We start from the raw sequence: 54542 nt of genomic DNA, 5'->3' as shown, positions 1-54542 counted from the left end.
GCAGGCCCTTCATCGCCGGCAGCAGCACCCGGGCGCGGGCGAGCACCAGCTCACCGAGCGCGGTGGGCCGGGCGCCGCGCCGATCCCTGTCGAACAGCGGCCCCCCCAGCGTCCGCTCGATCCGCTGAAGCTGGGCGGTCAGCGCCGGCTGGGCGAGCCCGAGCGCCGACGCCGCCTTGGTCACACTCCCTGTCTCCGCGATCGCGCAGACCACCCGCAGGTGTCGCAGCTCCAGGTTCATACGGTGACGGTAGGACCACGCCGCAGCCTGCGGAAGAGGCCAAGCGGATCGGTGACGTTGAATGCATTTAGTGGCGCGGCCCGCGCTGTCAGTCGCGCGGCGGCTCCGGCAGGTCCGCCAGGTACGTCGGCCGCCGCGTGACCGCGTCGCGGACCTTGTCCACCACGCCCACCGCCGGCTCGACGATCCGGTTCCAGGGCGGCGTGGCCGGCGTGCCCGGGTGCGGCCGGGTCGGCGCGGCCTCCTCGGCGATCTCCAACCGGTTGCCCAGGCGGATCAGCTCCTCGGAGGTGGCCACCGCGCGCAACTCGACCACGAGCGCGCCCACCCCGTCGACGTGGCGGCGGACCCGCTCGGCGACCTCGGTCAGGGTCTCGTCGGACAGCCCCTTCAGGGCCGCCAGCAGCGCGGCGTCGGCGTCGATCTCCGCGTCCACCCGGTCGGCGCGGGCCGGCAGCGCCGCCCGTACCGCCGGCAGTAGGTACTGCTCCTCGGCGGAGACGTGTCGTGACAGCGCGGCGGTGAGCACCGCCAGCCCCTCCTGCGGCGTGGCGTCCGGGCCGGTCAACTGGTCCACGAGAGCCAGCAGCTGCCGGTGTTCGCGGTCCACGATGTCGGCGATGCTGCGGCCACCGGGCCGGTAACCCTCCTCGGACACGGACACGGGCGCGGGCGGCAACGGGGGCAGGGGGACGGCGGACATGGTGCCCTCCTCGACTGGCGGGCGGAAGCTCCGGCAGGGGATGTGCGGTCGTGGGCGGCGGTACCCGAACGCGGACGCCGCGAAACCGGGACGCGGATCCGCCGAGGTGAATGCCCGGCCCCGGCACGCCGGTGCGCCGGCCCGCCGGTCACCGCGGACTGGTATGAAGGGGCGATGACGAGCGACGCCGCCTCCGCCCGACCGGACCCCAGCGCGGAGGTCGTGGACCTCTGCCGCGACCTGCTGCGCATCGACACCACCAACACGGGTGACAACGCCACGAGCGTCGGCGAGCGCCGCGCCGCCGAGTACGTGGCGGAGAAACTCGCCGAGGTGGGCGTCGAATCGGTCCTGCACGAGTCCGCGCCCGGCCGGGCCAACGTGGTGGCCCGCATCCCCGGCGCCGACCCGAGTCGGGGCGCGCTGCTGGTGCACGGCCATCTGGACGTGGTGCCCGCCGACGCCGACGAGTGGTCCGTGCACCCGTTCTCCGGCGAGGAGCGCGACGGCTACCTGTGGGGCCGCGGCGCCATCGACATGAAGGACTTCGACGCGATGGTGCTCGCCGTGGTGCGGCACTGGCAGCGCACCGGCGTACGGCCCCCGCGCGACATCGTTCTCGCGTACACCGCCGACGAGGAGGCGGGCAGCGACTACGGCGCGCGCTTCCTGGTGGAGAACCACCGCGGCCTCTTCGACGGCTGCACCGAGGCGATCGGCGAGGTCGGCGGCTTCTCCTACTCGGTCAACGACAGCCAGCGGCTGTATCTCATCGAGACCGCCGAGAAGGGCATCGACTGGCTGCGGCTGCACGCCAAGGGCCGCCCCGGGCACGGGTCGATGGTGCACGACGACAACGCGGTCACCGCTCTCGCCGAGGCCGTGGCCCGCATCGGCCGGCACCGCTTCCCGGTGGTGGTCACCGACACCGTACGGGCGTTCCTGGAGGAGGTCTCGGATCTGCTCGGCATCGAGCTGGACCCGAACGACCCGGAGACGGCGATCGCCAAGCTCGGCCCGATCGCCAACATCATCGGGGCGACCATCCGCAACACCGCCAACCCCACCCGCCTCAGCGCCGGTTACAAGGACAACGTCATCCCCGGCCGCGCCACCGCCACCATCGACTGCCGCAGCCTGCCCGGCCAGTCCGAGCTGCTGGAGCGGCAGCTGCGCGAGCTGGTCGGCCCGGACATCGCCATCGAGTACGTCCAGCGGCAGCCGGCGCTGGAGACCACCTTCGACGGCGACCTGGTCGAGGCCATGTCGGCGGCCCTGCGCGCCGAGGACCCGGGCGCGCGGCCGGTTCCGTACATGCTCTCCGGCGGCACCGACGCGAAGGCGTTCTCCCAGCTCGGCATCCGCTGCTTCGGGTTCGCGCCGCTGCGCCTGCCCGCCGACCTGAACTTCTCGGCGCTGTTCCACGGCATCGACGAGCGCGTTCCGGTCGACGGACTACAGTTCGGCGTGCGGGTTCTCGACCGGTTCCTCCGCTCCTGCTAACCGTGTCCGGTAGCTGCACCCGGCGCGTTATCTCCCCATCGTGAAGGGACTGCCCCACATGACCGACCAGCACGGTGAGCTGGACGCCGCTCTCGAGCGGGTGATCGAAGCGGCCCGCCACCACCTGGCCGCCGTACGCGCCGCGCAGGGCCGCGTCGACGACGACGACGTCTGGCAGGCGTACGTGGCGTTGAACAACGCGTCCTTCGCCTACGACGAGCAACTCCTCGACGCCTTCGGCGAGGTGACCCCGTGGGACGTCGACTCGATCGACCCGGACGAGGCCGACGAGCGCTTCGGCGGTGAGGGCGCCGAGGCCAGCGACCCCCATCCGCGGGTGATCTCGGTTCGTCAACGTCGCGACTACCGGGTGCCGAGCATCGCCGCGCTGCTGCGGGCGGCCGAGGCGGCCCGACGCGAGGGCACCCCGGAGGACGACGAGCCGGCGCCGGTGGAGGGCGTCGGCGAGGCGGTGCTGGAGCTGCTGCAGAGCGGCGACGGCTCGCTCGGCGCGCTGGACGTCCCCGAGTTGGAACCCCTGGACGGGGTGGTCATGGTCAGCGAGGTGGGCACACCCGTGGACCTGGAGTCGTTCGACGATGACGACGCCGTCGGCCCGTTCCAGCCGGCGAGTGACGACCGGCTCGTCGGCCGACTCGACGAGCACCCGTTCCTGGAGCTCGACGACGACCACGACCACGCCGGGCACCAGCACTAGGCCCGTCGCCGGTGCGCCTGCGCCTCGCGCGAACGGGGACCAGGCACGAGGCCAGGTGAGGCCCGGGGCCCGAACCGTTCGCGGTTCGGGCCCCGGGCGTGTCGCCGCCCGTCCCGGCCCGGCGTCAGTACGACAGGCCCGGCTGCGGTTGGTTGACCCGCCGACGGCGCAGCATGACCTGCCGCGTGCCGTCACGGAACAGCCGCACCCGAGCCAACTCCCATCCGGAGAACTCGGCCTGGATCGCCAACTGCGCCGCGGCGGTCAACCGGTCGACGTTCGGCGGCAGCCGCAGCGGCGCGTACTCGTAGTCCATGCCGTCCATGCTGCCCAGCCCAGCGGCCGTCCGCCACCCCCTCCGGGGTGACCAACGCCGCTGCCGTGCGTGGTTCGTGCCGCCCCGGGCGCCCGCGCGTGGTCTTCGTCGCGGTCCGCGGGCGTCGCCGGTCAGCTCCCGGCCCCGGTGCGCGCGCCCGTGCGTCAGCCGTCGCGCTCGGGGTAGCCGATGGGCACCGACGAGACGTCGTCCAGCGCCGTGGTGATCTCCTCGGGCAGCGTGATCCGCTCGACCTGCAACGCGCCGAGCAACTGCCCCACCGTCCGGGCGCCGAGGATCGGCGCGGTCACCCCCGGTCGGTCCCGGATCCACGCCAGCGCCACCTCCAGCGGCGACACCCCCAGGCCGCCGGCCGCTGTCGCCACCGCCTCCACGATGCTCGAGCAGCGCGGCTCCAGGTACGTGGAGACGAACCGCTCGAAGTGCGGCGAGGCGGCCCGCGAGTCGGCCGGCCGGCCGTGCCGGTACTTGCCGGTGAGCACGCCCCGACCCAGCGGCGACCAGGGCAGCACGCCGAGGCCCAGCGCGTCGCACGCCGGCAGCACCTCCCGCTCCACGCCCCGCTCCAGCAGCGAGTACTCGACCTGGGCGGCGACCACCGGCGCCCGGCCCGGCCAGGCCGTCTGCCAGGCGGCGGCCCGCGCGGTCTGCCAGCCGGAGAAGTTCGACACCCCCACGTAGCGGACCTTCCCGCTGGCCACCGCGTGGTCCAGCGCCGCGAGGGTCTCCTCCAGCGGGGTGTCCGGGTCGTACCCGTGCACCTGGAACAGGTCGACGTGGTCCGTGCCGAGCCGGCGCAGCGACGCCTCCAGGGTGCGCAGCAGGTGGCTCCGGGAGCCGTCACGACGCCGACCGCTGCCGGGCCGCAGCCCCGCCTTGGTGGCGATCAACAACTCGTCGCGCGGAACGAGGGTGCCCAGCAGCGACCCGATCACCGACTCGGCGTCGCCGTCGCCGTACACGTCGGCGGTGTCGATCAGGTTGCCGCCGGCGTCCAGGTAACTCTTCAGCTGGGCGGCCGCATCGTCGGCGTCGGTGTCCCGGCCCCAGGTCATGGTGCCGAGCGCGAGCCGCGAAACCGCCAGCCCGCTTCGGCCGAGCGGTCGCTGTTGCATGGGTGAACCTTATTTCGAACCCGCCGCCACGGATATCCTCGCTCCCGTCATCTCTGCCGGTTCTGCCGGTTCCGCCTCCGTCGGGCACCGCGACGGGCGGGGACCAATGGCGGTGAGCCGGTGACAGGGTCCGTTTTCGGCATTGCGTAACCTGGTGCGACCTGTGCCACGGATGGGGGAGGACCAGTGCGACTCGGGCTCAGTCTTGGATATCAGACAGCGTGGAGCACACCCGCCGACCACCTGGCGCTGGCCCAGGAGGCGGATCGCCTCGGCTACTCGGTGGTGTGGGCGGCGGAAGCCTACGGCTCCGACTCGCCCAGCATGCTCGCCTGGATGGCCGGCCAGACGCAGCGGATCGACGTGGGCGCGGCGGTGATGCAGATCCCCGCCCGTACGCCGGCCGCCACCGCGATGACGGCCGCCACCATCGACGCGCTCTCCGGCGGCCGGTTCCGGCTGGGCCTCGGCGTGTCCGGCCCGCAGGTCTCCGAGGGCTGGCACGGGGTGCGGTTCGCCAAGCCGCTGGGCCGGACCCGGGAGTTCGTCGACATCGTCAAGCTGGCCGTGGCCCGCAAGGAGGTGGCGTACGACGGCGAGCACTACACCCTGCCGCTGCCCGACGGTCCCGGTAAGGCGCTGCGGCTGAGCTTCCACCCACCCCGCGAACACATCCCGATCTACCTGGCCGCTGTCGGGCCGAAGAACCTGGAGTTGGCCGGCGAGATCGCCGACGGCTGGCTCGCCGTGTTCTACGCCCCGGAGTTCGCCGACGAGCACCTCGCCGCCGTGGCCGCCGGGCGGGCCAAGGTCGGCAAGGAGCTGGCCGGTTTCGACGTGGTGCCCTCCGTGCCGGTCGTCGTCGGCGATGACGTGGCCTCCTGCGCCGAGCTGGTGCGCTGGTACGCCGCGCTCTACGTCGGCGGGATGGGCAGCCGGACGCAGAACTTTTACAACCAGCTCGCCACCCGGATGGGTTACGGCGACGCCGCGCGCGAGGTGCAGGACCTGTACCTGGCCAAGCGGCAGCGCGACGCGGCCGCCGCGGTGCCGATGGAGTTCATCGACCGCACCTCGCTGCTCGGCCCGAAGGAGCGCATCGCCGAGCGGATGCGGGAGTACGCCGCCTCCGGCGTCACCACGCTGTCGGTGACCCTGTTCGTGGCCGACCGGGACACCGGCGTGCAGACCCTGCGTACGGTCGCCGAGGCGCTCGACCTTTCCGGAGTCGGCGAGTGACCTGGATCGAGGCCATCGTCCTGGGCGTCGTCCAGGGGCTGACCGAGTTCCTGCCGGTCAGCTCGTCGGGGCATCTGCGGATCACCTCGGCGATCTTCTTCGACCGCGACGCCGGCGCGTCGTTCACCGCCGTCACCCAGCTCGGCACCGAGGCGGCCGTGCTGATCTACTTCGCGAAGGACATCTGGCGGATCACCCGTACCTGGCTGGTGGGGCTGCGCGACAAGTCGGTGCGCTCCAGCCTCGACTACCGGATGGGCTGGTACGTGATCGTCGGCTCGATCCCGATCGGGCTGTTCGGTTTCGTGTTCAAGGACCAGATCAAGACCGCCGGACGCAACCTGTGGGTCGTGGCGACCACGCTGATCGTGTTCGCGTTCGTGTTGGCGTTCGCGGAGTACTGGGGGCGGCAGACCCGCACCCTGGAGAACTTCCGGATGAAGGACGGCATCGTGATGGGCTTCGCCCAGGCGATGGCGCTGGTCCCGGGCGTGTCCCGCTCCGGCGGGACGCTCACCGCGGGCCTGCTGCTCAACCTGACGCGGGAGGCGGCGGCGCGTTACTCGTTCCTGCTGGCCATCCCGGCGGTCGTGATGTCCGGCGTGTTCAGCCTCGGGGACGTCTTCGAACCGTCCGCCCCGGGCACGTCCGTGCCCACCGTGGCCCAGACGATCGTGGCCACCGTCATCGCGTTCGGTATCGGCTACGCGGCCATCGCCTGGCTGCTGCGCTACGTCGCCCACCACACCCTGTACGTCTTCGTGCTGTACCGGGTGGCGCTGGGCACCCTGGTTCTCGCTCTCCTGCTGACCGGCGCGATCAGCGCCACCTGAGTTGACCGCGCCCGGCCCCCACCCCGCGCGAATGGGGTGGGGGCCGGTCCCTGTCCACGGGCCGGCGAAACCGGTCGTTTCCCCCGTTGTGCACGCAAGCCATTTAGCGCACCTATCCTGATGATATCGGGCTGTCTCGCCGGGTGGGATCTGTCGGTGGCTCGCGTCGGAGGGGGCGACAGTGACTGCCAGTGCTGGCCCGAAGCGCGGCCGGGGGCTGCCGCCGAGGCGCAACCTCGTCGCTGTCGTGTCGATAGTGGTGCTGTCCGGCGCGTTCTTCGGCTACGACCAGGGCATCATCAGCGGCGCGCTGCGCGACATCCGCCAGACCTTCCACGCGGACACCTTCGCCGTCGAGGTGGCGGCGAGCTGGGTGACGCCCGGGGCGCTGGTGGGTGCGTTGCTCGGCGGTCACCTGGCGGACCGGATCGGTCGGCGGGGGGCGCTCTGGGTCGCCGCCGCCACGTTCGCGGTGGGCACCGTCGTGCAGGCGGTGGCGCCGGTCATCGGGGTCATGTTCGGTGCGCGGTTGATCCTGGGGCTGGGCATCGGCGTGGCCTCGGTCGCCGGCCCGATGTACGCGGCGGAGGCCGCGCCGGAACGGATCCGCGGCAGTCTCCTGGCGATCTACCAGTTCTCCACCACGTTCGCCATCTTCATCGGCTACCTGGCGGACGAGCTGTTCGAGGCCGGCACCTCCTGGCGTTACCTGCTGGCGGCGGCCTCCCTGCTGGGCGTGGCCCTCGCTCTGGTCACCACGGTCATCCCCGACTCGGCGGTCTGGTACTTCGGACGGGGGGACCGGCGCCGGGCGGAGGCGTCCCTGCGGGCGACAGTGCCGCAGCCGAAGGTGCCCCAGCGGCTGCACGCCATCGAGGAGAGCCTCTCGGCCGGCAAGGCGGGGTGGCGGGAGGTGCTGTCGCCACAGTGGCGGCGTCCGCTGGTGCTCGGTGTCGGCATGGCGCTGTTCCAGCAACTGACCGGGATCAACGGGATCATCTACTACGCCGATGAGATCTTCTCGTCCGCCGGGTTCCACACCCCGCAGGCGCAACTGGCCGCGACCACCTGGGCGATCGGCGGTGTCGACTCCCTCTTCACGCTTGTCGCGGTCGCCTTCCTGGACCGGCTCGGTCGCCGGCCGCTGCTGCTGGTCGGGCTCCTGGGCATGGCGGTCTCGCTCGTGGTGGTCAGCTTCAGCTTCGCCCGGATGGCCCCGGGGGCGCAGAGCGCCGGAGCGACCGGGCACCATCCCACCGACGCGGGCATCTTCCTGCTGATCGGCGTGGTCATGTTCGTGGCGTTCTACGCGATGTCCATCGGGCCCACCGCCTGGACGGTCATCAACGAGATCTTCCCGGGTCGCATCCGGGGCCGGTGCGTCGCGATCGCCTCCGCCACCCACTGGGGCACCGAGTACCTGATCACGCAGTTCTTCCTGAGCATGCTCGACGCCCTGGGCAGGTCGGGCGTGTTCGCGCTCTTCGCCGGCACCTGTGTGCTCGGCTTCGTGTTCGTCTGGCGGTACCTGCCGGAGACCAAGGGCAAGACCCTCGAACAGATTCAGCGGATGTGGCAGACCGACGCGCGTGCCCGGCGGCCGCACCGTCGCGACGACCGGTCGGCCGGTACGGCGTGATTCTCGGCTTCTGACCCGCGACGCAGGGGATCGGGCGTACGGTTCCCGTAAAGCCGTCCAAAACGGATTTAGTGGACAAATAAGTTCATTCGGGTGGAGCGTTGGTGCTCACCCCGGGGCGAATCCGCTCGGCGGGCTGGCGGCTCCCGACCGACCGTCGCGAAGGACCAGAACGTGCATCTGACACCAAGGGAATTCGACAAGCTGACGATCCTCTCGATGGCCATCGTCGCCAACGCCCGCAAGGCCAGGGGGATCAAGCTGAACCACCCCGAGGCCGTGGCGGTGATCTGCGCCGCGGCCCTGGAGGGGGCCCGGGAGGGCAAGACCGTCGAAGAGGTCATGAACGACGCCCGCAGCACCCTCAGCGCCGACGACGTGATGCCGGGCGTGCCGGACATGCTGCCCATGATCCAGGTCGAGGCGGTCTTCACCGACGGCTCGCGCCTGGTCACCGTGCACTCACCGATCCGCTAGGCGCAGCCAGCCCAGAGGCGATCTCCAGGAAGGTGGAGCAGGAAATGGCCACGCAACATCCCGGCCCCAACTCGAAGCACGTGCGACCCATCGGGGGCTACGTGCTGAGCGATCAACCGCTGGAGCTGAACGCGGGGCGGCCCGTCACCGAGGTCGTCGTCCACAACACCGGTGACCGGCCGATCCAGATCGGCTCCCATTTCCACTTCTTCGAGGCCAACCGGATGCTCGCCTTCGACCGTGAGGCCGCCTTCGGCAGGCGACTGAACATCCCGGCGACGACCTCCATCCGCTTCGAGCCGGGCGACAAGAAGACTGTCGAGCTCATCCCCTTCGGCGGGCAGCAGCGCGTCTACGGATTCAACGGCCTGGTGCAGGGGTGGAGCGGCAGCGAGTCGACCCCCAGCTACCGGCCGGACCGTACCGAGGCGATCCACAACGCCAAGACCCGGGGCTTCAAGTTCGCCCCGGAGCAGCAGGACAGCCCCAAGGGCAAGAAACAGTAGATCCGCTATCCCGCAGGGCTGCCAGCCTCGGGCAGGAGAGATGATTCGATGAGCCAGATTTCGCGGCAAGAGTATTCCGGCATGTATGGCCCCACGACGGGTGACCAGATCAGGCTCGGCGACACCGACCTCTACATCGAGATCGAGAAGGACCTGCGGGTCCTCGGCGACGAGGTGATGTACGGCGGGGGCAAGACGCTGCGCGACGGCATGGGGGTCAACAACCAGTACACCAACGCGCAGGGTGGCCTGGATCTGGTCATCACCAACGTGACCATCCTCGACGCGACGCTCGGCGTGGTGAAGGCCGACGTCGGGGTCAAGGACGGCAAGATCGCCGGCATCGGCAAGGCCGGTAACCCGAACATCATGGACGGGGTCACCCCCGAGCTGGTGACCGGTCCGGGCACCGAGGCCATCTCCGGCGAGCACCTCATCCTGACCGCCGGGGGCATCGACACGCACGTGCACCTGGTGACGCCGCTGCAGGCGCAGGCCGCCCTGAGCAACGGCGTGACCACCCTGTGGGGTGGTGGCACCGGCCCGACCGACAGCACCAACGGCGTCACCATCACCCCCGGCCCCTGGAACATCCAGGCGATGATGCGGGCCTTCGAGAGCATCCCGATCAACATCGGCCTGATGGCGAAGGGCAACAGCACCGGCCGCGCGCCGCTGGTGGAACAGATCATGGCCGGTGCGCCGAGCTTCAAGATCCATGAGGACTGGGGCGCCCCGCCGGCGGTGATCCGGGCCTGCCTGGACGTCGCCGACGAGTTCGACGTGCAGGTCAGCATCCACACCGACACTCTCAACGAGAGCGGATACCTCGAGGACAGCATCGCCGCGTTCGAGGGCCGGACGATCCACACCTTCCACACCGAGGGCGCCGGTGGAGGCCACGCGCCGGACGTCATCAAGGTCGCCGGCCAGATGAACGTGCTGCCCAGCTCGACCACGCCTACGGTGCCGTACGGCATCAACAGCCAGTCCGAGCTGTACGACATGATCATGGTCTGTCACAACTTCAACCCACAGGTCCCCTCGGACGTGGCCTTCGTGGAGAGCCGGATCCGCACCGAGACGATCGCGGCCGAGGACGTCCTGCTCGACGAGGGCGTCATCTCGATGATGCAGAGCGACTCGCAGGCCATGGGGCGCGTCGGCGAGACCTGGCTGCGCACCATCCAGCTCGCCGGGCAGATGAAGACCGCCCGCGGCAAGCTCGCCGAGGACTCCAGCGCCAACGACAACTTCCGGGTGCTGCGGTACGTCGCCAAGATGACCATCAACCCAGCCATCACCCAGGGGATCTCGCACGTGCTGGGATCGGTCACGCCGGGCAAGATGGCCGACCTCGTGCTCTGGGAGCCGGCGTTCTTCGGGGCCAAGCCGAAGCTCGTGCTCAAGGGCGGCATGATCGCCTGGTCGATCATGGGTGACCCGAACGCGTCACTGCCGACACCGCAGCCGGTCTACTACCGGCCGTCGTTCGCCGCGTTCGGCAGCCAGCTGGCCAAGACCTGCGTGACCTTCGTGTCCCGGGCCGCGCACGAGGCCGGCATCGCCGAGCAGCTCGGCCTGCAACGGCAGGTCATGCCCGTGTACCGCACCCGAGGGCTCACGAAGCGGGACATGGTCCGCAACGACCGGCTTCCCAAGCTCGAGGTCGATCCGGAGACCTTCGCCGTGAAGATGGACGGCGTGCACGCGACGGTGCCGCCGGCCCGGAACCTGCCGCTGAGCCAGCTCTACTTCTTTAGCTGACCCCCCGCCGGGACCGCCTCGTGGGTGGCTGGTCCCGGCACACCTACCGAAAGGAGAGGCCCGTGCTCGTCGAGACGGTGCTGGGCAACATGAACGAGCCGGACTGGACGCTCCGCCTGAAGGAAGCGCGCATCGACGACCTGGTCCTCGACCAGTGGGACGCCCAGAAGAGCCGCATCCGCAAGATGACCAGCTCCGGGGCCGAGTTGTCGGTCGCGCTCGCGCGTGGGGTCCGGTTGCGCGACGGCGACGTCCTGGCCTGGGACGACCTCACCGCGACGGCGGTGGTGGCCCGGGTGCAGCTGGGCGAGGTGATGGTGGTCCACCTCGACCAGCTGCGCGGCGAGTCGGCTGAGCTGCTCATCCGCTCGGCCGTCGAGCTGGGTCACGCCATCGGCAACCAGCACTGGCCGGCCGTGGTCAAGGGCACCAAGATGTACGTCCCGCTGACGGTGGACCGCAAGGTGATGGACTCGGTGATGCGCACCCACGCCTTCACCGGGATCACCCACGAGTTCGTGCCCGGCACCGAGGTCATCGCGTACCTCGCGCCGCACGAGTCGCGGCGGCTGTTCGGCGGCGCCGACTCGACGCCGCACTCCCACCTCCCCGCCGACCTCAACTGAGCGGGGCCGCACGGTGCGCACCATGGCCGAAACCCTGAAGCTGCTCCAGTTCGGCGACTCGGTCTTCCCGGTCGGCGCCTTCTCCTTCTCCAGCGGCCTGGAGATGGCCGTCGAGCACGGTGTCGTCCACGACCGGACGACCCTGCAGGACTACGTCCGGACGGTCACCCGGCTCGCCGCCACCGGGGACGGGGTCGCGCTGCTCGCCGGTCACCGGGCCGCCGGCGCGGGGGACCTCGACCGGATCCGGCGGGCCGACGAGGCCGTTTACCTCCGCAAAATCAACGAAGAGATGCGGACCATGTCCGTACGCATGGGACGCAAGCTGGCCGAAGCCGCGACCCGGATCGTCGGGGAGACCCTGCTCAAGAAGCGCCTCAGCGAGTCGGCCGGCGGCGTGCCGGTCACCTACCCGGTCGCGCTCGGGGTGGTCTTCGCCGACCTCGGCGTGCCCGAGGAGGACGCGTTCGCCGCCCACCAGTACGGCGCGGCCTCGACGGTGCTCAGCGCCGCCATCCGGTTGATGCGGGTCGACCATCTCGACGCGCAGTCGATCCTGTTCGCGGTCAACGAGAAGGTCACCGACGACTACCGCGACGTGCGCACCGCCGACCTCGACGACATGCAGACCTTCGGGCCGCACCTCGACGTCCTGGCCGCCGCGCACCAGCACGTCCACGTGCGGATGTTCATGAGCTGAGAGCCGAACATCCGCATCCTCCCGCACCAGAAACGCCTTCGAGAAGGACAGGTCACATCATGAAGTCGGCAAGTCGTATCGGCGTCGGCGGCCCGGTGGGCAGCGGCAAGACCGCGATCATCGAGGCTGTCGTGCCCCGTTTCGTGGACAACGGACTGCGCGTACTGGTGATCACCAACGACGTCGTCACCACCGAGGACGCGAAGCACGTACGCCGCGCCCTGACCGGGGTCCTGGTCGAGGAGCGGATCCTCGGGGTGGAGACCGGTGCCTGCCCGCACACCGCAGTGCGGGAGGACCCGAGCATGAACCTGGCCGCGGTCGAGGACATGGAGTCCCGCTTCCCGGACAGCGACGTGGTGCTCATCGAGAGCGGCGGGGACAACCTCACCCTGACGTTCAGTCCCGCGCTTGTCGACTTCTTCATCTATGTCATCGACGTGGCGGCCGGCGACAAGATCCCGCGCAAGAACGGTCCGGGGATCTCCAAGTCCGACATCCTCGTGATCAACAAGACCGACCTCGCCCCCTACGTGGAGGCGGACCTCGACGTCATGGCGCGCGACGCGGACCTGATGCGCAACGGCAAGCCCGTCGTGTTCACCAACTGCAAGACCGGCGAGGGCATCGACGAACTCGTGTCGCTGATCCGTCGCAACGCGCTCTTCGACGCCGAAGTGGTAGCATGATCACACTGGACAGCGCGCGGGAACTGGAGCCGTACCAGGACCAACCGGCCCAGTTGCCCGCGGCGTCCAACGGCAAGGTCGGCATCCTGCGTCTCGGGTTCGAGCGGCGCGGCGAGCGGACGATCCTGCACGACCTCTACCGGCAGTCGCCCCTGCTCGTCCAGCGGGCCCTCTACTGGGACGAGGAGATGCCGCAGCTGCCCTGCGTCATGATCCTCACCACCTCCGGCGGTGTGCTGCAGGGCGACCGCCTGCACCTGGACGTCGACCTGGCGCCGGGCAGCCAGGCGCACCTGGTCACGCAGGCCGCCACCAAGATCCAGGAGATGGACGCGAACTACGGCTCGCAGATCCAGCGGTTCACCCTGGCCGAGGACACCTATCTCGAATACCTCCCGGAGCCGACGATCCCGTACCGGGGCAGCCGGTTCGTCACCGACACCGAGGTGCGGCTCCCGGAGAGCGCCACCATGCTCTACGGCGAGATCCTGCAACCCGGCCGGAAGTACTACCGCGACGGCGAACTCTTCGCGTACGACCTCTTCTCCTCCTGTCTGCGGGCCGAGCGTCCGGACGGCCGGCGGTTGTTCGTGGAGAAGTTCGTGGCGGCCCCCGGCCGGTTCCCGGTGGCGCGGCTCGGGGTCCTGGACCGCTTCCACATCTTCGGCAACGTCGTGCTGCTCACCAGCGCCGAGCGGGCCGCCCGCGTCTTCGAACGGACCGCGACGCCGGTCTGGGACGAGCAGACGCCGCTGGCCAGCGCCGTCAGTCGGCTGCCGAACGACGCCGGCCTCATGTTCAAGGTCCTCGGGCAGGAGACCGAGCCGGTTCGTGCCGCGGTCCGCGCCTTCTGCGTGGCCGCCCGTGAAGAGGTGACCGGCCGCACCTTCCCGCCGACGTTCAGCTGGCGATGACGCATCCGAGGAGAATGTCGTGACGAGCGTGACCCAGGGCTGGGACAGGCTGAGTGACCGCAACCCGTTCATCGGGTTCGTCGACGCCTGCCTGCGCGGGCCCGCGCAGGTCGTCCTGCAGAACAACCCGCTCACCGGCCTGCTCGTCCTCGTGGCGGTCGCCTGGGGGGCCTTCGAGAACGGGCAACCGCGGATCCTCGGAGGAGCGGTCCTCGGTCTCGTCGTCGGCACCGCCACGGCCGTCGCCCTGCGGGTCGACGAGCCCTCGTTACGCAAGGGACTGTTCGGTTTCAGCCCGTTCCTGACCGGCATCGCCGTCCCGACGTTCCTCGACGACCGACCGCTCATGTGGCTCTACCTGGTGCTCGGCGCGATCGCCACGACGGTGGTCACCCTGGCCCTGAACGCGATCTTCAAGACCTGGGGGCTGACCGCGTTCACCATGCCGTTCGTGCTGACCACCTGGGTCCTGCTGATGGCCGCCTACCAGTTCGACAGGTTCACCGTGCTCACCAAGCTGAAGCCCATGTTCCCCGGTGCGGCGCAACTGACCGGGGGCCGCTTCGACTGGGACCTGATCCCCACCTTCCTGCGCGGTGTGTCCCAGGTCTACCTGATCGACAGCTGGGTCACCGGTCTGATCATCCTGGTCGCGTTGCTGGTCAACTCCCGCTGGTCGGCGCTGTTCGCGGTGATCGGCGCCGTCGGCGCGACCCTGCTGGCGCTCTGGTTCGGCGCCGACGCGTCCTCCCTGGACAAGGGCCTGTTCGGCTTCAACGCGGTGCTGACGGCGATCGCCGTGGGCGCGGTGCTGCACCGTCCCGGAGCGATGGTCACCCTCTACACCCTCTTCGGCATCGCGCTGACGCTCTTCGTCCAACTGGCCCTGGCGACGGTCCTCACCCCGCTGGGCATTCCGGTGCTGACCGGGCCGTTCAACATCGCCACCTGGCTGCTGCTGCTGCCCAGGCGGCACTTCGCGCCGGTACCCAACCACGAACGCGTCAAGGAGTCCATCCTCACCGAGGTGAGACGCACCGTCTGACGTACCGAAAGGAGAGGTGAGCTCCCATGCTCGCTCAGGAAGCGGTGAACTCGGGCGACACCGCCTGGGTGCTCGTCTGCGCCGGCCTGGTGTTGTTCATGACTCCCGGCCTGGCCGCCTTCTACGGCGGGATGGTCCGCACCCGCAACGTGCTCGCCATGCTCCAGCAGAACATGATCGCGCTGGGCGTGGTCAGCCTGACCTGGGTCCTGGTGGGCTACACCATCGCCTTCGGTGACGACGCCGGCACCGGCCTCTTCGGCAACCTCGAACTCTTCGGCCTGACCGACCTGCGGGTGCCGCCCGCGCCCCACCTGCACGTCATCGCCGGTCAGGTGACCATTCCGACCCTGGCGTTCGTCGCGTACCAGATGATGTTCGCGGTGATCACCCCCGCGCTCGTCACCGGCGCGACGGCGGGCCGGCTCAAGTTCGCCGGCTGGGTCGCGTTCCTGGCGATCTGGTCCATCGTGGTCTACGCGCCGGTCGCGCACTGGCTCTGGCACCCCGACGGTTGGCTGGCCAGGTTCGGCACCCAGGACTGGGCCGGTGGGATGGTCGTGCACGCCTCGGCGGGCGCCGCCGTGCTGGGCACGTTGCTGGTCGTCGGGCGCCGGCGCGGTTGGCCACGCACCGCCTCCCCGCCCAACTCGATCCCGCTGACCATCCTCGGCGCGGGCATCCTCTGGTTCGGCTGGTTCGGTTTCAACGGCGGCGACGGACTCCAGGCCAACGGTCTGGCCGCCCAGGCGCTGATCAACACTCATCTCGCGGCCGCCGCCGGAATGCTCGTCTGGCTGGTCGCGGAGCGGGTGAAGGACGGCCACAGCACCGTCGTGGGTGGCGTCTCCGGTGCGGTCGCGGGGCTCGCGACGGTCACCCCCGCCGCCGGGTACGTCAACACGGTCTCCGCCATCGCCATCGGCGCGATCGCCGGATTCGTCTGCCACTTCGCGCTGCGGTTGAAGTACCTGCTGCGGCTCGACGACGCGCTGGACGTCCTCGCGGTCCACTTCGTCGGCGGCATGCTCGGCTCGCTGCTGGTCGGCTTCTTCGGCGACAGCGGCATCAACCCGCTCGGCAAGGACGGGCTCTTCTTCGGCGGCGGCGGATCCCTGCTGTGGCACCAGATCGTCGGCGTGGTCACCGTGGTGGCGTTCTCGTTCGTGCTCAGTTGGGCGATCGCCGCCGCTGTGCAGGCCGTGCTCGGGTTGCGTGCCCCCGCCGACGTGCAGGACAACCTCGACCACGCCCAGCAGGACGCCGACGCCTACCACCTGGGCGGCGTGGCGGGTCTCAACGGCAGCGGGGCGCCGCAACGCCGCCAGCGGGGAGCGGGACGCGCCACCGAACGGCCCACCCGGCCGGTCCAGAACGCCCGGCTGGTCACCGCGACGGTCGACCCGACGCTGCTGCCGACGACCCGGGAGCTTCGCGACGCCCTGGTCGGCGCGGGAGCCACCTCCATCGTGCTCTCCGACGCGACGGTCTCCACCGCCGAACCGACAGCCCGTTCGCTGCCCCGGGGCTACTGGCAGGACCAGGATCTCGTGGGCCGGGCCCGGGTCGAGGTGGTGGTGGAGCGCGAGGCGGTGGCCGCGGTGCTGGACGTGCTGGGTCGGTACGGCGCCGAGCGGTCGGACGGCTTCGTGCAGGACGTCCAGCTCGCGACCGACGTGCGCTGAGGTCAGGTGCGGGCCCGTCCGGAGCGGACCAGGAACGCGAGGGCGGACAGGCCCAGCGCTCCCCACGCCGGCACCCAGAGGGGTTGTTCCTGCGCCATCGTGCCGAGGCCACCACCGGCGGCGTAACAGGTCAGGGCCAGGAGCCCGAGGAAGGTGCCGTGGCGGGCCCGCCTCCTGCCGGTGTCCGGTCCGGCCAACCAACGACCGATGCGTTCACCGATCTTGTCCACCGTGCCGGACTGGTAGGTGATGGCGGTGGTGATCCCGGCGGTGCGGACGAACAGGGTCGCCAGGGCGCCCATGGCGAGACCGCCGGCGGCGGCCAGCGCGATCCGTGGCCACCCGCCGTGACGGCCGTAGTGCAGCAGGACGTTCAGCACCGCCCAGAGCGCCAGGGCGACCACGGCGCAGCCGAGGCCCCGGTAGGACGGCGACCATCGGCTCCGCGCCGCCCGTACCTGGGAGACCACGCCCGTCCCGGCGGCGAACGCGATCAGTGACGCCGCCGACTCGGGCCAGGCGGCGTGCCGCCCGGCCAGGCCGATGCCGAGCAGGACGGCGTTGCCCGACTGGTTGGCGACGAACGCGCCGTAGCGCAGGAACGCGAAGGCGTCCACGAAGCCGGCGATCCCGGTGGTGAGGGCGAGGACCAGCAGCGGGTACCGGAACTCCCGGGACGCGTCCTGCGGGTCCGACTGCTGTCCGGAGGTCGAGTCGCCCATCGCGTTCCCCACCTCCGGTAGCGCGGACCCGGACACACCAGGCATACCGTATTTTACGGCCACGCTGCTGCTTCATCCCCTTTTCGTCCAGCCCGACAGCGGCGGCCCGGACACGCTCCCCGCCGCCGGCGACGTCCGGTCGGGCGCAGGTCATAGGGTGGTCCCCGTGGCGACCCTTCTGCTTCTGCGACACGGCCGGACGACCGCGAACGCCGACGGCGGCCTGGCCGGCCGTCAGCCGGTCGAGTTGGACGAGACGGGCCGGGCCCAGGCGGCGGCGGTCGGCGAGCGCCTGCGGCGGGTGCCGCTGGCCGCGGTGGTGACCAGCCCGCTCATCCGGTGCCGGCAGACCCTGGAGCTGGCGCTGCCCGACGCCGCCCCGATCGTGGAGGACGGGTTGATCGAGTGTGGCTACGGAGCCTGGGAGGGGCAGCCACTGAAGAAGCTGGCGAAGGAGTCGCTCTGGCCGGTCGTCCAGCAGCACCCGAGCGCCGCGGTCTTCCCCGAGGGTGAGGCGATGGCGGCGATGGCCGCACGGGCGGTCGCGGCGGTGCGGACCTGGGATGCCCGGATCACTGCCGAGCACGGCTCGGAGGCGGTCTGGCTGGCGTGCAGCCACGGCGACGTGATCAAGGCGATCGTGGCCGACGCGCTCGGCGTACACCTTGATCTTTTTCAGCGGATCGTGGCCGACCCGGCGTCGGTGACGGCGATCCGGTACACCCCGCTGCGGCCGTTCCTGCTGCGGCTCAACGACACCGGTGGCGACCTGGCCGCACTGGCGCCGCCGCCCCGCAAGCGCCGCCGGGCGACCCGGGCGGCGGCGAGCGCCGCCGACTCCGACGCGCCGGTGGGCGGCGGCGCGGGGGCCGGCCGGTGAGCCGACGTCCGCCACGCCCGGGTGCGAGGGGTGGTCCGCCGGGCGTGGCGAGCCGCACGGTGATTAGGGTCGGTGGGGTGCGCGATGCCATGGCGGGCCGGATAGGGTCGTGGGTATGACCCACCAGGTGCACGCCTTCGAACCGCCGGAGCGGTTCGTCGCCGGGACCGTCGGGCCGCCGGGGGAGCGCACGTTCTTCCTGCAGGCCCGCGGCGGCGGCAGGCTGGTCAGCGTCGCGCTGGAGAAGGTCCAGGTGTCCCTGCTCGCCGAGAAGCTGGAGGAGCTGCTCACCGAGGCGCAGCGTCGCTTCGGGGTGGACCTGCCCGAGCTGGCGCCGGTGATCGGCGACAACGAGCCGCTGGACACTCCGGTCGACGAGGAGTTCCGGGTCGGGACCCTCGGGCTGGCCTTCGACGTGGACACCGCGACCGTGGTGATCGAGGCGATCGCCGCCGGCGAGGTGGAGCCCGAGGTCGAGCTGGGCGACGAGGACGACGAAGACGACGAGGACGAGGACGAGGAGCCGGACGAGGACCTGGACCGGCTCCGGGTCCGGCTCACCCCCCAGGCCACCCGCCAGTTCATCGAGCGGGCCCGGCGCGTGGTCAACGCGGGCCGGCCGCCGTGCCCCCTGTGCGGCCAGCCGTTGGATCCCGCCGGGCACCTGTGCCCGCGGCACAACGGTTACCACCGGTGACCTTGTCCGGCCTCGAACCCCTACGCGACGGTGACGCCGCGCTGCGGCTGCTGCGCGACGGCACGCTCGACCTGGAGGGCCGGCTGGTCGACGCGTCGAACACCACCCTGCGGGGCATCCTGACCCTCGACGGCGTCACGGCCCGCTGTGTCTACAAGCCCGTGCGCGGCGAGCGGCCGCTGTGGGACTTCCCGGACGGCACCCTCGCCGGGCGGGAGGTGTCGGCGTTCCTGGTCTCCGACGCCACCGGCTGGGGCCTGGTGCCGCCCACCGTGCTGCGCGACGGGCCGTTCGGCCCCGGCTCGTGCCAGCTCTGGATCGACGAGCCGGCCGACGCCGAGCCGCTCGTCGGGTTCGTGCCGGCCGACGAGTTGCCGCCCCGCTGGCACCCCATCGCGGCGGCGCGGGACGACGACGGCGTCGCGTACGCCCTCGCCCACGCCGACGACCCGCGGCTGGCCCGTCTCGCGGTGCTCGACGCGGTGATCAACAACGCGGACCGCAAGGGCGGCCACGTGCTGGTCGGCTCGGACGACCGGATCTACGGCGTGGACCACGGGGTGAGCTTCCACGTCGAGGGCAAGCTGCGGACGGTGCTGTGGGGCTGGGCGGGCAAGCAGTTGCCGCCGGACGCCGTGGAAATGCTCGACGGGCTCGCCGGGCAGGTCGCCGGGGCGCTCGGCGACGAGTTGGCCGATCACCTGACGATCAGCGAGATCGCCGAGTTGGCCTCTCGCATCGACGTCCTGCGCAAGACCGGGCGCTTCCCGCAGCCGCCGGAGGACTGGCCGGCGGTGCCCTGGCCGCCCATGTGACCCGCTGTCATCTTGATCACCCGTGGGGCGGCCCGGTGCCGCCTGAGGGCTGGTTAGGCTGAAGCCATGGAGTCTTGGGCGGGACACGAGGTGCCACGGCTGCCGGGCAGGGGCGAGCCGCTGGCGTTGTACGACTCGGCGCGGCAGGGTGTCCACCCGAGCGAGCCGGCCGACGCGGGAAGCATGTACGTCTGCGGCATCACCCCGTACGACGCGACGCACCTCGGCCACGCCGCCACCATGATCACGTTCGACCTGGTGCAGCGGATGTGGCGGGACGCCGGCCGCCCCGTTCGCTACGTGCAGAACGTCACCGACATCGACGACCCGCTGCTGGAGCGGGCCGCCCGCGACGGCGAGGACTGGGTGGTCCTGGCGATGCGGGAGACGGCGCTGTTCCGCGAGGACATGGAGGCGCTGCGGATCATCCCGCCGGAGCACTACGTGGGCGCCGTCGAGTCGATCCCGGACATCGCCGACAAGGTCGAGGTGCTGCTCAAGGACGGCGCCGCGTACCGGCTCGACGACGGCACCGGCGACGTCTACTTCGACATCTCCGCCACCGGCCGGTTCGGCTACGAGTCCAACCTGACCCGCGAGCAGATGCTGGAGATCTTCCCCGAGCGCGGCGGTGACCCGGACCGCGCCGGCAAGCGCGACCCCCTCGACCCGCTGCTGTGGCGTGGCGCCCGCGAGGGTGAGCCGTCCTGGCCGGGCGGGGAGCTGGGCCCGGGCCGCCCCGGTTGGCACATCGAGTGCGCGGTCATCGCGCTGAACCTGCTCGGCGACCGGATCGACGTGCAGGGCGGCGGCAACGACCTGCTGTTCCCGCACCACGAGGCGTCCGCCGCGCACGCCGAGCGGCTCACCGGCCAGGCGCCGTTCGCCGAGCACTACGTCCACGCGGGGATGATCGGCCTGGACGGCGAGAAGATGTCCAAGTCGCGCGGCAACCTGGTCTTCGTGTCCCGGCTGCGCGCCGACAAGGTCGACCCGATGGCGATCCGGCTGGCGTTGATCTCCGGGCACTACCGCGGCGACCGCACGTGGACCGACGAGCTGCTCACGGCCGCGCAGGAGCGCCTGGACCGCTGGCGGCGGGCCGCCGCCGCGCCCGCCGGGCCGTCCGGGGCCGAGCTGCTGGCCGGGGTACGCGAGCGCCTGGCCGACGACCTGGACACCCCGGGCGCCCTGGCCGTTGCCGACCGCTGGGCCGACGCGACCCTGTCCGGCGCCACGGACGACACCGAAGCGCCGGCCCTCTTCGCCAAGACGGTCGATGCCCTCCTGGGCATCCACCTCTAACAGCAGCCCGCCCCCGCGAGCCCTCGCACGCCCGTGGGGCGCCTCGCACGCCCTTGGGGCGCCTCGCACGCCCTTGGGGCGCCTCGCACGCCCGTGGGGCGCCTCGCACGCCCGTGGGGCGCCTCGCACGCCCACCGGGCGTCGATCATGGAGTTGTGGTGGCCGGTGTGCGGTGCTGTGCCCGCTATGCGAGGCACCACAACTCCATGATCGATGACGCGACCGCCACACCTCTGCGTCGATCTTGCACTTGCTGTCGTGACGAAGGTTGCCTATCGGGGCAAAGTGGCGACAGAAAGTGCAAGATCGGCGGGGCGGGGCGGTGCGGGTGCGGGGGGTGGGAGCAGGGTCAGCCCAGGACCAGGCCGGGGTCGGGCTCCGGGTCGGGGGTTGGGCCGGGGATCTTGTACTCCTCGGTGAGGGTGGTCATCGGGCCGGGCCAGGTCGCCTGGGCCACCTCGATGGGCTTGCGATTCGCGTCGTACGCGACGTGCAGCAGGTGCAGGACCGGAGTGTCGGGCCGGATCTGGAGGGTCTCGGCCTCTTCCCGGCTGGGCTGGCGGGCGCTGATCGTGTCGGTGGCCGAGACGTACCGCCGGCCGGTGGCCTCCTCGGCCTCCTGGTAGAGCGGCCGGCCGAACGCCTCGGCGCGCTCCAGCGAGGTGCCGGCGGTGTCGGCGGGCAGGAACCAGGAGGCGCCCACCTCGACGGGGGAGTCGTCGGTGCGCACGAGGTGGCGGCGGCAGAGCAGGTCCGTGCCGTCGGAGACGCCGAACGCGTCGGCGACCTCGGCGGGCGCGGGGGCGCGGCCGACGGAGACGAGTTGTTGGCGATACCGGGCGGCGAGGTCCGTGTGATAGCCCCGGAAACCGCCGTACCGGCCCCGGGAGAGCCGGTTGAGTCGGCGCCGGGTGCCCCGGACGTACGTACCGGAGCCGGGTTTGGTGATCAGGATGCCCTCGACCCGCAGCTGGTCGACGGCGCGTTGCACGGTCTGCTTGGCGACGCCGAACATCTCGGCGATGGCCGGGATGGACGGTAGGCGTTCGCCAGGCGCCCAGTCACCGCGGCGGACCTGGGCCTTGAGCTGCGCGGCGATCTGCCGGTGGGGGAACTCGGCCGCGCCGGGGTTGATCTGCACACCCGCCTCCTTGATCACATCTAGGTTCCTAGGATGCCTTAGAGGGTGTGACGACGCCACCCCGGACACGCCAAAACGGGCCCCCGGACCACAAAAGGTCCGAGGGCCCGCCGTGAACGGTGCTACCAGGAGCCGGCGGTGGGGCCTGCCGAACCGCCCCGACGCCGCAGGTACTTCTCGAACTCCTGCGCGATCTCGTCGCCGGTCAACGGGGTGATGCCCTCATCGCCGACCCGTTCCTCCAGCTCGCGGACGTACTCGCCCAGCTCGGCGTCCTGCTCGGCGGCGCTGCGCACCCGCTGCTCCCACTCGGCGGACTCCTCGGCCAGGTCGGCCATCGGCACCGGCAGGTCGACGACCTCCTCGACCCGGTGCAGCAGCGCGAGGGTGGCCTTGGGGCAGGGCGGGTTGTTGGCGTAGTGCGGCACGTGCACCCAGAACGACACCGCGTCGACCTCGGCGCGGGCGCAGGCGTCGTGCAGCACGCCGACGATGCCGGTCGGCCCGTCGTAGCGGGTCGGGGTGAGCTGGTAGCGCTCCGCGGCCTGCGCGTCGGAGGCGCTGCCGCTGATCGGCAACGGCCGGGTGTACGGCACGTCGGCCAGCAACGCGCCGAGCAGCACCACCCGTTCCACCTCCAGGCTGTGGCAGATCTCCAGAACCTGCTCGCAGAACGTCCGCCACCGCATGCTCGGCTCGATGCCCCGGATCAGCACCACGTCGCGCTCGGTGCCCTCGGGGCTCGCGACCATGAACCGGGTCGTCGGCCACTCCACCCGGCGGGTCTCCCCGTCGGCCATGGTGATGGTGGGCCGGCTGACCTGGAAGTCGTAGAAGTCCTCCGGGTCCAGCTCGGCGATCTGCCGCGCGTTCCAGACCTGTTCCAGGTGCTCGACGGCCGCGGTGGACGCGTCGGCGGCGTCGTTCCAGCCCTCGAATGCGGCAATGGCCACGGGGGACCGCAGTACCGGCAGTCCGTCGAACTCGGTCACGCCGTCACCTCACCCTGCTCGTCGCGGCCGACACCGGGACCGCGCCCGGTCGTCGGGCCGTGGTGCACGGTGGCGTCCCTGTTGTCCTTCACGTCCGCCAGCCTACGTGCCGGGCAGGGATGCGGCCCGTCGGCCGCGCCGGTCCGCCCGGTCCACGACCGGGCATACGGCGGCGAACCGGACAGCGTGATCCGCCCGACACAATATGGGATCGGGCCCGGACGGCGCTCGGGTTCGCGCAGGACCGCACTAACCTGAACGGGTGCGGACTTCGTTGCTTGATGTGCTGGCCGATCGGATCCTCATCGCCGACGGGGCGATGGGCACGATGTTGCAGGCCGCTGACCTCACGCTCGACGACTTCGACGGGCTCGAAGGGTGCAACGAGATCCTCAACGTGACCCGTCCCGACGTGGTGCGGGGGGTGCACGACGCCTATCTGGCCGCCGGCGCGGACTGCGTGGAGACCAACACCTTCGGCGCCAACCTGGCCAACCTCGGTGAGTACGACATCCCGCACCGCATCCGGGAGCTGGCCGAGGCCGGCGCCCGGATCGCCCGGGAGGCGGCCGACGCGGCCAGCACCCCGGCCCGGCCCCGGTTCGTGCTGGGTTCGATGGGGCCGGGCACCAAGTTGCCGACCCTCGGGCACGCCGGCTACGCGACCCTGCGCGACGCCTACCAGGAGAACGCCGCCGGTCTGATCGTCGGCGGCGCGGACGCTCTGATCATCGAGACCTGCCAGGACCTGTTGCAGGTCAAGGCGGCGGTCGTCGGGTCGAAGCGGGCGATGGCCGAGCTGGGCCGGCAGGTGCCGATCATCTGTCAGGTGTCGGTGGAGACCACCGGCACGATGCTGGTGGGCAGCGAGATCGGCGCGGCCCTGGCGGCGATCGAGCCGCTCGGGGTGGACCTGATCGGCCTCAACTGCTCCACCGGCCCGGCCGAGATGAGTGAGCACCTGCGCTACCTGTCGCAGCACTCCCGCATCCCGGTGTCGGTGATGCCGAACGCCGGCCTGCCGGTGCTGACCGCCGACGGCGCGCACTTCCCGCTGAGTCCCGTGGAGATGGCCGAGGCCCTGGAACGGTTCATCACCGAGTACGGCGTGGGGCTCGTCGGCGGCTGCTGCGGCACCACGCCGGAGCACATCCGGGTGCTGGCCGAGCGTCTGCACGGCGTCACCGCCCCGACGCGCGAGCCCCAGCACGAGGCGGGTGTCTCGTCGGTCTACCACCCGGTGCCGTTCGCTCAGGACGCGTCGGTGCTGATGGTGGGGGAGCGGACCAACGCCAACGGTTCCAAGGCGTTCCGGGAGGCGATGCTCGCCGGTGACTGGCGGGCCTGTGTGGAGATCGCCCGCAGCCAGGCGCGCGACGGTTCGCACCTGCTGGACCTGTGCGTGGACTACGTCGGCCGCGACGGCACCCAGGACATGCGCGAGCTGGCCGGCCGGTTCGCCACCGCGTCCACCCTGCCGATCATGCTGGACTCCACCGAGCCGAACGTGGTGGAGGCCGGGTTGGAGATGCTCGGCGGCCGCTGCGTGGTCAACTCGGTGAACTTCGAGGACGGCGACGGCCCCGACTCCCGCTACGCGCGGGTGATGCCTGTCGTGCGCGAGCACGGCGCCGCCGTGGTGGCGCTGCTCATCGACGAGGAGGGCCAGGCGCGTACGAAGGAGTGGAAGGTCCGGGTCGCGGCGCGGCTGATCGACGACCTGACCGGCCGGTGGGGCATGGACCGCGCCGACATCCTGATCGACGCGCTGACGTTCCCCATCGCCACCGGTCAGGAGGAGACCCGCCGCGACGGCCTCGAGACGATCGAGGCGATCCGGGAGATCTCCACCCGCTACCCGGGGGTCAACTTCACCCTGGGCATCTCGAACATCTCCTTCGGCCTCAACCCGGCGGCCCGCCAGGTGCTCAACTCGGTGTTCCTGCACGAGTGCGTGCAGGCCGGCCTGACGTCGGCAATCGTGCACGCCAGCAAGATCCTGCCGATGTCGAAGATCCCCGACGAGCAGCGCGAGGTCGCGCTGGACCTGGTCTACGACAGGCGTCGCGAGGGGTACGACCCGGTGCAGCGCTTCCTGGAGCTCTTCGAGGGCGTCGACGTGACCAGCGCGCGGGCCACCCGGGCGCAGGAGCTGGCGGCGCTTCCGCTGGACGAGCGGCTCAAGCGGCGCATCATCGACGGTGAGCGCAACGGCCTGGAGGCCGACTTGGACGAGGCGATGGCCGGCGGCCGGTCCCCGCTGTCGATCATCAACGACATCCTGCTGGACGGCATGAAGGTCGTCGGTGAGCTGTTCGGCTCCGGGCAGATGCAGCTGCCGTTCGTGCTCCAGTCCGCCGAGGTGATGAAGACCGCTGTGGCGTACCTGGAGCCGCACATGGAAACCACCGAGGACGGCGGCAAGGGCCGGATCGTGCTGGCCACCGTGCGCGGCGACGTGCACGACATCGGCAAGAACCTCGTGGACATCATCCTGTCCAACAACGGCTACGAGGTCGTCAACATCGGTATCAAGCAGCCGATCAGCGCCATCCTCGACGCCGCCGAGCAGCACCGCGCCGACGCGATCGGCATGTCCGGGCTGCTGGTCAAGAGCACAGTCATCATGAAGGAAAACCTGGCCGAGATGGCCACGCGCGGGGTCGCGGAGCGCTGGCCGGTCCTGCTCGGCGGGGCGGCGCTGACCCGCGCGTACGTCGAGGACGACCTGCGGTCGATGTTCCCCGGGCAGGTGCACTACGCGCGGGACGCGTTCGAAGGTCTGTCCCTGATGGACAAGGTGATGACGGCCAAGCGCGGAGGCGCCCCGGTCATCGACCCGGAGCGCGAAGCGGCCCTGGCGGCCCGTCGTGCCCGCCGGGAACGGCAGCGGTCCATGGTCACCGAGTCCCTGCCGGAGCTGCACGACTCGTCGGTCCGCTCCGATGTGGCGCTGGACGTGGAGGTGCCCGCCCCACCGTTCTTCGGCACCCGGGTGGTCAAGGGTGTGCCGATGGCCGACTACGCGGCGCTGCTCGACGAGCGGGCCACGTTCCGCGGGCAGTGGGGGCTCAACGGCGCCCGCGGCGGCAACGGCCCGTCGTACGACGAGCTGGTGGAGACCGAGGGTCGCCCGCGCCTGCGGTACTGGCTGGACCGGCTGATCGCCGACCAGATCCTCGAAGCGGCTGTGGTGTACGGCTACTTCCCCGCGTACTCCGAAGGCAATGACCTGGTGGTGCTCGACGAGAACGGGCACGCGGAGCGCGCCCGGTTCTCCTTCCCCCGCCAGCGCCAGGAGCGACGGCTCTGCCTGGCCGACTTCTTCAAGCCCAAGGGCGACCAGCTCGATGTGGTCGCGCTGCAACTGGTCACCGTCGGGCAACCCGTCAGCGAGTACGCGGCGAAGCTGTTCGCCCGCAACGAGTACCGCGACTACCTGGAGGTGCACGGGCTGTCCGTGCAGCTCACCGAGGCCCTGGCCGAGTACTGGCACCGGCGCATCCGCGCCGAGCTGACCCTGCCCGACGGGCGTCCGCTGGGCCACGACGACCCGACGGACCTGGCCGGCATCCTGCGCAACGACTACCGGGGCTGCCGGTACGCGTTCGGCTACCCGGCGTGCCCCGACCTGGAGGACCGGGCGAAGATCGTGGAGCTGCTGGGGTCGGAGCGGATCGGCGTGGAGCTGTCCGAGGAGTTCCAGCTGATGCCGGAGCAGGCCACCGATGCCATCGTGGTCCACCACCCGGAAGCGAGCTACTTCAACGCCAAGTGACGGGCGCAGGTGCCCTGACCTGCGCCCCAGGTCGCCTAGAGGGCCACTGAACCATGATCATGCCGTCTCCAGGCCGTCAACGGCATCCGGGCCGTCCGCATCTGATGGGTCCTCACCGAAGGCCGCATCGATGGCTCGGCGCGTACGGTCCTCGCTGGTCGGCAGAAGGTGCGTGTAGATCCGCAGGGTGAATCCCGGGTCAGCGTGACCGAGGTACATCGACAGGGCCTTGATGCTCTCTCCGGCGTCCAGAAGCACCGAGGCATAGGTGTGTCGCAAAACGTGCATGCCGTTGTGGCGGTCGTCGGGAACGCCCGTGGCACGGATTGCGGGCTTCCAGACGCCGGGGTTGAATTTCGAACGGCTGAGCGGCAAGCCGTCAGCAGTCGTCAGGTAGAGCATGACGGTCATGGGGTCGCCAGTGGGGGAGCCCCATGGCAAGGTGACCTCTACAGGCGGGTACCGCTGGGCGTGGTCGCCCAGGCGGCGAGCTACGGAGGCTGGGAGGGGAACCTCCCGCGTCTTGCCGCCCTTGGGCGGGGCGAAGATGAGGACGCCGCGCACGAGCTTGATCTGACGGACGACTCGCAAGATTGGCCGGGTCGCGTCCAGGTCTTCAGGGCTTGCGCCGAAAATCTCTCCTTGCCGCAGTCCGCAACCTGCGCCCAGGTCGACGGTGACTCGGTAGCGGTCCGGCAGTTTCGCGCGGAACGCGGTGAGCCTGTCGACTAACCACGGCTGGACCTTAGTGGGGACATGCCGGGGTCTTTGGATGCTCTTGGCGGCAAACGGATTGCTGACGATCTTCTTGTCGTCTACAGCGGCGTTTAGAATCATCGACACGTCGCTGAACAGAACGCGGCGGTAACCGGCGGACAGTCCCTTCTCCTGCATCCCACGCGCCCATGCTCGGATCGTCGCCGGCTGGATCGACGCGATCGGCCTATGCCCGAGCACCGGATGCACGTGCAGCCGGAGTTCGTACTCAAGCCGGTCGCGAGTCAGTAGGTCAGTCGTCGCGGCGGCAAGCCATTCGTCGGCGTACTGCTTGAAGGTGGTGCGGCCGGCGTCGGGGTCGACGTAGGTGCCCTTGAGGATGTCGGCCTGGACGTTGGCAAGGAACGCCTGTGCCTCGCGCTTCTTCTTGTCGGGGAACGAGTGCGACTTCTCCTTGCCGTCCGGAGCGAGGTACCGGACGCGATAGCGCATCCCCTGTCCGCACTCCGGCCTTGGCTCCTGGCGGGACTTGCCGTTCGGGCCGACAACCGTCTTGTACCAGCGGTCGACGATGTGAGCCATCTCAGGCCGCCTTGGACTGGTCGGCGAACCACGCCCGCACCACGTCAGGGTCGTAGCGCAGATGCCGACCAACGCGGCCGGCGGGCGGACCGATGCGGCGCTTGCGCCAGGTGTAGAGAGTCTGGATCGGGACGCCGAGGTATGCCGACACGTCTTCGACGGTCCAAAGCTTGAGCGGTTGCGCGGTGGTCATGTCGTCTCCCGTAGGCGAGGTGTCAGGCAGCAGCCGGCACGGTGTCGGCGGGGATGGTGCTGAGTTGGTGGGCGAGTTCTTCGCGGCCGGTGGTTCGTCGTTCGCGGGCGAGGGCGGCGGCGGTGTTGGCGAGCAGGGCGTCACCTGATGTGTGCCAGCCGACGCCGGCGAAGGTGAGGGTGCCGACCACGAGCGTGGTGTCGTCGTCGAGGTGGTCGACGGCGCGGAGGGTGCCGGGCTGCTCGTCGGCATGGTCCTGGTGCTCGTGGCGGCGGAAGGCAACGCGGGTGTCGCGCAGGAACTGGAAGGTCACTGAGTAGCGGCGGCCTTTGGTGAGGAAGTGGCCGCCGTAGCCGAGCATGTGAGCCCATCGACGTAGCCGGGCGTAGGGATTGGTCGCTTGTGGTCTGCTGGCCGGTTGGGCGTCAAGGGTGGCTTGACGGTGTGCGATGCAGACGGGGCAGGCGGGGTAGCGGGTGCGGGTCCCGCAGTCGGGGCATTCCCAGCGGTCGACGAAGCCGGGCCGTGGCCGTGGTTCCCGGGGCCGCTCAGACAGGGGTATGGGTGTGCTGGTGGGTCGGCCGATGCGCCAGCAGGCGTCGATGAGGCGGGCGGTGTGGTCGCCGTCGGGGTTGGCGTAGTCGCCGATGGTGTCGGCGGTCAGGCGGGTTGAGGTGTGCCCGGTGGCCTCGGTGCTCTTGGTGGCGTACTTGGCAAGGTAACCCGCGACCATCCCGTCAGTGACCTCGCCTGTGCCGTCGGCGGCGATGGGTTCCAGGTCGACCTGCTCGCCCCAGGTGATCGGCCAGCCCTCGGGCCGGTCCGGGTGGGTGGGGGTGTGGAAGGTGACGTGTCGGGCGGCGTGCCGGAGCGTGTCGACCAGCTCGTCGACGCCGAATCCGGCGGGTGGGGGTACGACGGCGTTGGGGTCCTGGCCGTCGACGCCGTCGAGGCGGGCAATGGCGTGGAAGTGGACCGCTCCGCGTGCTTGGAGTTCGGCGACCTTGCCGGGTGAGAGCCGGACCGGCGGGATCTTGCGGGTGTTGCCGGAGGCGGTGACTATCTCGACGCGGGGAATGCCTCGGCGGCGGGCGAGTGTGGCGAGCCATCGTTCCGCGGCTTGTTTGGTGCGGTGCCACAGTTCGCCGGAGAAGATGTTCCAGACGACCTGGTGGTCGTGGTCGTAGCAGTCCAGGCACAGGGGATGCCCGAGTGCGGTGTCTGTGGCTTCGTGGCGTGCCCAGCACACGGCGGGACGACCGTGGGGGCAGAGGCCGGTGTCGCGGCGGGCGTGGCAGGGTTCGGCGCGGCAGTCGCAGCGGCGGCGGTTGCGGCAGGTGTGGCGCTTGACCACCCGTGCGTGCACGGTCCCGAACGATGGTGCGGTGAACGTGGCGAACACGGCGGGGTGCGAGGCAACCGTGTCGGGGATGCCCTTGCCGCCGACGAGTCCGGCGCGAAGCAGTTGGAAGGCGTCGCGTTGGTAGGTCTGCGCGCACGAGGGGCAGACCCTTGACCGGCGGTTGCCGCAGGCGGTGTAGATCGCGGCGTCGGGCATGGCGTCGGTGTGCCGCTGGTCCAGGACCCGTCCGGTGCCCTGCTCGACGGTGTAGAGGCTGCCGGCGAGGCGGATAGGGCGGGTGCAGCCGGCGGCAGCGCGGACGTGTTCCAGCCACCCGAAGTAGTCCGGCTGAGTGGCGCGGTGAAAGGCGGAACCTTCGGCGGTGTAGTCGTAGACGGGCGCGATGGTGTCGGCGTTCGAGCCCACACCCCGGGCCGAGGCTCGGGGTGTGAGGTCCAGCGTCGAGGCCATCAGCCGCCGACCTCGTCGAGGTGGCGGGTGGTGATGGTGTGTTCGGTGACGATGACTCGGCAGGCGCCGCATTGGCGCTTGGCCGGTTCGTGCCGGCGGCACGGAATTGTGACGGTGGTGTCGCCGCAGCGGATGGTGACCGGTGCCCGGCAGGGTCCGCCGGGGATGACGTCGACGACGGTCCGGCGAGTGTCGAAGGGGTGCGGGCCGGGGTAGGCGGGGCAGGTGTGGGTGACCTGCTCGATATCGACCAAGACGATGGTCATCGGATACCGCCGCTGATGGTGGTCAGGAGTTGTCCGGCGACGGCCGGGGTGATGTCGAGCCGGTCGGCCAGTTCGTCCGGCGTGATGGGGTGGCCGGTGGCCTGTTCGTGCTGCACGGCCGCGAAACGGGCGGTGGGCAGCAGGTGGGTGGGGACGTCGACCGGCTCCGAGGCCGGCACGGTGACGGGTTCCGGCGTGACGGCCGGCGCGTGGGTGATGGCGGCCGGGGGTTCGGTGGTGACCTGCTCGGCCACCTGGACCCGGATCGGCTCGACCGGCGCGGGGGTCGGTGCGGCGGCGGTGGTTCCCGCCTTTGCGGGGGCGAGGACGAGTTTGACCAGGGCCATGAACGCCAGCGCGGGAACGGCGGACAGGAGCCACCCGGACGGGCCGGGCTTGGCAACGGCGAGTTGCGCGGCGAGGGAGAGGCCGGCGGCGGCGATGAGCAGGACCATCGGGTAGCCGATGGGAGCGCCGGTCCGGCGGCGTCGGCGGATGGTGAGTAGGGCGGCGATGGGGACGAGTTCGGAGATGACGGCGTTGGCCCAGCCGAACCATCCCGGGGTGTTCTCGGGGCTGTTGGCCATGGTCCAGTCGTGGACGTGGGTGAACGAGGCGGCCCCGGCGGAGCCGCCGACGACGATGAGGATGAGGACCAGGACCAGGCCCTCCAGACGGGTGCCGGCGCTGGCCGGAGCGTTAGCGGGCATTAGTGGCCTCCGTGGCAGTCGAGGCAGCAGCCGTAGCGGCGGGGGATGTAGTAGGGCTTCACCTGTCCGCAGTGCCGGCAGGTCCGGCGGGCGAGCAGGGCTTTCGCGATGGCCTCCCGCTGGGCGGGCGTGGCGGTGCGCTTCGGTGCGGCGAGGTCAAGGCGGTAGAGGTAGGCGACCCGCCGGTTGGAGTGGTGCCGCCAATAGATCTGCGCGACCGGGTCATGCCCTCCAGGTCGGAGGCCGGCGGCGCGGAGTTGCCGCAGGGTGGCCAGGCCGGTGGGTGCGCAGTGGTAGGGGAAGGTGGGGAACCCGTAGCGGGTGCCGAGGGGGTCGTAGAACTCGACCCGGATGCCGGTGCGCTCGGCCAGGTTGTCCAAATCGACGCTGCGCAGGTTGGTCATGGCTTGTCACCGCCCCAGCGCTGTTGGGCGGCTTGGCGGGAGATGCCGAGGCGGGAGCCGATCTCGGCCCAGGAGTAGCCGAAAGCCCGAAGGCCGATCACGGCTTCCCCGATCGCCTCGTCGATGACCGATGAGAGGGCGATGAGGTCGCGGAGTGCTTCGACGTCGCCGGTGGCGACGCGGCGGCCGTGGGCGCGGATGATGCGCCGCGCGAACGCGCCGAAGGCGTCGTTCTCGACGACGTCCCGACGTCGCTGTCGGGGCAAGTTGGGCGTCAAGGGCTTCTTGACGGTGTTCATGCGTTCTCACCTCCGGCGGCGCGGAGGGAGTCCCACTCGGTGGCAGCCGCCTGGAGGGCGGTGATGACCTGCTCGGCGGTGCGGGTCGGGTCGTCGTTCCACGAGTAGGGAGAGGTGTGCTCGTCGAGCAGGTAGCCGTCCTCGTCGATGAAGAAGACCGGGGCGGTGGTGTCGAGGTAGTCGACGAACACGCCCAGGGCGGTCAGGTAGTCGGCGAGGGCGTCGGGGTCGAGCTGGGAGAAGTGCTCGACGCGGTGTCCGGCGCAGGCGATGCCGATGGCCCCGGCGGCGCAGGCCGGCGGGGTGAGGGTGTCGGGGTTCTTGGCGTAGTAGGTGCCCTGGTGCCAGCCGTGCCGGCGCAGGTAGAGGGCGGCCATCCGCAGCAGGTCAGCAGGTGTGACCTCAACGGTGGTGGGTGGGTTGTGGGTAGCCTTCATGGCAACCACGTCCTTTCGAGGTTGTTGGTGGAGGTCGGCAGGACCGGCAGTTGCTGCCAGGCGAAATCCCGGTCCTGTCGGCCGATTAGTGAGTGCGTAGCCGCAGGTAGCGGCGGTGGCGGGTGTCGTCGCCGCCCATCGGGGTCGGCGGGGACAGGTAGACGAGTCGGCCGCTGGCCGAGGCGGCGCGAACCATCACCGCGATGTCCTCGGGACGCCCGACGATCCACAGTTCGGTGAACTGGGCGGCGCGCTGGTTGTTGGCCTTGGCGTAGGCGCGTTCGCGGGTGGTCATGCCACGGCCTCCCACCCGGAGGGGGAGCCGGCCGAGATGGCGAGTCCGCCGGGTCGGCGGATCCAGGCGGCGTAGTCCGCGATGCCCGCGATCTGGGCGTCGGAGAGGTAGGCGACTTTGATGCGGCGGGGTATGCCGCCTTCGGCGATGAGGTAGGCCGCGCCCTGGTTGCTGGGTGAGATGTCGGTAGCGGAGTAGCCCTGCTCGGCCCATCCGTGACCAAGGACGATGTTGGAGCTGTTCGGGGTGGTGCAGCGGAACGCGGCCCGGTAGCCGAACAGGTCCCGCAGCGACGTGGGGATGATGTCGAAGGACGGCCGTTGGGTGGCGGCGACGACGGGGATGCCGGCGGCGCGGCCCCGGGCGACCAGGTCACGCAGGAGCGCCACGAACTCTTCCTGTTCCTGCTTGCTGCCGACGGTGGCGGAGTAGAACGCGATCTCGTCGACCAGGACGGTGATGACCGACAGGTTGTCGGCGGCGGTGAGCTTGCGGCGCCCGTGCGCGCGGAGCCAGGCGTAGCGGTTGTTCATCACCTGCTGGAGCCGTCGCAGGACGGTCAGCGCGGCGGTGATGTCGGGGCCGATGAAGGCGTCGGCGCAGTCTTCCCATTGGCCGAGTTCGACGAGCTTGCCGTCGAGCAGCACGAGGCGGCTGTCGATGGCGAGGGCGGCGTGTGCGGCGATGCAGTTCAAGAGGCCGCTTTTGCCTCCGCCGGGTTCGCCTCCGGCGAGGAGGTTGCGGTAGGCGAGGGTGATGTAGACGGGCTGACCGAACTCGTCGATGCCGACGAAGATGGGGTCGAACATCGACAGGCCAGGCCCCACCGGAACCGCGCCAACGGCGGCGGGTGTCGTGGTGGTCATGGGTGCCCTCCTTGGGCGGTAGTGGGCGCGGGAAGCCACACGAACGAGCCGTAAGCGGCTCCCCGCGTCCAGGTGTTCGGGGTGGGTTAGATCCAGTCGGAGACGTCTTCGGCGTCGGTTGCCGAGGAAGCCGCGGGCTTGCTGCCGTTGGCGGTGGTGGCCGGCTTCTTGGGCTGGGCCGGCAGGGTGATGGTGGGTGCGTCGACGTCGGGCAGGTCCAGCGCCGTGGGGATGACCGGCGTGGGCCGGTCGGCGGTGGGGGTGTCCGGGTTGATGACGTCGACCAGCGGCGAGTTCACCTGGGCGGTGAGGACTTCGCGGCGTTTGATGTCGAACCGCAGGTAGGCGGCGTTACCGTCGGAGGCGCGTTCGACCAGGGCGGTTGAGGCGTGGCAGGTGACGGCGATCTTGTCGAGGCGGCCTTCCAGGTCGGCCATGGACAGGCCGGGGCGCAGGTAGACCCAGACCCGCTCACCGACCGGGGTGGGGCGTGCCCACAGGATCAGCGGCAGCGAACCGGACTGGTTGGCGATGATGAACTGCGCGAAGCACACGCGCAGCCGGTGCCTGACGATCAAGCACCAGGTCCAGGCGATGGCCTGCCGGCGGGCGGCGGGGATGGCGGCGGGGACGCCGACGACCAGGGCGACCACGGTAAGGGTCACCACGGTTGGGGTGTGGTTGGCGAGCTGGACCCAGAAGGTGAGCAGCAGGACCGAGAGCACGATCTCGGTGCTCCACCACCACAGCAGCCGGATCACCGGCCAGATCCGCACCAGCACCCAGGCGAGGCCGCCGGTCGGTACGCCGATGAGCGCGCCGACGAACACGGCGAGGATCGGGTGAATGGAGGAAGCGGCCACCACGGCCGACAGCAGGCCGACGATGACCGCCGTGAGGACGAACGCCAACCGGGCGTTACGGGCGGAGGAACGGTGGACCTTGGCCTCGATGACCGTCACCGTTGCGGTGTTCCGCCCGAAGGGGCGGCGGGGGCTAGACTTGGACACGACGAGTCCTCCCAATCGCGAGTTGGGTTGGATGAGTTGCTGGGCACGGGGTCGGCAGATGTAGGAGTCGGACCGACCCCGCGCCAGCTCTTGCGGGGATGCCACCACCGCTGGTGGTGACGGGCCGGGAATATAGGAGTCGGAACCACTCCCGGACCTGTGGATCTCAGATCAGCGGACCGTTAGGCCGCTTTCGTGCGTCAGACACCAGGGCTCACACAGCGCGGTGAGCGAGGGACCTACTTGGCCGCCGAGTTACCAGCCTTCGGCTTCAGCGTGATCGCACGGAACGCGACGCCGTTGCGCCCGTTGGTCGCCCACGGAATGGCCTCCAACTGCTCGACAGCGACGAGCTGTCCCACCGTCACGCTCGGCTTCTCACCCGCCGTGGTGATGGTGATGATCTCGCCGCCAGTCTCGTCGAGAACGAAGACCTGGGTCGACCACATGAGCCGGCCAGTGTTCTTCTCCGACCGCTGATTGCCGTTCTGGTCGTTCTTCGGCTCCGGGTCCTTCGTCACCTGGACCTGCTTGCTCTGGGTGTCCACGTACAACTTCACGAGATACCTCCGAGGGTCATGAGCGCGTCCCCTTTGGACGACTGCTCTCTTGCTGAAGTCAGCATCACTCGTGAGGGTGTTTCATCGGTACGGCATCGGTATCACATCTAAGACTTCTGATTCTCGTGCTGTCTCATCTCTGTCGCATCTGTGCTAACGTCCATGCATGAAGGTCACTGGGGCTGAGCCTGCGACGGGCGAGCAGACACGGTTAAAAGTGCTGATCCAGCAGCGGCACTGGCAGACCTACAGGACGTTCTGCCACGAGTACGACCGAGCGGCCGGCACGGTCGACCGGAGGCTAGTCGGGCGGTGGCCGAGCAGGGCCCAGCTACACCGCTGGCTGTCTGGCAGCGTGAAAAAAATGCCGTACCCGGATCACTGCCGGGTATTGGAGGCGATGTTCCCGGAGTGGTCGGCCGAGCAGCTTTTCGAGCCGTGGGGACCAGAGGTGAATGACTCCGCCGTTACGTCGAGCGCTGCGGAGACGGCGGCCGACGAGGGGTTGACGGCACAGGGACTGAGAATCCATCTAGACCTGACCGAGGAGGACAACCGATCTGTTGCACAGCGCATTAGAGCGGCACGCAGCATCTTCTTCGCAGCGCATACCGGCTACAACGCGATGGTCTCCCAGTACCAGTCAGCCGTACGTGATGCAGTCATTCAAGGGGCCACCCTCCGGGTTGTCGTCTCGGACCCCGAGGGACCGCTGATGAAGGAGCGTGAACTCACCCGGCGCCTTTGCCCAAGCATCCGACAGTCGGGCGAGATCGACGATGTCCTTTACGCCTGCGCCCGCCATCGATCACGAGCCGTGCAGCACCGGTTCGCGGCCGAGCAGGTGCAGGCCCGGACCTACCCCGGGCCGCCGAGCCTCAACATCCTGTTGGTCGACGGGTGGCTGCGCCTCATCCATTACCTGCCGCTGGTCGACGCGGCCGATTCGCCCGTCTACGAGTACGAGTTCGACCCGGACGAGCCGACACCCCTGATCCGCAAGTACCTCGCAGCAGTTGAGCAACTGTGGGCAGGCTCCGATGACGTGGACCTGGACCACTTGGCCAAGGAGCTAACAGCCTGACTCGACCGACCGTGGGGCTCTCTTGACGGGGTGACCGAGGGTCGACCGCCTACCATCAGGGCGTGGACAAGGTGCAGCTACGGCGGCTTCCAGTGACGACGCCACCGATCCCCGCTGGAGGCGGACGAATCCAGTCCCCGGCCGGAGAGCTGGCCCAGGTGGTCAACGGTGACAGCTACCAGTTCCTCGCCTACCTGGAGTTCCAGCCAGACGCCACGAAGCCTCGCGGCAACCACTACCACGCCCACAAGACAGAGACGCTGTATCTGATCAGCGGACGAGTCCGGGCGGTGTACCACGACCTGGACTCTGGTGAGCGAGCGACGATGACGCTTGAGCCGGGGGACCTGGTGACGGTGCAGCCGAGGTGTGCGCACGTCTACTACGCGTTGGAGCATTCACAGGCCGTGGAACTGGCCAACCGGCCGTACGACCCAGCCGACACGCACCCGTATGAGATGGCGGAGACGATCTAGCGGCCGGCTGCCGTCGATGTCGAGTCTCAGGACGTACGTGACACATCGGTCTCAGGACCTGAGTGACACATCCGGCTAGATGATCTGCGCTCGGGATCGGCCGGCGGTCGTGGGGCCGGTAAGGTTCGCGGCGGGCTGCCGCACACGGACCAGGTTCGGATCGGGTGGAGTGCACGAGCTCATGGGCGGGCTGGGTCTGGACGCCGGGGCAAGAGTCCTTTTCGCCGAGGGATAATGAGCAGGTGTCACGCCAGCCGCAGGCAGCAACGCCGCCAGCCGCATCAGAGTTCCGCGAACAAGCCGTAGCTTGTCTTCAGGCCGGTGACTGGCGCGGCGCCCACAGCTGGGCGAAGGGCTGGGTCGGATCCGGAGGAGGCAGCCACATCGAGCCTTGGCTCATCTACGTCGCCTCCGCCCTCCTCAGCGGTAAGGCCCGGGATGCTGTCCATGCCATCGATCTGGCCATCGGCCTCTGGCTCCCTGGCAAGCACGACCGAGCGGCGCTGCTGTGGCTGCGCGGTTGCGTCGTTCATCGACGGCTCAACGATCCGCGGACCGCATTGCTGGACCTGCTGCCAGCTGAGCCAGCGCTGCCGCCTTGGTTGACGGACCAGCGAGAAGCTGAGATCGCCGCATGCGAGGAGGCTGCACAGCACAGCCGGAAGCGGGTCCCCTCGGTGAAGCCGGCGTGGAGCTATTCGGGTCGACCGGAGAGTCTTCGACTTCCGCAGCAAGCGGACGAGCCGAGATCTGATGGCGAGGCACCCGACGCTCAACTCGTCAAGGTCCTGGTCGACCTCGGGCTGCCCGTGGCGTAGCCACTTAGCAGGCTGGCAGCTGTGCGTCCGACTCTCCTACCGATGTCCCATTGCTCATGAGACGGATGATCGAGCTGGGTAATCATCTGACTCCGCCGTGCGGCAGTTGTGCCGCTTCCTGACGCGCTAACGCCTAACCGAGAGCGGCTCGTGTGCGTCAGCACTGACCGGAGTGTCACGTAGGTCCTGATACCGACGTGTCACGCAGGTCCCCAGACCGGGCAGCCGGCTGCCGTCGATATGGTTCAAAGTTTCTGTACGTCTTCAAGGCGGCCCGAGACGGGCCGCACGCGCCGCCGCCTGGGCGCGCGTCCGTCGCTCCGCTGGCGCTCCGACTCCGGCCACGCAGAACGCCCGGCGGCTGGCGCGGAGAGCGGGAAGCCCGGGGGCCGCCGCTGACGGTGGTGCCGAGGGTGGTTGATGTTGGTGGGCCGGCAGCCGGCCGGGCACCGCGCCCGATCGGCGCGGCGCAGGGAAGGGCACGCCGGTCCGCGCGGCGGTCGCGGCGGCGAGCTGGTCGCGGTTACCGCGCCTCCGGCGGGGGCGCAACGACTCCGAGATGGTCGGGGGTTCGTCGGCGCGTCGCGGTCCGTGGGTGGTTGCACAGGGCCATCCCGCCAGCCGACGACCCGGGCGAGCCGAGCAGACCACCAACCGGCCCGCCAGCGTCCGAACGTGCGTCAAGGCCGTCTTGACGTGGCGGACCGGTCGGCGGACCGCTCCCCAGGAGGGCGGGTCGGCGGCAGACGGGATGGCGTAACCTCATCCGTGTTATTGTGTTGTCTTAGTAGTGGTTACATCTATCAAGTTCAGACAGCAGTCGGGGAGCCCGCAGGTTCACGAACTCCCCGACCACAGGTGGATCGCTAGTTCTTGTCACCGCCGGCAAAGCTGACGACAAGTACCAGCACGAGCAGGACGAGTTCAGAAAGATTGAACTCGTCCTTGCCGGTCGCCTCCTTAAAGTTGGCGACCACCTCGCAGACCAGGGCCAGGACCACAAGGGAGCCCGACCGCTGGTCTTCCTCAGGCGCGATCATGAAAACCTCCTTCCGTGGGGTTGTGCGCTAGGGTCCTCCCCTAGCCCCCAACCGTCCGGAAGGTCAGCCGCAGATTGCGCCGTCGCCCATAGTAACCGACTCGCCACTGACCCCACAAAATGGACCTCGCAGCGCTGACCGCCGGTGCGGAGCTGTTGAGTGGCTATCTGGGTGACGACGACGGCGAGCGACTGTGGACGGCCGTGGACGCCTGTGGACGCTGGGAGGAGCTAACCGGGTGTGCAACCTCAGCTCGACGGCCGTTGATCGTTCCTTCGGGACGAAGGGTCAAGCTCCGCCGGTGAGACGGTCGACGCAGCTTGACATCCATAGGAGCATCGGGATGACGCTGGGCGGAGCCAAGATCACGAGCCCCACTCCTTCTCCATTGCTTTGCGGGCCGCCTGTATCATTACCTCACCGCGATTCGCGACCTCCCTCTGCATTATTCCTCGAAAAATCTCCTGCGCGTAAACGTTCTGCCAAATTTGAGGTTTATCGGTCTGCTGCTCGGATGGCCGGGACAGTAATTGCTTAATTTCCTCGTCTGTTCTGACGGCGCAGTGGAGGAACTTATCCGCAAGGTGGGCCAGGGATTTCAAAGGCTCCTTAAGCGTCGTAACTGTAGCGGCGACCTGGTGGAGGGCTTCCTTGGCTGCCGGCACCTTGGCCGCCTGCATGTGTCCCTTGGTTAGCAATGCGCCCGCATAGGGGTCATTCATTGCCGGAATTTCAAACGCCTTCCCTAGGTCGTGTAGTGCGCTCGCCGCCAGCTGATAGTCGGCCTGATGTCTCTCCCGCCGAGCGCGCCGAAGTTCTCGCTGCTCCTCATCGGCCCTGCGCTGTGCTTCATCGGCTCGCCGCTGATCCTCGGCACGCCTCTGCGCATCTTCGTCCCTGCGCTTTTGCTGCTCGCGTTCTGCTTTTTCTTGTGCATCGCGTCGCTCCTGCGCTTCCTGCTCTATCATAGCGACGCGTCGGTTCTCGGCATTGTCTCGCTCAATATCTCGCCTCTGTAGCCGATATATCAGGAATGCAAGCAGAGCAGTGGCAAGGAATGAAGCAAGGCCGATTGCTGCACCGAGCCAGTCCCCCGGGGTGATCTGGGGACCGGTGCTAGCTGGGGAAGGAGGGGGAGCCATGAGGGCGAGAAGCATTAGGCCATGATGTCTCCTGCGCCGATGCTCCGACACCCCGACAACGGCGGCCTCCTGTCGGGAAGGCGTCAGCGGCGATGCTGACATGAAGGTCGGGGCGCACAGGGGGCACAAGACACTGTCAAACGTCGTCAATCAGCCACCAACGATGGCAGCCCGAGACGCCCTGTGAGCAGGTGTCGCCGGCTGTTCACGTTGGTGGCGGGACAGCGGCTCCATGTTCCGCTTCAACTCCCCGAGTTCGTGCCGTGGTCGGGCCGTCTGGACCGTGGTCTGGCCTGTCAGCTCACCAGTACTGACCTTCAATCAGGGGAAGCGCTCGACAGAGTCATGTCGATACACTCCGTCCTCATGTGGAGACGCGTGGTGACTGGACTTGCCGCAGCTGCCCTCATGACGGCTCTCGTCGGATGTTCGACGATTGGCGACATAGTGGACAGCGGGGACAGCTTCGAAGACCGGGCTGAGGCGATTGACGCCGTGTACGAGCAAGGCAAGACCAGCCGGAAGTCGATGGAGAAGACTGGGACCGTCGTTGACGAGGCGTCCTGTGACAGCTCATGGGTCACCAGCGGGGCCAAGGACGCTGAGAACGACATGAACAAACCCAGCAACAACCGCGCCAATGACGTTGACTTCCAGGAGCGACGACGCCTGTCGTTCATCAACGGCTGCATGGACCGGCCAAACAGCCTGCCCCCGGTCAACGCGCCGAGCTTGCAGCCCACGACGAGTGGAAGCGCAAGCCCGTGAGCAGCTTTGGTAGCGCCCGCGTAGCCAGCGGGTGACCATTGGCCTGAGCGAAAGCGCTTGATGGTTCGGAGGCTCGCGACAGCAACGGGACATGACGGGGGCAGCCGTACCTGATCGTTGACGTACGGCTGTCCCAGGTGACGGATGCACCCGGACGCTCAGAGACAGAGCATTCAGAACTTACAAGCGAGGGATCCGGACCTCGCCGCTAGGGCAGTCGAGGACCAAGATCATGCCGTTTCTAGGCCGTCAGAGGGAAACCCGCAGTGCCCAACGCTGACTATCAATGCCAGGCGTCACAGCAGCTCAGGAGTCTAGTCGTCCGCTTTGATCGACTACGCCCCCGTCGTTCGTCAATACAACGCCAAGTGACGGCCGCAGCCTCGCTGACCTGCAATTACGGTCGTCCTCTGTGGCTCGACGGGGCCGTTGTAGACCCACCTGTCGAGCGCGGTGGCACGGAACCAGCGACGGCCCCTTCCGTTACTCCCGTCTCGGCCGCGTATCCGGGAGATTCGACCGCCGGTCCAAGCCAACCCCTGACGGTGGCTGCCACCGCGGCACGTGGCGGTTTGATCGGGACCATATGGCGGCCTTTCGACCAGACCAGCAGCATTCCTTCAGTGGTGCTGATCCTCGTCGTGACCATGGTGATCCGTCGGCCCTTCTGATCCCAGGTGTGCCACAACGCCCACCCCTGCGGCCGTGCCTCAACGCCGAGTCGCTCGCAGATGTCGATGTACTCCTGCTCGCTCAGGACGGTCGTGGGACGAACCAGGAGTGCTCCGGCCAGACCGACCAGCGGGGCGTCCGGATCGACGCAGCCGTCATCCTCGAAGTGGTAGTGCCGCAGCTGGCGTCCCAGCGCGTTGACGGCACGCTGGAGAGGCGTCGCATCGTCAGGATCGGGATCAAAGCTCAGCCAGCCCTCGTCCAGCGCCCGATCGACGACGTCATTGGCAAGGAGCTCTATCTCGCGGAGGTACTCCGCGTCAGTGGGGTCGATATCCGGCACCAGTTCACCCTGCCAGGCGCGCTCACGGTCGTCCTCCCCATTACGTGCCACGCACGTCTGTTCTGGTGGCGCGCAGCGACCGCCACCCGTGGCGTTCCCGCAACGCTGGCCGTTCTTCTTCCTGGCGCCGCACTTGCCAGCGGTGCGGAACTCCCCCTCCAGGCGCGCATGTGAGGATGCCTACATGGAACGGGCACTGGGGCGGCGGGCGGCCTCGGACGCGGTAGGCGACCAGGGGTGGCGGTATTTGCTGGGCGCGTTGCGCACCTCGGTTCCCGTCGGTTCATTGGTCCAGGCAACCGAGGTGGTGGCTCGCGCGGTGGCGGCGTGCGGTAGCGACGCCGATCGGCACCTACGCGCTGACATCCGGCCGGACCGGGTGGTCCTGACTCTGCAGTCGTTGGATCAGGCGGCGCTTACCGCTTGCGATGTCGACCTCGCGCATCGGCTTTCCGCCGCGATGCGGATCGTCGGGCTCCGGACGGAACCTGAGATTGGTACGGGAGCGCCGCGGTCGGTCCAGCTGGTGGAGATCGCTATCGACGCGCTCGACATCGCGGCGGTCCGGCCGTTCTGGAAGGCCGTGCTGGGCTACACGGATGAGGCGGGAGCCGACGGTCCGACGGATCCGATCGTCGACCCGGTCGGGCAGGGTCCGGCGATCTGGTTTCAGCACATGGATCAGCCACGCCCGGACCGGAATCGCATCCACTTGGACGTCTGTGTCCCGCACGACGAGGCGCCACGGCGGATCGAAGCCGCGCTGGCCGCCGGCGGTCGACTGGTATCCGCGTCCCATGCCCCCGCATTCTGGGTTCTCGCCGATATCGAGGGTAACGAGGCGTGTGTGACGACCTGGCAGGGCCGGGACGACTCATAGACCGGGCTGACGCGTACGCCTCGAAAGCCGTCGGGGACAGCTACGGCGGCGCCGGAAACCCTAGGCCTGCCGCGTTTCTGACGAACCCGTCCCAGCGCAGGCACGACAGGCGGACCTTGTTCCTCGGTCGTCCTGGTCGCCGTCGGTGACATCCGACTGCCTGCGGTCGCACTCGAACTCAGGCAAAGCATGGACCATTGCCGCCAGGACGCCATGCGCGAGCGGAAGGCCGGCCAGCTCGCTGATCGCGAACCACGCCATGTCGTCGTGCTCCTCGGGTGCGCGGTTGGTCGGAGTGCCGGCCCAGTCCCCGATGTGCCAGACGCCCGCGTGAAGGGCGTCCGCACCAGTGCCGTCATGCACGACGCCCACCCGTGCGGCGGACTCCGTCACGATGTGCACACCGAGTTCCTCGTGCATCTCGCGCGCGAGGGCCTGTAGTTCCGACTCACCCGCTTCGACCAGCCCGCCGGGCAGGTCCCAGACGTCGGGGTAGGCCCGTTTGGTAGGCCTGCGGTGTACGAGCAGGACCGAGCCGTTTTCAACGAGTGCGCCCGTGACGACGACATGCATGGCGGGAGTAGAGCACAGGGATGGGACAAACTCGCCAGAGCCAAAGGGGATGGAGCGTGCCACCGGCTCGGTGGTGATGCTGCCCGCGTTAGTGTTCCTCGATCATCGGCTCAGCCCAGGCCGCGTGACCGAACTCCCAGGTCCAGGTGATGCCGTCGGAGTCGCCCGTGGTCAGGTTGACGGCGGCGGCGATCAGATGTCGCCCTGCCGGCACGATGGCGACTCGCTGCCGGACTCGCTTCGCGTGGCGGACCCGGTACTTCAGGCCCTCGATGTCGACGACTCCGCACCCGTCGCCTGGCTGGTCGACGGCGGTCGACTCCACCGTGACGGGCCAGCCTTCCTTCTGGGCCTTGTAGAGCCAGACCTCGAAGGCGCGTTGCTTGCCGTCGTTCTCTGAGACCCGGGCGATGATCCCGATCGGGTCCGTCCGGTTGTCCATCGTTGTCCTCTTGCCGTGGGCGGGGAATGCACGGTAACGGTCGGACGGCTTGTCACTCGTACCGGTACTTCAGCGCGTCCGCCTCGGCCTGCTCGATGTCGGCGATCGTCAGCTCCGGCATCCGTAGCTGGGCCAGCGTCACCTCGGCCGAGGTCGGCTGCGCGTCCGCTGGCAGCCACCGGTCGGGCTCCCAGACGTCGGTGCGCAGGAGCGACTTGGGGCAGTGCGGGTAGACCTCGTCGATTCCCACCACCAGCGCACTGGCCGGCGGCTTGCCCACGGCGGTCAGCTGTGACAGCAGGTCGGGGCGAGTGGAGACGCAGGCCCGGCCGTTGACCCGAAGCGTCGTGGTGCGCCCCGGGATGATGAACAGCAGTCCGGCCCGTCCGGTGGCGATGACGTTCTGCAGAGTGTCCAGGCGCTTGTTGCCGGTCGCGTCCGGTATCGCCAGCGTCCGTGCGTCCAGGACGGCCACGAACCCGGCGGGGCCGCCGCGCGGGGAGACGTCGCAGTTGCCCTCGGTGTCCACGCTCGCGACCAGGACCAGCGATGCGCAGCCGATCAACGCTCGGGTCTGCGCGGTGAGTTCGGTCATCTGTTTCCGTACGGCAGCCTCGCTGGGTAGGGCGTAGGCCTGGCGCAGCGTCTGCTGGTCGGGCACGGCGTCGAGGCGGAGCGAGTCGAAGGCGGTGGCGGCAGGGGCTGGCGTCATGCCCCGACCCTATGGGGAACCCAAAAGCGGGTGGGGCCCGTGCCTTCGGGCCGCAGCTCAGGGCGTTGTGCGGTCGCGGCCGACCCAGGTGGCGACGCACACCTCGTTGCCCTCCGCGTCGGCCAGAATCCACCACATCGGCGCGTGCGCGTCGGAGACCAGGTGGCCGCCGGCGGCCAGGGCGGCGGCGATGCGCGCCTCGGCCTGGTCGTGCGGAACAGCGATGTCGAGATGCATGCGGTTGCGCTGCGGGCGGGGCTCGTCCATCTGCTGTAGGCCGAAGCCGGGGCCGCGGCGCGACGGGTCGTAGAGGTAGTCGTCGCCGATCTGGGAGTAGCCGAGCACCGCACGCCAGAACGGCAGCACGTCGGCGCCGACGAGCGCGTCGAGGGTGAGGTTGATGACCTGCACGGCGGTCGGATCGGCGGACAGGCCCCGCTCCCTGGCGGCGGCCGAGATCCGCCGGGCCAGCCCGGCATCGCGCCGGGACAGGGACACGGTGACGCCGGCGCCGCGTACGTCGATGGTCAGAATCTTCTGCTCGGCCTCGTCGGTGAGCCGGCCGATCTCCTCGACGAGAGCGATGCTCCCGGTCAACGAGCCGGTGGGGAAGTGGGCCGAAACCAGGTGGTACAGGGAGCGCCAGTCCTGCACACCCTCGGCCGCGTGGAACTCGCTGGCCGTGATCTGCCGCGTCATGGCAGCGAACGTAACATCGGACGCCCGCAACCGGAGTCCGGTCGCCTGGCGGCGATCATCGATGGGACTCGTAGGATCTGCTGATGATCGAACCTGACCCGGTCACCCGGTCGTCGCTGCGCCGTGTCTCGCCGATAGTGGCGCCGATGTCGGTGGCGACACGTCCTGAGCGGACCTGGTCCGACGAGCAGTGGAAGCGGATCGCGCTCGGTTACCAGGCTCGCGACATGGACGAGAAGTGGAACGTGTTCGTCGAGGACGAGGTCGCGTTCCTGCACCGCAGCTGGACCGGTAATGGAATCTACGAAGCGTCCTTCTCGCCCGTGCCCGGCGGGGGCTGGCGCATCTCCGCGCTGGTGGTGGAGTCCGATCCGTCGCGTTACCGCCGCCGCTCGGATCAGTACGACCGCGTGATGGTGGAGCTGGTGCTCAGCGGGATCGTGCTCGGTGAACCTGCCGTCGACCTACGCGCCGAGCTGGTGGCGCTGACCACTCAGGAGTCGGGACGCGCCGACCTGCCCGCGGGGGTCGTCGAACACAGCGCGCTCGGGCTGAGATCACCTCGGTAGGTCGATCCGGGGATGCGACCTGCCAGCCAGGCCGCCATTGCGTGTCGAGAACGCCCTGGCGGCTTCGTCTCAGGGGAGGATGCGACCACGGCGGCGCACCAGAGCGAGGAGATTCAGCATGGCGATCCAGCGGATGGACAACGTCCTCATTGTTGTCAACGACCTTGACGCTGTCATTGCGTTCTTCGTCGAACTCGGCATGGAGTTGGAGGGCAGGGGGCCGGTCGAGGGGCGGTGGGTGGAGCGTGTGATCGGCATCGACGACGTCCGGCAGGAGGTGGCGATGCTGCGGACCCCGGACGGTCACGGCAAGGTCGAGCTGGCGATGTTCCACACGCCGAAGGCGATCAGCCAGGCACCGGAGAACGCGCCCGCGAACACGCTGGGGATTCGCCGGATCATGTTCGCCGTCGACGACATCGAGGACGTCATCGCCCGGCTGCGCGCCCACGGGGCCGAACTCGTCGGCGACGTCGAGCGGTACGAGGACATCTTCCTGCTCTGTTACCTGCGTGGCCCGGAGGGCATCATCGTCGGGCTGGCCGAACACCTCGACTGAGCCGCGAGAGTCAGGTTCCGACCTCGGCGACCATGGTGTCCGCGTTCTCGAACGACTCGACCGTGCGGAACCCTTCGGACGCGTAGAGACGGACGGCCGCGTTCGCCCGCTCCACGCTCAGCGGCACGGTACGGATGCCGCGGTCCCGGGCGGCGTCCAGGACGGCGCGCAGCAGCGCCCGGCCGACACCCCGCCCTCGCCAGGCTCGGAGCACTCCGATGGTCAGCTCCGGCACGTCGTCAGCGACGTACCCGTAGCCGGGATCTTCGGCGCTCAGGTGGCGGAACCAGGCGGCGCCGAGCGGCCGGTCAGCGGGGTCGACCGCGACCACGCCGACGTCGGTGGGCTGCATCCACCCCGTGACGTAGTGGGCCAGCGCGGGATCGGCCAGGATCCGCTCGCGCGGCCAGTCGCGCTCGGGTAGCCAGTTGACGGCCTCGACGAGCATGTCCACCAGGAAGTCGGCGTCGGCCGGGGTGGCCGCGCGGATGTCGAAGTCGGTCACCGCGCAAGCCTCGCACAGGCGATCGTGCGGCTCCCGGATGCGGGTGTCGCACGGCGCCAGCAGAATGGGCGCCGGAGGTGATCGAGGATGGTCGACCAGGAGAGCGTGCCGAAGCTGCACCAGGTGGTGCTCGACTGCACCGACGCCAGGTCGCTGGCGGAGTTCTACCGGCAGTTCCTGGGTCTGGTCTACCGGCCCGGCGACGAGCCGCCAGGGCCGGGGCAGGATGATCCGCGCGGACGCGAGTGGCTGGTGCTCAGGACTCCCGAGGGCGCTCCCCAGATGGCGTTTCAGCAGGTGGATCACCTGCCCGAGACGACGTGGCCGGACAACAAGGTCCCCCAGCAACTGCACCTGGACCTGACCGTGGGATCCGTCGAGGAGCTGCTCGTCCAGCACGAACGCGTCCTGCGCCTCGGCGGTCGCCTGCGGTACGACCGCATCGACGACCCCGACGAGCCACTGCGGGTGTACGCCGACCTGGCCGGCCACCCCTTCTGTGTGTTCGTCGGCTGAGGACGCGGTCCGACTCCGCCGCTACCCGGCGAAGGTGAATTCGAAGGTGCCCGCCTCGACGCGACTGACGAACTCGCTCACGTCGTCGGCCTGCCGGATGGCGCTGTCCCAGCCACCGCTCGTGAGGTCCACCAGCAGCACCGGCATGGTCTCGCTTCGCAGGTCGAGCACGAGCTGTTCCCGGGCGCCGTCACCGCCGATGATCGCGATACCCGGGTGGGTGTCGTCGCCGGACACGTCCCCCAGCTCGATCGTCTGGCGGGGCGTGTTGAGCCAGACGTAGGCGCCGGTGGTCATCCAGCCTCGTCGTAACCACGACCCACCCTGCAGATAGCTGCGCCAGGCGGCGGGCAGAGCACGACCCAGCGCCACCTCGGCGTCGGTGAACTCCTGGTCGTCCACCGGGCCGCGGTAGTCGGCCTCCTCGACGATCGCGCCGACGATGTGGTCGTTGAAGGCGTCAAGCTCCTCGGCGGGGATCCAGTACTCCAGGACGTCCCGGCCGCCGACCTGGTGGACGTCGTAACGGTCCAGGTACGACCGCTGGACGTCGAACCGGGTCACGTATCCGACGCCCCCGGCGGGAACGTTCCACTCCCGCGCGATTTTCGTGGCGTACCAGCGGTTGAGCACCGGGTAGAAGATCGGCTGGTCGGGAAGACGTGGTGGCCAGGCACGCCACCCGGACGCCGCCACGAGGTCGAGTTCGGCCTGTCCGGTGGGCTGCCACAGGGTGATCGTCTCGGGAGTGTCGATGGTCTGCTCCTGGGCGTGATCGTGCGGGTGGCCGTCGGTCGGGCTTGTCCGTAGGTCGCGTCTGGTGCCCCGGTCAGGCCGGCGGGCTGCTGCGGCGTTGCCGCGCCTCGATGTCCCGCTGCACCTCCGGGTCCCAGAGGGCGGCGTTCCAGTCCTCGGGCTGCGGCTCAGGGGACAGCGGCATCCCGGTGGTCGACACGCCTCGTTGCTGCGGCAGGTGGCCGCGCTCGCCCGCGCCCTGCGGGCCGTCGGGACGGACGGCGGCAGGTGGGGCCGCCGGTTCGGCGAGCAGTCGTTCCACCCGGCGGTGCAGGATCCACGCGCCGACGATGACGAGGAGCGCGGCCAGCGCCCGGACGAGATGGAACGCCACAGGCGTCTTCATCGGCAGCAGGTACGACAGGAAGAGCAGGAGGGACCCCCCGGCGACAGCCCAGTTGCGGACGGCGGCGAGCGTGCCCCCGTGGGCTTCGACGGCGCTCTTCGTGCGGTTCGACCAGGCGAGGAAGGCGAAGAAGAGCGCCAGCGGCACGACGATCGAGAGCGCGGTGAGGGCACCCGCGCCGGGCGACTTGATCACGTCGGCGTCGATCGCGGCCCGGAGCAGCGAGAGCGCGGCGAACGCCCCGGCGAGCGTGACCAGCGTCCACAGGGTTGCCCGCCAGCCCGCGGGCGGCCGGGCCACGGGGTCGGGGCCGCCGACGCAGCTGTGTCCCTGCCCGGGATGATCGAGCGCTTGTCCGCACCGCGCACAGTTCATGCCTGGTCGTTCCCCCGTGATCATGGTGTCGAAGCCGGGTCACGCTAGCAGCAAACGCGTGGCGGAGCCGGCCGGCGTCGGGAGGCGGGAGCGTGCCGCTGAGAGCGAACATTCGCCACGCCGGAGCGTGCGGTCCCTACGATGTCCGAAGAGGTGGCCGCTGTGAACGGGGATGACCATGCCGGAACCGCGCGCTTTCTGGCTCGACGAGAACTTCGACCGGGAGCACGGCGTCGACGGTCGCGGCCGTTACGAGGCCGAGGTGCTGAGGCGGATCGACGAGTTCGCTCCCAGCTGGGACGACATCGCGCCGGTGAGTTTCGCGGCGACCGCGTGGCGGATCGCGGGTGAGCTGGAGCCGGGTTACGTCCGCTGGCACCGGCGGATCCTGTCGGCGTCCTGCACGCGCAGCCCGTGGGACGGGGGCATGGTGTGCGCGGTGACGGTGATCTCCCGCTGGCCGGCGGAGCTGACCTGGACGAAACAGTGGCAGCGCGACCGGGGTTGGCAGGACTGGCCGCAGCTGTTCGGCCAGTACACGACCCCGTCGGAGCAGGACGTGACGCGCAACCCGCACCTGCGCGCGCTGCTCCAGGTCGAGGCGCCGGTCCCGCTCGGTGATCTGCCGCCGGCGCCCGCCGGGCCGCAGGATCAGGTGGCGGCCGCGGCGCGCAGGGCGGTAACGGTGCTGGCCCGGGAGCTCAACGAGCTTCTGGCCCCGATGATCGGCCAGCTCGACGCGGGGGTGCCGGCCGACTCCTGAAGGCCGCGGGCCGCCCACAGCCGGCGGGGGAGTCCGGGGCGACGGCGGTCATCCCGGACTCCACCGGTCACGCGGTGCGGTAGGCCCGCAGCACCGTCTGCGTCACCGTGTTGCCGGCGGTGTCCGTCGCCGTCACGCGCAGCGCGACGAAACCGGGCCGACGGGGGTGGGTGACGAGGGCGACGCCGTGCCGCACCGGCAGCGCGACCCACGTTGCGCCGTCGTCGAAGGACGCGGCGACGCCGAGCGTCCGGTTGGCCGCTGCCGACGAGCCGGCCTGCCGGTCCAGGCTGACAGCGACGGGCATGACCCGCCCCGCGCGGGCGGTGTTGATGTCGTCGAGCTTCGGCGTCGGGCGGGCCGTGGTCAGCGGCAGCCGCTGCGGCGCCGAGGTGTGCGCGGAGGTGAACGTCCAGGCCACCGTGACCGACGTCGACAGCGTGTCCGGGGCGCCGCGCCGGGCGGTCGCCTCCAGCCGGTAGTCGGCCTTGCCGGCGGGCACCGTGAACTCCGCCCACGGACTGTCCGACGTGCCGATCCGGGTGCCGTTGCGGAACAGCCGCACCTCGACCGGCAGGTCGTCGCGGCTGGCGGGGCGGCCGGTCGCGTCACCGAACAGGGGCAGCGACGCGATCGAGATGGTGTCGCCGTCGCGTCCCGCGTACCCCAGGGGGCTCAGGGTCGGCGCCTGGGTCACCGACGGGCCGAACGGTGCCGCGTTCCAGGTCTGGGTGTACGTCCGTCCCGGTTGGAGGGACGACTCCTGCATGGTGGAGTTGTCGCCCTCGACGAACGTGGAGGTCCAGGTGAGGCCGCCGTCGGTGTTGTAGTACTCCGTGCCGTGAAAGGGCAGGTCGATGGGCGTGTGCGACCCGATCGGGCCGGATCCACCGGCCGCCGCCGCGCGGTGGAAGCGGACCGCCGTCGCCGTTGTCGACTGGCGGCGATAGGTCACGTCGACGGTGGCGAGGTTCTTCGGCGTCAGCTTCGTCGACAGGCCGGTGAACATGTCGCCCTGGCGGACGTAGGCGAGGTCGTACGTGTAGGGGCTGTTGCGGAAGGTCCCGTCCCGACCGGGGCGGCCGAGCCCGACGCCGAGCGTCGCGGCGAACTCGGGGGCGGCGACGGCGGGTCCGATCCGGCCGAAGAACACGTCCGCGAATGACACCCCGCTGAGCTGGACGCCCGGGTAGCGCAAGCCGTCGTCCCAGTTCGCGCTCACGTTGATCGCGGTGGGCGCGGCGTCGCGTTGCGGCACGGTCAGTGCGACGGGCTTGGCGGTACGGGCGTCGACGGCCTCGGTCACCGGGCCGTGGACGTCCAGGACCGGCTGGACGAGCAGCGTCGAGGCGCTTCCCTCGTGGATGGTGCTGTAGAGCGCGTAGCGGCCGACGGGCAGCCGCAGCGTGCCGCCGCCCGGCTCGGCGGTGAGGGTGCTGAACTCGCCGGTGGTGAGGTTCGCCGCGACTGTCGTGTACTCGGTGGCCGGTTTCCCGTCCCGACCCGTGTGGGGGAGCGCGACGTCGTAACTCTCGATCTCGCGGTTGAGGGCGAACGGCGTGCGTACCCGCAGGTCGCCGGCGCCGGTGGCGACCACCGCGCCCTGGTAGACGCCGTCGGCGGCGTCGACCCGGGTGTCCACGGTGATCGTGGCCTCGGCCCGTCCGCCGGCCGGCACCACGAGCGTGGTCGGGCTGACGCTGAGCATGCCGGCCGGCGCGGGGGCGACGGTCAGCGACAGGGTGACCGGCGCGGCGCCGGTGTTGCGGTAGCCGACGACCCGGGTGACGGGGGTGTCGTCGGCGTGTGGCCAGCGCTGGACGGGAAAGTCGATGGCGGCCACGTCGGCGGCGACCGGCTGGGCGACCGCGCGGGCGATGTCGACCCGGCCGGCGCCCTGCTCGTAGAGGGTGTCCGCGCCGGTCGGTTTGGCCGAGTCCATCAGCGCGGCCTTGAGCTGCGGGCCGGTCCAGTCCGGGTGCTGGCCGGCGAGGATCGCGGCGCTGCCCGCCACGTGCGGGGTGGCCATCGACGTGCCCGACATGGTGGCGTAGTCGCCGCCGGGGGCCGCCGCGACGATGTCGACGCCCGGCGCGCTGATCTCGGGCTTGATGTGATTGTCGCCGACGCGCGGGCCCCGGCTGGAGAAGTACGCCCGCTGGTCGTCGGCGTCGACGGCCGCCACGGCGAGCGCGTCGTCGGCGGACGCCGGCGAGGACACGGACTTCGGCTTGCCCTCGTTGCCGGCGGCGACCACGAACAGCGTGCCGTACTGGCGGCTGAGGTCCTGCACCGCCGTCTCCAGGGGGTCGAGGCCGGGCGTGTCGTCGCCGCCCACGCTCAGGTTGACCACCCTGGTCTGCGGGGCGAGCCACTGCATGCCGGTGATGATGTCCGAGTCCTGGCACTCGGTGGTGGCGCAGACCTTGCCGACGAGCAGCTTCGCGCCCGGCGCGACGCCCCGGTACCGGCCACCGGACGCGGCGCCGCTGCCCACGATCGTCGACGCCACGTGGGTGCCGTGACCGACGGCGTCGGCGGGGTCGCCGCCGCCGGTGAAGTCCCGGACCTCGGTGAGGTGCCCGGCGAAGTCGGGGTGGGTGGCGTCGATGCCGGTGTCCAGCACGCCGACGGTGACGCCGGTGCCGTCGAAGCCGGCCTGCCAGGCCGCCGGGGCGCCGATCTGCGGCACGCTGCGGTCCAGCGTCACCCGCCGCTTGCCGTCGAGCCAAATGGCGCTGACCCCGTCGGTGAGCGTGCGCGCCATCGACGTGCCCCGGGTGAGCGACGACCACAGCGTCACCCGGTCGTCGCGGCCCGCCCGCACCGCGAGGGCGTGGGCGGCGGGCAGGTCGGCCCGCACACGCCCGTCGCCGCCGACGGTAGCGGTCCGCGCCCCCGCGGCGCTCTTTCCGGGGTACGCCACCAGCAGCGGCAACTCGGCCGCCCGGTCGTCGTAGCCGAACTCGGCGAGCGTGGTGAGGTCGAACAGCCGCCGGTCGAGCCGCCCGTCGCGCAGGAGCGGCATGGCGTCCACCGGGATGACGAACTGGTGGCCACCCTCGCGGCTGCTCACGAACCGCATCGCGGCCCGTCCCGTTCCCCGCTCGATCGCCGGGCGGCCGGCCGCGTCGACGGACACCCGGTCGCCGGTGATCAACGTGAAGGTGCCGGGCGTGCCGGGCCTGCTGGGCGTGCCGGAGACGGTGGCCGCCGGCCGCACCTGCGCGCTCGCCGGGTTGGCCGTCAGGCCCGCCGCGACCAGTGCTGTCGCGAGCACCCCGGCCGTCAGGGCGCGTCGTTGACGTCGTCGCACATCGTCCTCTCCGCCACGGGCGTCTCCCGGGACGGCACGATGACGCCTGGACCCGCCCGCCGGTTGATCTTCGCGGGTGTGACCGTGGTCACAAACCGACCCCGCCGAGGGGCGGCCGGATCGACGCGGCGAGTTCCATGCGCGGTGACCAGGGGGACAAGGCTTCGGAGGGGCGCAGGTCGGATGCGTGATGCTGAGGAGTTCGATGCCCTCTACGCCGCCTGCGCCGGGCGGATCGTGGGTCACGTCTACGCGCTGACCGGCAACCGCAGCGAGGCCGAGGACGCCGTCGCGGAGGCGTTCATGCGGGCCTGGCAGCGCTGGCACACCGTCCGGGAGGCGGACAGCCCGGAGGCGTGGGTCCGCGCGGTGGCCTCCCGGGCGGCGGTGAGCAGCTGGCGTAAGACGTTCAACCGGATCCGTGCCCACCACCGGGCCGCCGTCGAGGTGAGCGTGCCCGGCCTCAGCGAGGACCACGTGGCGCTGATCCAGGCGTTGCAACGGCTCAGCGCCAACGAGCGCCGCGCCGTCGTGCTGCACCACCTGAACGACCTCAGTGTCGCCGAGGTGGCAGCCGAGATGCGGGCGCCCGTCGGGACCGTCAAGACGTACCTCGCCCGTGGTCGCCGCGCGATGGCCGGGTTGCTGACCGAGGCGAACCAGGAGGGAACCTCCCATGGCTGATCCGCACGACGACCTGCGGGCGATAGTCGACGAGGTCCGACGCGTCACCACCCTGCCCCCGGCGTCGACGCTGCGGGGGCGCAGCGACCGGCGGCGGCGTCGCGCGGCCGTCACCGGCGTGGGGCTGGCCGTGCTGGTCGCGACCGTCGGCACCACAGTGCTGCGGGTACGCGCCGACGTCACGACGCCGACCGGTGGCCCGGCGGGCGTGGTGTCGCCCCCCACCCCGAGCGAGACCACCCCGGCCGAGACCACCCCGAGCCAGACCGCACCGGCGGGACCGCAGGACATCCTCGCCGGTCGCCGACAGGTCCGGATCGTGGTTCCCGGCCTCGGCGGGGCGGCGCTGGCGACCGACCCGGACGGCGACCGCGTACGGGCCACCGCCGGGGCGGGCGTCGACGACCGGGCGCTGTGGGTCCTGCGTCCGGCGGGAAAGGCGTTCCGGATCGAGGCGGCCACCCCGGCCGGAGCCGGCCAGGTCTGCATGACCGTCGTGCACGACGCCGCGCCGGGCAGCGTCCGTGCCCGCGCCTGTGACCCGGACGCGGCGACGCAGCTCTTCATCATCGACCGGGTCGCCGACGGCAGCTACTCGATCCTTCAGGGCAGGCGCTACGTGCAGGTCGTCGACGGCACGAACGCCCTCGTCCCCGACCTGCCGGAGGCCCTGACCACCACCTACGAGTTCGACGACCGGGGCCCGTCGGGCTCCTGACCGGCGACGGTCCGGCACTGTGGTGCGGGGCCGCTCCACTGTCGACTCTGCGGGGTCGGGCTCAGGAGACCAGGGTGCCGCCGTCGATGGTCACCACCGTGCCGGTGCTGTAGGTCGCCCGCAGCAGATAGACGAACGTCTCGGCAACCTCCTCCGGCTCGCCCACCCGACCCAGCGGAAGTGACTCGCCGAGCTGGGCGTACATCTGCTCTCGGGTCTCCTCCGTCAGGGAGTCCCACAGTGGCGAGCGGATCACGCCGGCCGAGACGGCGTTGACCCGGATCGGGGCGAGTTCGACGGCGAGCGCGCGGACCAGGGCGTCGATCGCCCCGGTGATGCTGGACGGGACCGTCCAGCCGGCACTCGGCCGATGGTTGGCGGTGCCGGTGGTGAGGGTGATCGACCCACCGGGCCGCAGGTGCGGCAGCGCCGCGTTGACAGCGGACAGGGCGCCGAAGTACCGCAGGTCGAAGGCGGCACGAGCGGCGGCGAGGTCGAGGGCGTCGACGGACATCAGCGCGAGTGGCT

At 70.1% G+C, this 54542-nt stretch carries 60 protein-coding genes and 2 pseudogenes (2 of these 62 only partly in view); 31 read left to right on the top strand and 31 right to left on the bottom strand.

Features of this window, described 5'->3' with window-relative positions; translation table 11 throughout:
* Both B0E54_RS04790 and B0E54_RS04785 read right to left on the bottom strand, forming a co-directional pair.
* Nucleotides 1-241, bottom strand: partial view of a LysR family transcriptional regulator gene (locus tag B0E54_RS04790; protein ID WP_234582019.1) — the start only. Its footprint begins 731 nt before the window's first position; 241 of the gene's 972 nt are visible here — the first part of the coding sequence; the start codon lies at nucleotides 239-241; its stop codon lies beyond the left edge, outside the window.
* Between the two features lie 88 nt (nucleotides 242-329).
* On the bottom strand, nucleotides 330-944 hold the full coding sequence (locus tag B0E54_RS04785) for a hemerythrin domain-containing protein (protein ID WP_234582018.1): 615 nt from the start codon (nucleotides 942-944) through the stop codon (nucleotides 330-332).
* 174 nt (nucleotides 945-1118) lie between these two features.
* On the opposite strand from B0E54_RS04785, the gene B0E54_RS04780 reads away from it, so the two are divergent.
* Nucleotides 1119-2447, top strand: coding sequence for a M20/M25/M40 family metallo-hydrolase (locus tag B0E54_RS04780; RefSeq protein ID WP_234582017.1), 1329 nt, complete (start codon nucleotides 1119-1121; stop codon nucleotides 2445-2447).
* A 58-nt stretch (nucleotides 2448-2505) separates the two neighbouring features.
* Entirely contained in the window at nucleotides 2506-3165 is a 660-nt protein-coding gene (locus tag B0E54_RS04775; RefSeq protein WP_234582016.1) for a hypothetical protein, read from the top strand.
* A gap of 124 nt (nucleotides 3166-3289) precedes the next feature.
* Here B0E54_RS04775 and B0E54_RS04770 read toward each other — a convergent pair whose 3' ends face one another.
* Together B0E54_RS04770 and B0E54_RS04765 are read right to left on the bottom strand one after the other, a co-directional pair.
* Nucleotides 3290-3481: a DUF5703 family protein gene (locus B0E54_RS04770; protein WP_039906151.1), complete on the bottom strand. Its 192-nt coding sequence runs from the start codon at nucleotides 3479-3481 to the stop codon at nucleotides 3290-3292.
* 164 nt (nucleotides 3482-3645) lie between these two features.
* Nucleotides 3646-4617: an aldo/keto reductase gene (locus B0E54_RS04765; RefSeq protein ID WP_234582015.1), complete on the bottom strand. Its 972-nt coding sequence runs from the start codon at nucleotides 4615-4617 to the stop codon at nucleotides 3646-3648.
* A gap of 186 nt (nucleotides 4618-4803) precedes the next feature.
* Here B0E54_RS04765 and B0E54_RS04760 point away from each other — a divergent pair, with 186 nt between their 5' ends.
* From B0E54_RS04760 to B0E54_RS04705, 12 genes and pseudogenes are all read left to right on the top strand, one after another.
* The gene (locus tag B0E54_RS04760) at nucleotides 4804-5856 is read left to right on the top strand and encodes an LLM class F420-dependent oxidoreductase (RefSeq protein WP_234582014.1); all 1053 of its coding nucleotides are present in this window, start codon (nucleotides 4804-4806) and stop codon (nucleotides 5854-5856) included.
* Entirely contained in the window at nucleotides 5853-6689 is an 837-nt protein-coding gene (locus B0E54_RS04755) for an undecaprenyl-diphosphate phosphatase (protein WP_234582013.1), read from the top strand. The genes B0E54_RS04760 and B0E54_RS04755 overlap by 4 nt, the downstream gene beginning before the upstream one ends.
* Nucleotides 6690-6870: 181 nt before the next feature.
* A complete protein-coding gene (locus B0E54_RS04750) occupies nucleotides 6871-8328 on the top strand; it encodes a sugar porter family MFS transporter (protein WP_234582012.1) in 1458 nt (485 codons plus the stop codon).
* A 174-nt stretch (nucleotides 8329-8502) separates the two neighbouring features.
* Entirely contained in the window at nucleotides 8503-8805 is a 303-nt protein-coding gene (locus B0E54_RS04745) for an urease subunit gamma (RefSeq protein WP_179778963.1), read from the top strand.
* Between the two features lie 44 nt (nucleotides 8806-8849).
* Nucleotides 8850-9185: pseudogene (locus B0E54_RS04740) on the top strand (urease subunit beta); the annotation flags it as partial.
* Between the two features lie 174 nt (nucleotides 9186-9359).
* Nucleotides 9360-11078, top strand: a complete 1719-nt coding sequence (locus tag B0E54_RS04735; protein ID WP_234582010.1) for an urease subunit alpha — start codon at nucleotides 9360-9362, stop codon at nucleotides 11076-11078.
* Between the two features lie 62 nt (nucleotides 11079-11140).
* Nucleotides 11141-11704, top strand: a complete 564-nt coding sequence (gene ureE / locus B0E54_RS04730; RefSeq protein ID WP_234582009.1) for an urease accessory protein UreE — start codon at nucleotides 11141-11143, stop codon at nucleotides 11702-11704.
* A gap of 22 nt (nucleotides 11705-11726) precedes the next feature.
* The gene (locus B0E54_RS04725; protein ID WP_234582008.1) at nucleotides 11727-12404 is read left to right on the top strand and encodes an urease accessory protein UreF; all 678 of its coding nucleotides are present in this window, start codon (nucleotides 11727-11729) and stop codon (nucleotides 12402-12404) included.
* Nucleotides 12405-12463: 59 nt separating this feature from the next.
* Complete coding sequence (gene ureG, locus B0E54_RS04720) at nucleotides 12464-13093, top strand: urease accessory protein UreG (RefSeq protein WP_234582007.1); 630 nt, start codon at nucleotides 12464-12466, stop codon at nucleotides 13091-13093.
* Nucleotides 13090-14007 (top strand): urease accessory protein UreD, encoded by a 918-nt coding sequence (locus B0E54_RS04715; RefSeq protein ID WP_234582006.1) that lies wholly within the window; start codon nucleotides 13090-13092, stop codon nucleotides 14005-14007. The genes ureG and B0E54_RS04715 overlap by 4 nt, the downstream gene beginning before the upstream one ends.
* 19 nt (nucleotides 14008-14026) lie before the next feature.
* Nucleotides 14027-15052 (top strand): urea transporter, encoded by a 1026-nt coding sequence (gene yut / locus B0E54_RS04710; protein WP_234582005.1) that lies wholly within the window; start codon nucleotides 14027-14029, stop codon nucleotides 15050-15052.
* Nucleotides 15053-15078: 26 nt separating this feature from the next.
* Nucleotides 15079-16737, top strand: coding sequence for an ammonium transporter (locus B0E54_RS04705; RefSeq protein ID WP_234582004.1), 1659 nt, complete (start codon nucleotides 15079-15081; stop codon nucleotides 16735-16737).
* Nucleotides 16738-16739: 2 nt separating this feature from the next.
* Here the strand turns inward: B0E54_RS04705 and B0E54_RS04700 are convergent, their stop codons facing one another.
* Nucleotides 16740-17459, bottom strand: a complete 720-nt coding sequence (locus B0E54_RS04700; protein ID WP_234582003.1) for a YoaK family protein — start codon at nucleotides 17457-17459, stop codon at nucleotides 16740-16742.
* 157 nt (nucleotides 17460-17616) lie between these two features.
* On the opposite strand from B0E54_RS04700, the gene B0E54_RS04695 reads away from it, so the two are divergent.
* From B0E54_RS04695 to mshC, 4 genes are all read left to right on the top strand, one after another.
* Entirely contained in the window at nucleotides 17617-18339 is a 723-nt protein-coding gene (locus tag B0E54_RS04695) for an MSMEG_4193 family putative phosphomutase (RefSeq protein WP_234582002.1), read from the top strand.
* 115 nt (nucleotides 18340-18454) lie between these two features.
* Nucleotides 18455-19036 carry a DUF3090 domain-containing protein gene (locus tag B0E54_RS04690; RefSeq protein WP_234582001.1) on the top strand — a complete coding sequence of 194 codons (582 nt, stop codon included), beginning with the start codon at nucleotides 18455-18457 and terminating at the stop codon, nucleotides 19034-19036.
* A complete protein-coding gene (locus tag B0E54_RS04685) occupies nucleotides 19033-19851 on the top strand; it encodes an SCO1664 family protein (RefSeq protein ID WP_234582000.1) in 819 nt (272 codons plus the stop codon). The genes B0E54_RS04690 and B0E54_RS04685 overlap by 4 nt, the downstream gene beginning before the upstream one ends.
* A 66-nt stretch (nucleotides 19852-19917) precedes the next feature.
* A complete protein-coding gene (mshC, locus tag B0E54_RS04680) occupies nucleotides 19918-21156 on the top strand; it encodes a cysteine--1-D-myo-inosityl 2-amino-2-deoxy-alpha-D-glucopyranoside ligase (protein ID WP_234581999.1) in 1239 nt (412 codons plus the stop codon).
* A 349-nt stretch (nucleotides 21157-21505) separates the two neighbouring features.
* On the opposite strand, the gene B0E54_RS04675 is transcribed toward mshC, so the two are convergent.
* Together B0E54_RS04675 and B0E54_RS04670 are read right to left on the bottom strand one after the other, a co-directional pair.
* A complete protein-coding gene (locus B0E54_RS04675) occupies nucleotides 21506-22297 on the bottom strand; it encodes a GntR family transcriptional regulator (protein WP_234581998.1) in 792 nt (263 codons plus the stop codon).
* 122 nt (nucleotides 22298-22419) lie between these two features.
* Nucleotides 22420-23289 carry a PAC2 family protein gene (locus tag B0E54_RS04670; RefSeq protein ID WP_007459801.1) on the bottom strand — a complete coding sequence of 290 codons (870 nt, stop codon included), beginning with the start codon at nucleotides 23287-23289 and terminating at the stop codon, nucleotides 22420-22422.
* Nucleotides 23290-23551: 262 nt separating this feature from the next.
* Here B0E54_RS04670 and metH point away from each other — a divergent pair, with 262 nt between their 5' ends.
* Nucleotides 23552-27067, top strand: coding sequence for a methionine synthase (gene metH / locus B0E54_RS04665; protein ID WP_234581997.1), 3516 nt, complete (start codon nucleotides 23552-23554; stop codon nucleotides 27065-27067).
* Nucleotides 27068-27124: 57 nt separating this feature from the next.
* Here the strand turns inward: metH and B0E54_RS04660 are convergent, their stop codons facing one another.
* The 12 genes from B0E54_RS04660 to B0E54_RS04605 all read right to left on the bottom strand — a co-directional run bounded on the left by B0E54_RS04660 (nucleotide 27125) and on the right by B0E54_RS04605 (nucleotide 35219).
* Nucleotides 27125-28366 (bottom strand): tyrosine-type recombinase/integrase, encoded by a 1242-nt coding sequence (locus B0E54_RS04660; protein WP_234581996.1) that lies wholly within the window; start codon nucleotides 28364-28366, stop codon nucleotides 27125-27127.
* A 1-nt stretch (nucleotide 28367) separates the two neighbouring features.
* Nucleotides 28368-28559: a helix-turn-helix domain-containing protein gene (locus B0E54_RS04655; protein ID WP_234581995.1), complete on the bottom strand. Its 192-nt coding sequence runs from the start codon at nucleotides 28557-28559 to the stop codon at nucleotides 28368-28370.
* Nucleotides 28560-28581: 22 nt separating this feature from the next.
* The gene (locus B0E54_RS04650; RefSeq protein ID WP_234581994.1) at nucleotides 28582-30372 is read right to left on the bottom strand and encodes a replication initiator; all 1791 of its coding nucleotides are present in this window, start codon (nucleotides 30370-30372) and stop codon (nucleotides 28582-28584) included.
* A complete protein-coding gene (locus B0E54_RS04645; RefSeq protein ID WP_234581993.1) occupies nucleotides 30372-30638 on the bottom strand; it encodes a hypothetical protein in 267 nt (88 codons plus the stop codon). Before B0E54_RS04645 ends, B0E54_RS04650 begins: the two co-directional genes overlap by 1 nt.
* Nucleotides 30635-31348: a hypothetical protein gene (locus B0E54_RS04640; RefSeq protein WP_234581992.1), complete on the bottom strand. Its 714-nt coding sequence runs from the start codon at nucleotides 31346-31348 to the stop codon at nucleotides 30635-30637. The genes B0E54_RS04645 and B0E54_RS04640 overlap by 4 nt, the downstream gene beginning before the upstream one ends.
* On the bottom strand, nucleotides 31348-31728 hold the full coding sequence (locus B0E54_RS04635; protein ID WP_234582036.1) for an RRQRL motif-containing zinc-binding protein: 381 nt from the start codon (nucleotides 31726-31728) through the stop codon (nucleotides 31348-31350). The genes B0E54_RS04640 and B0E54_RS04635 overlap by 1 nt, the downstream gene beginning before the upstream one ends.
* A 20-nt stretch (nucleotides 31729-31748) precedes the next feature.
* Nucleotides 31749-32051, bottom strand: coding sequence for a hypothetical protein (locus B0E54_RS04630; protein ID WP_234581991.1), 303 nt, complete (start codon nucleotides 32049-32051; stop codon nucleotides 31749-31751).
* Nucleotides 32048-32488, bottom strand: a complete 441-nt coding sequence (locus B0E54_RS04625; protein ID WP_234581990.1) for a hypothetical protein — start codon at nucleotides 32486-32488, stop codon at nucleotides 32048-32050. The genes B0E54_RS04630 and B0E54_RS04625 overlap by 4 nt, the downstream gene beginning before the upstream one ends.
* A gap of 85 nt (nucleotides 32489-32573) precedes the next feature.
* The gene (locus B0E54_RS04620; RefSeq protein ID WP_234581989.1) at nucleotides 32574-32783 is read right to left on the bottom strand and encodes a hypothetical protein; all 210 of its coding nucleotides are present in this window, start codon (nucleotides 32781-32783) and stop codon (nucleotides 32574-32576) included.
* The gene (locus B0E54_RS04615) at nucleotides 32780-33649 is read right to left on the bottom strand and encodes an FtsK/SpoIIIE domain-containing protein (RefSeq protein ID WP_234581988.1); all 870 of its coding nucleotides are present in this window, start codon (nucleotides 33647-33649) and stop codon (nucleotides 32780-32782) included. Before B0E54_RS04615 ends, B0E54_RS04620 begins: the two co-directional genes overlap by 4 nt.
* A gap of 86 nt (nucleotides 33650-33735) precedes the next feature.
* The gene (locus B0E54_RS04610; protein WP_234581987.1) at nucleotides 33736-34659 is read right to left on the bottom strand and encodes a hypothetical protein; all 924 of its coding nucleotides are present in this window, start codon (nucleotides 34657-34659) and stop codon (nucleotides 33736-33738) included.
* 239 nt (nucleotides 34660-34898) lie between these two features.
* A complete protein-coding gene (locus B0E54_RS04605; RefSeq protein ID WP_234581986.1) occupies nucleotides 34899-35219 on the bottom strand; it encodes a hypothetical protein in 321 nt (106 codons plus the stop codon).
* A gap of 166 nt (nucleotides 35220-35385) precedes the next feature.
* Between B0E54_RS04605 and B0E54_RS04600 the strand changes: the two genes are divergently transcribed.
* The 3 genes from B0E54_RS04600 to B0E54_RS04590 all read left to right on the top strand — a co-directional run bounded on the left by B0E54_RS04600 (nucleotide 35386) and on the right by B0E54_RS04590 (nucleotide 37597).
* Nucleotides 35386-36303, top strand: a complete 918-nt coding sequence (locus B0E54_RS04600; protein WP_234581985.1) for a hypothetical protein — start codon at nucleotides 35386-35388, stop codon at nucleotides 36301-36303.
* A 62-nt stretch (nucleotides 36304-36365) separates the two neighbouring features.
* A complete protein-coding gene (locus tag B0E54_RS04595; RefSeq protein WP_234581984.1) occupies nucleotides 36366-36779 on the top strand; it encodes a cupin domain-containing protein in 414 nt (137 codons plus the stop codon).
* Nucleotides 36780-37021: 242 nt separating this feature from the next.
* The gene (locus tag B0E54_RS04590) at nucleotides 37022-37597 is read left to right on the top strand and encodes a hypothetical protein (RefSeq protein ID WP_234581983.1); all 576 of its coding nucleotides are present in this window, start codon (nucleotides 37022-37024) and stop codon (nucleotides 37595-37597) included.
* Nucleotides 37598-38463: 866 nt separating this feature from the next.
* Here the strand turns inward: B0E54_RS04590 and B0E54_RS04585 are convergent.
* A complete protein-coding gene (locus B0E54_RS04585) occupies nucleotides 38464-38637 on the bottom strand; it encodes a hypothetical protein (RefSeq protein ID WP_234581982.1) in 174 nt (57 codons plus the stop codon).
* A gap of 365 nt (nucleotides 38638-39002) precedes the next feature.
* Nucleotides 39003-39359, bottom strand: a complete 357-nt coding sequence (locus B0E54_RS04580; RefSeq protein ID WP_234581981.1) for a hypothetical protein — start codon at nucleotides 39357-39359, stop codon at nucleotides 39003-39005.
* A gap of 66 nt (nucleotides 39360-39425) precedes the next feature.
* Here B0E54_RS04580 and B0E54_RS04575 point away from each other — a divergent pair, with 66 nt between their 5' ends.
* A complete protein-coding gene (locus tag B0E54_RS04575; protein WP_234581980.1) occupies nucleotides 39426-39656 on the top strand; it encodes a hypothetical protein in 231 nt (76 codons plus the stop codon).
* A gap of 531 nt (nucleotides 39657-40187) precedes the next feature.
* Nucleotides 40188-40547: a hypothetical protein gene (locus B0E54_RS04570; RefSeq protein WP_234581979.1), complete on the top strand. Its 360-nt coding sequence runs from the start codon at nucleotides 40188-40190 to the stop codon at nucleotides 40545-40547.
* Nucleotides 40548-40944: 397 nt separating this feature from the next.
* Here B0E54_RS04570 and B0E54_RS04565 read toward each other — a convergent pair whose 3' ends face one another.
* Nucleotides 40945-41562 carry a hypothetical protein gene (locus tag B0E54_RS04565; RefSeq protein ID WP_234581978.1) on the bottom strand — a complete coding sequence of 206 codons (618 nt, stop codon included), beginning with the start codon at nucleotides 41560-41562 and terminating at the stop codon, nucleotides 40945-40947.
* Nucleotides 41563-41746: 184 nt separating this feature from the next.
* Here B0E54_RS04565 and B0E54_RS04560 point away from each other — a divergent pair, with 184 nt between their 5' ends.
* Nucleotides 41747-42442, top strand: coding sequence for a VOC family protein (locus B0E54_RS04560; RefSeq protein ID WP_234581977.1), 696 nt, complete (start codon nucleotides 41747-41749; stop codon nucleotides 42440-42442).
* 60 nt (nucleotides 42443-42502) lie between these two features.
* Here the strand turns inward: B0E54_RS04560 and B0E54_RS04555 are convergent, their stop codons facing one another.
* The 4 genes from B0E54_RS04555 to B0E54_RS04540 form a co-directional block, all read right to left on the bottom strand.
* Nucleotides 42503-43015, bottom strand: coding sequence for an NUDIX domain-containing protein (locus B0E54_RS04555; RefSeq protein WP_234581976.1), 513 nt, complete (start codon nucleotides 43013-43015; stop codon nucleotides 42503-42505).
* An 88-nt stretch (nucleotides 43016-43103) separates the two neighbouring features.
* A complete protein-coding gene (locus tag B0E54_RS04550) occupies nucleotides 43104-43457 on the bottom strand; it encodes a hypothetical protein (RefSeq protein ID WP_234581975.1) in 354 nt (117 codons plus the stop codon).
* Between the two features lie 52 nt (nucleotides 43458-43509).
* Complete coding sequence (locus B0E54_RS04545) at nucleotides 43510-44169, bottom strand: MSMEG_1061 family FMN-dependent PPOX-type flavoprotein (RefSeq protein ID WP_234581974.1); 660 nt, start codon at nucleotides 44167-44169, stop codon at nucleotides 43510-43512.
* Nucleotides 44170-44226: 57 nt separating this feature from the next.
* Nucleotides 44227-44868, bottom strand: a complete 642-nt coding sequence (locus B0E54_RS04540; protein ID WP_234581973.1) for a VOC family protein — start codon at nucleotides 44866-44868, stop codon at nucleotides 44227-44229.
* 83 nt (nucleotides 44869-44951) lie between these two features.
* Here B0E54_RS04540 and B0E54_RS04535 point away from each other — a divergent pair, with 83 nt between their 5' ends.
* Both B0E54_RS04535 and B0E54_RS04530 read left to right on the top strand, forming a co-directional pair.
* Nucleotides 44952-45437, top strand: coding sequence for a hypothetical protein (locus B0E54_RS04535; protein ID WP_234581972.1), 486 nt, complete (start codon nucleotides 44952-44954; stop codon nucleotides 45435-45437).
* A gap of 118 nt (nucleotides 45438-45555) precedes the next feature.
* On the top strand, nucleotides 45556-45996 hold the full coding sequence (locus tag B0E54_RS04530; protein WP_234581971.1) for a VOC family protein: 441 nt from the start codon (nucleotides 45556-45558) through the stop codon (nucleotides 45994-45996).
* Between the two features lie 10 nt (nucleotides 45997-46006).
* On the opposite strand, the gene B0E54_RS04525 is transcribed toward B0E54_RS04530, so the two are convergent.
* A complete protein-coding gene (locus B0E54_RS04525; protein WP_234581970.1) occupies nucleotides 46007-46501 on the bottom strand; it encodes a GNAT family N-acetyltransferase in 495 nt (164 codons plus the stop codon).
* Between the two features lie 87 nt (nucleotides 46502-46588).
* Between B0E54_RS04525 and B0E54_RS04520 the strand changes: the two genes are divergently transcribed.
* Nucleotides 46589-47017 (top strand): VOC family protein, encoded by a 429-nt coding sequence (locus tag B0E54_RS04520; RefSeq protein WP_234581969.1) that lies wholly within the window; start codon nucleotides 46589-46591, stop codon nucleotides 47015-47017.
* 429 nt (nucleotides 47018-47446) lie between these two features.
* On the opposite strand, the pseudogene B0E54_RS04515 reads toward B0E54_RS04520, so the two are convergent.
* Nucleotides 47447-47773 (bottom strand): annotated as a pseudogene (locus B0E54_RS04515) (ADP-ribosylation/crystallin J1); the annotation flags it as partial.
* 73 nt (nucleotides 47774-47846) lie between these two features.
* Complete coding sequence (locus B0E54_RS04510) at nucleotides 47847-48533, bottom strand: hypothetical protein (RefSeq protein ID WP_234581968.1); 687 nt, start codon at nucleotides 48531-48533, stop codon at nucleotides 47847-47849.
* A gap of 178 nt (nucleotides 48534-48711) precedes the next feature.
* Here B0E54_RS04510 and B0E54_RS04505 point away from each other — a divergent pair, with 178 nt between their 5' ends.
* On the top strand, nucleotides 48712-49296 hold the full coding sequence (locus B0E54_RS04505) for a hypothetical protein (RefSeq protein ID WP_234581967.1): 585 nt from the start codon (nucleotides 48712-48714) through the stop codon (nucleotides 49294-49296).
* Nucleotides 49297-49363: 67 nt separating this feature from the next.
* On the opposite strand, the gene B0E54_RS04500 is transcribed toward B0E54_RS04505, so the two are convergent.
* Nucleotides 49364-52612, bottom strand: a complete 3249-nt coding sequence (locus tag B0E54_RS04500; protein WP_234581966.1) for a S8 family serine peptidase — start codon at nucleotides 52610-52612, stop codon at nucleotides 49364-49366.
* Between the two features lie 183 nt (nucleotides 52613-52795).
* Between B0E54_RS04500 and B0E54_RS04495 the strand changes: the two genes are divergently transcribed.
* Nucleotides 52796-53296, top strand: coding sequence for an RNA polymerase sigma factor (locus B0E54_RS04495; protein ID WP_234581965.1), 501 nt, complete (start codon nucleotides 52796-52798; stop codon nucleotides 53294-53296).
* Nucleotides 53289-54014: a hypothetical protein gene (locus B0E54_RS04490; RefSeq protein WP_234581964.1), complete on the top strand. Its 726-nt coding sequence runs from the start codon at nucleotides 53289-53291 to the stop codon at nucleotides 54012-54014. The genes B0E54_RS04495 and B0E54_RS04490 overlap by 8 nt, the downstream gene beginning before the upstream one ends.
* A gap of 61 nt (nucleotides 54015-54075) precedes the next feature.
* On the opposite strand, the gene B0E54_RS04485 is transcribed toward B0E54_RS04490, so the two are convergent.
* A protein-coding gene (locus B0E54_RS04485) for an SDR family oxidoreductase (protein ID WP_234581963.1) crosses the window boundary here: on the bottom strand, nucleotides 54076-54542 show its 3' portion. It continues 253 nt past the right edge of the window; only the last 467 of its 720 coding nucleotides appear in the window; its start codon lies beyond the right edge, outside the window; it ends in the stop codon at nucleotides 54076-54078.

Origin of the sequence: Micromonospora sp. MH99 (assembly GCF_021442385.1) — a bacterium.
Taxonomy (GTDB): Bacteria; Actinomycetota; Actinomycetes; order Mycobacteriales; family Micromonosporaceae; genus Micromonospora.
The sequence above is the reverse complement of the archived record's forward strand: the minus strand, read 5'-3'. Positions and strand labels throughout refer to the sequence as shown.

Excerpts from the sequence above, each read along its gene's own strand:
- B0E54_RS04785 (WP_234582018.1), bottom strand. The coding sequence starts at position 944 with ATGTCCGCCGTCCCCCTGCCCCCGTTGCCGCCCGCGCCCGTGTCCGTG.
- B0E54_RS04780 (WP_234582017.1), top strand. The coding sequence starts at position 1,119 with ATGACGAGCGACGCCGCCTCCGCCCGACCGGACCCCAGCGCGGAGGTC.
- B0E54_RS04775 (WP_234582016.1), top strand. The coding sequence starts at position 2,506 with ATGACCGACCAGCACGGTGAGCTGGACGCCGCTCTCGAGCGGGTGATC.
- B0E54_RS04770 (WP_039906151.1), bottom strand. The coding sequence starts at position 3,481 with ATGGACTACGAGTACGCGCCGCTGCGGCTGCCGCCGAACGTCGACCGG.
- B0E54_RS04765 (WP_234582015.1), bottom strand. The coding sequence starts at position 4,617 with ATGCAACAGCGACCGCTCGGCCGAAGCGGGCTGGCGGTTTCGCGGCTC.
- B0E54_RS04735 (WP_234582010.1), top strand. The coding sequence starts at position 9,360 with ATGAGCCAGATTTCGCGGCAAGAGTATTCCGGCATGTATGGCCCCACG.
- B0E54_RS04725 (WP_234582008.1), top strand. The coding sequence starts at position 11,727 with ATGGCCGAAACCCTGAAGCTGCTCCAGTTCGGCGACTCGGTCTTCCCG.
- ureG (WP_234582007.1), top strand. The coding sequence starts at position 12,464 with ATGAAGTCGGCAAGTCGTATCGGCGTCGGCGGCCCGGTGGGCAGCGGC.
- B0E54_RS04715 (WP_234582006.1), top strand. The coding sequence starts at position 13,090 with ATGATCACACTGGACAGCGCGCGGGAACTGGAGCCGTACCAGGACCAA.
- B0E54_RS04705 (WP_234582004.1), top strand. The coding sequence starts at position 15,079 with ATGCTCGCTCAGGAAGCGGTGAACTCGGGCGACACCGCCTGGGTGCTC.
- B0E54_RS04700 (WP_234582003.1), bottom strand. The coding sequence starts at position 17,459 with ATGGGCGACTCGACCTCCGGACAGCAGTCGGACCCGCAGGACGCGTCC.
- B0E54_RS04690 (WP_234582001.1), top strand. The coding sequence starts at position 18,455 with ATGACCCACCAGGTGCACGCCTTCGAACCGCCGGAGCGGTTCGTCGCC.
- mshC (WP_234581999.1), top strand. The coding sequence starts at position 19,918 with ATGGAGTCTTGGGCGGGACACGAGGTGCCACGGCTGCCGGGCAGGGGC.
- B0E54_RS04660 (WP_234581996.1), bottom strand. The coding sequence starts at position 28,366 with ATGGCTCACATCGTCGACCGCTGGTACAAGACGGTTGTCGGCCCGAAC.
- B0E54_RS04655 (WP_234581995.1), bottom strand. The coding sequence starts at position 28,559 with ATGACCACCGCGCAACCGCTCAAGCTTTGGACCGTCGAAGACGTGTCG.
- B0E54_RS04650 (WP_234581994.1), bottom strand. The coding sequence starts at position 30,372 with ATGGCCTCGACGCTGGACCTCACACCCCGAGCCTCGGCCCGGGGTGTG.
- B0E54_RS04645 (WP_234581993.1), bottom strand. The coding sequence starts at position 30,638 with ATGACCATCGTCTTGGTCGATATCGAGCAGGTCACCCACACCTGCCCC.
- B0E54_RS04640 (WP_234581992.1), bottom strand. The coding sequence starts at position 31,348 with ATGCCCGCTAACGCTCCGGCCAGCGCCGGCACCCGTCTGGAGGGCCTG.
- B0E54_RS04630 (WP_234581991.1), bottom strand. The coding sequence starts at position 32,051 with ATGAACACCGTCAAGAAGCCCTTGACGCCCAACTTGCCCCGACAGCGA.
- B0E54_RS04625 (WP_234581990.1), bottom strand. The coding sequence starts at position 32,488 with ATGAAGGCTACCCACAACCCACCCACCACCGTTGAGGTCACACCTGCT.
- B0E54_RS04620 (WP_234581989.1), bottom strand. The coding sequence starts at position 32,783 with ATGACCACCCGCGAACGCGCCTACGCCAAGGCCAACAACCAGCGCGCC.
- B0E54_RS04615 (WP_234581988.1), bottom strand. The coding sequence starts at position 33,649 with ATGACCACCACGACACCCGCCGCCGTTGGCGCGGTTCCGGTGGGGCCT.
- B0E54_RS04600 (WP_234581985.1), top strand. The coding sequence starts at position 35,386 with ATGAAGGTCACTGGGGCTGAGCCTGCGACGGGCGAGCAGACACGGTTA.
- B0E54_RS04585 (WP_234581982.1), bottom strand. The coding sequence starts at position 38,637 with ATGATCGCGCCTGAGGAAGACCAGCGGTCGGGCTCCCTTGTGGTCCTG.
- B0E54_RS04580 (WP_234581981.1), bottom strand. The coding sequence starts at position 39,359 with ATGAATGACCCCTATGCGGGCGCATTGCTAACCAAGGGACACATGCAG.
- B0E54_RS04575 (WP_234581980.1), top strand. The coding sequence starts at position 39,426 with ATGTCTCTCCCGCCGAGCGCGCCGAAGTTCTCGCTGCTCCTCATCGGC.
- B0E54_RS04570 (WP_234581979.1), top strand. The coding sequence starts at position 40,188 with ATGACGGCTCTCGTCGGATGTTCGACGATTGGCGACATAGTGGACAGC.
- B0E54_RS04560 (WP_234581977.1), top strand. The coding sequence starts at position 41,747 with ATGGAACGGGCACTGGGGCGGCGGGCGGCCTCGGACGCGGTAGGCGAC.
- B0E54_RS04555 (WP_234581976.1), bottom strand. The coding sequence starts at position 43,015 with ATGCATGTCGTCGTCACGGGCGCACTCGTTGAAAACGGCTCGGTCCTG.
- B0E54_RS04550 (WP_234581975.1), bottom strand. The coding sequence starts at position 43,457 with ATGGACAACCGGACGGACCCGATCGGGATCATCGCCCGGGTCTCAGAG.
- B0E54_RS04545 (WP_234581974.1), bottom strand. The coding sequence starts at position 44,169 with ATGACGCCAGCCCCTGCCGCCACCGCCTTCGACTCGCTCCGCCTCGAC.
- B0E54_RS04540 (WP_234581973.1), bottom strand. The coding sequence starts at position 44,868 with ATGACGCGGCAGATCACGGCCAGCGAGTTCCACGCGGCCGAGGGTGTG.
- B0E54_RS04535 (WP_234581972.1), top strand. The coding sequence starts at position 44,952 with ATGATCGAACCTGACCCGGTCACCCGGTCGTCGCTGCGCCGTGTCTCG.
- B0E54_RS04530 (WP_234581971.1), top strand. The coding sequence starts at position 45,556 with ATGGCGATCCAGCGGATGGACAACGTCCTCATTGTTGTCAACGACCTT.
- B0E54_RS04520 (WP_234581969.1), top strand. The coding sequence starts at position 46,589 with ATGGTCGACCAGGAGAGCGTGCCGAAGCTGCACCAGGTGGTGCTCGAC.
- B0E54_RS04510 (WP_234581968.1), bottom strand. The coding sequence starts at position 48,533 with ATGAACTGTGCGCGGTGCGGACAAGCGCTCGATCATCCCGGGCAGGGA.
- B0E54_RS04505 (WP_234581967.1), top strand. The coding sequence starts at position 48,712 with ATGCCGGAACCGCGCGCTTTCTGGCTCGACGAGAACTTCGACCGGGAG.
- B0E54_RS04495 (WP_234581965.1), top strand. The coding sequence starts at position 52,796 with ATGCGTGATGCTGAGGAGTTCGATGCCCTCTACGCCGCCTGCGCCGGG.
- B0E54_RS04490 (WP_234581964.1), top strand. The coding sequence starts at position 53,289 with ATGGCTGATCCGCACGACGACCTGCGGGCGATAGTCGACGAGGTCCGA.